At 70.7% G+C, this 43,932-nt stretch carries 42 protein-coding genes and 5 tRNA genes (1 of these 47 cut by a window edge); 31 read left to right on the top strand and 16 right to left on the bottom strand.

The window, feature by feature from the left end:
• Positions 1-189: 189 nt before the first annotated feature.
• From NGF19_RS18990 to NGF19_RS18955, 8 genes are all read right to left on the bottom strand, one after another.
• Entirely contained in the window at positions 190-771 is a 582-nt protein-coding gene (locus NGF19_RS18990; protein WP_190191055.1) for a GTP-binding protein, read from the bottom strand.
• A complete protein-coding gene (locus NGF19_RS18985; protein ID WP_252426169.1) occupies positions 752-1,327 on the bottom strand; it encodes a DUF742 domain-containing protein in 576 nt (191 codons plus the stop codon). The genes NGF19_RS18990 and NGF19_RS18985 overlap by 20 nt, the downstream gene beginning before the upstream one ends.
• A 98-nt stretch (positions 1,328-1,425) precedes the next feature.
• Positions 1,426-1,839: a roadblock/LC7 domain-containing protein gene (locus NGF19_RS18980; RefSeq protein ID WP_055421938.1), complete on the bottom strand. Its 414-nt coding sequence runs from the start codon at positions 1,837-1,839 to the stop codon at positions 1,426-1,428.
• A 10-nt stretch (positions 1,840-1,849) separates the two neighbouring features.
• A complete protein-coding gene (locus tag NGF19_RS18975) occupies positions 1,850-4,969 on the bottom strand; it encodes a sensor histidine kinase (protein ID WP_252426167.1) in 3,120 nt (1,039 codons plus the stop codon).
• Positions 4,970-5,337: 368 nt separating this feature from the next.
• Positions 5,338-5,913, bottom strand: a complete 576-nt coding sequence (locus NGF19_RS18970) for a GTP-binding protein (protein WP_252426165.1) — start codon at positions 5,911-5,913, stop codon at positions 5,338-5,340.
• Positions 5,894-6,292 (bottom strand): DUF742 domain-containing protein, encoded by a 399-nt coding sequence (locus tag NGF19_RS18965; protein WP_252426163.1) that lies wholly within the window; start codon positions 6,290-6,292, stop codon positions 5,894-5,896. The genes NGF19_RS18970 and NGF19_RS18965 overlap by 20 nt, the downstream gene beginning before the upstream one ends.
• A 114-nt stretch (positions 6,293-6,406) precedes the next feature.
• A complete protein-coding gene (locus tag NGF19_RS18960; RefSeq protein ID WP_252426177.1) occupies positions 6,407-6,820 on the bottom strand; it encodes a roadblock/LC7 domain-containing protein in 414 nt (137 codons plus the stop codon).
• A 9-nt stretch (positions 6,821-6,829) separates the two neighbouring features.
• Complete coding sequence (locus tag NGF19_RS18955; protein ID WP_252426161.1) at positions 6,830-11,137, bottom strand: sensor histidine kinase; 4,308 nt, start codon at positions 11,135-11,137, stop codon at positions 6,830-6,832.
• Between the two features lie 599 nt (positions 11,138-11,736).
• Here NGF19_RS18955 and NGF19_RS18950 point away from each other — a divergent pair.
• The 9 genes from NGF19_RS18950 (at position 11,737) to NGF19_RS18910 (ending at position 15,719) form a co-directional block, all read left to right on the top strand.
• Complete coding sequence (locus NGF19_RS18950; RefSeq protein WP_252426159.1) at positions 11,737-11,925, top strand: hypothetical protein; 189 nt, start codon at positions 11,737-11,739, stop codon at positions 11,923-11,925.
• Between the two features lie 99 nt (positions 11,926-12,024).
• The gene (locus NGF19_RS18945) at positions 12,025-12,801 is read left to right on the top strand and encodes a fumarylacetoacetate hydrolase family protein (protein WP_252426157.1); all 777 of its coding nucleotides are present in this window, start codon (positions 12,025-12,027) and stop codon (positions 12,799-12,801) included.
• Positions 12,794-14,269 (top strand): glutamate--tRNA ligase, encoded by a 1,476-nt coding sequence (gene gltX / locus NGF19_RS18940; RefSeq protein WP_252426155.1) that lies wholly within the window; start codon positions 12,794-12,796, stop codon positions 14,267-14,269. Before NGF19_RS18945 ends, gltX begins: the two co-directional genes overlap by 8 nt.
• A gap of 115 nt (positions 14,270-14,384) precedes the next feature.
• On the top strand, positions 14,385-15,116 hold the full coding sequence (locus NGF19_RS18935) for an HAD family hydrolase (protein ID WP_252426153.1): 732 nt from the start codon (positions 14,385-14,387) through the stop codon (positions 15,114-15,116).
• A gap of 90 nt (positions 15,117-15,206) precedes the next feature.
• Positions 15,207-15,278: transfer RNA gene (locus NGF19_RS18930), tRNA-Gln, on the top strand.
• A gap of 39 nt (positions 15,279-15,317) precedes the next feature.
• Positions 15,318-15,390: transfer RNA gene (locus NGF19_RS18925), tRNA-Glu, on the top strand.
• A gap of 64 nt (positions 15,391-15,454) precedes the next feature.
• Positions 15,455-15,527 (top strand) — tRNA-Glu (locus NGF19_RS18920).
• A gap of 19 nt (positions 15,528-15,546) precedes the next feature.
• Positions 15,547-15,618: transfer RNA gene (locus NGF19_RS18915), tRNA-Gln, on the top strand.
• Between the two features lie 28 nt (positions 15,619-15,646).
• A tRNA-Glu gene (locus NGF19_RS18910) sits at positions 15,647-15,719 on the top strand.
• 36 nt (positions 15,720-15,755) lie between these two features.
• On the opposite strand, the gene NGF19_RS18905 is transcribed toward NGF19_RS18910, so the two are convergent.
• A complete protein-coding gene (locus NGF19_RS18905) occupies positions 15,756-16,430 on the bottom strand; it encodes a MerR family transcriptional regulator (RefSeq protein WP_252426151.1) in 675 nt (224 codons plus the stop codon).
• A gap of 86 nt (positions 16,431-16,516) precedes the next feature.
• On the opposite strand from NGF19_RS18905, the gene NGF19_RS18900 reads away from it, so the two are divergent.
• The gene (locus NGF19_RS18900) at positions 16,517-17,080 is read left to right on the top strand and encodes a DUF4188 domain-containing protein (RefSeq protein WP_252426149.1); all 564 of its coding nucleotides are present in this window, start codon (positions 16,517-16,519) and stop codon (positions 17,078-17,080) included.
• A 41-nt stretch (positions 17,081-17,121) separates the two neighbouring features.
• Here NGF19_RS18900 and ndgR read toward each other — a convergent pair whose 3' ends face one another.
• Positions 17,122-17,838, bottom strand: a complete 717-nt coding sequence (gene ndgR / locus NGF19_RS18895) for an IclR family transcriptional regulator NdgR (protein ID WP_252426147.1) — start codon at positions 17,836-17,838, stop codon at positions 17,122-17,124.
• A gap of 192 nt (positions 17,839-18,030) precedes the next feature.
• Between ndgR and leuC the strand changes: the two genes are divergently transcribed.
• From leuC to NGF19_RS18875, 4 genes are all read left to right on the top strand, one after another.
• The gene (leuC, locus tag NGF19_RS18890) at positions 18,031-19,455 is read left to right on the top strand and encodes a 3-isopropylmalate dehydratase large subunit (protein WP_252426145.1); all 1,425 of its coding nucleotides are present in this window, start codon (positions 18,031-18,033) and stop codon (positions 19,453-19,455) included.
• A gap of 14 nt (positions 19,456-19,469) precedes the next feature.
• Positions 19,470-20,063 (top strand): 3-isopropylmalate dehydratase small subunit, encoded by a 594-nt coding sequence (gene leuD, locus NGF19_RS18885; protein WP_252426144.1) that lies wholly within the window; start codon positions 19,470-19,472, stop codon positions 20,061-20,063.
• A gap of 263 nt (positions 20,064-20,326) precedes the next feature.
• The gene (locus NGF19_RS18880; protein WP_252426143.1) at positions 20,327-20,557 is read left to right on the top strand and encodes an SCO5555 family protein; all 231 of its coding nucleotides are present in this window, start codon (positions 20,327-20,329) and stop codon (positions 20,555-20,557) included.
• Between the two features lie 127 nt (positions 20,558-20,684).
• Complete coding sequence (locus NGF19_RS18875) at positions 20,685-21,302, top strand: HU family DNA-binding protein (RefSeq protein ID WP_252426142.1); 618 nt, start codon at positions 20,685-20,687, stop codon at positions 21,300-21,302.
• Between the two features lie 129 nt (positions 21,303-21,431).
• Here NGF19_RS18875 and NGF19_RS18870 read toward each other — a convergent pair whose 3' ends face one another.
• Together NGF19_RS18870 and cofC are read right to left on the bottom strand one after the other, a co-directional pair.
• Entirely contained in the window at positions 21,432-21,635 is a 204-nt protein-coding gene (locus NGF19_RS18870) for a hypothetical protein (protein ID WP_252426141.1), read from the bottom strand.
• A gap of 9 nt (positions 21,636-21,644) precedes the next feature.
• Positions 21,645-22,337: a 2-phospho-L-lactate guanylyltransferase gene (gene cofC, locus NGF19_RS18865; protein ID WP_252426139.1), complete on the bottom strand. Its 693-nt coding sequence runs from the start codon at positions 22,335-22,337 to the stop codon at positions 21,645-21,647.
• Positions 22,338-22,526: 189 nt separating this feature from the next.
• Here cofC and NGF19_RS18860 point away from each other — a divergent pair, with 189 nt between their 5' ends.
• The 3 genes from NGF19_RS18860 (at position 22,527) to NGF19_RS18850 (ending at position 25,592) form a co-directional block, all read left to right on the top strand.
• Positions 22,527-23,297: a lysophospholipid acyltransferase family protein gene (locus tag NGF19_RS18860; protein ID WP_252426138.1), complete on the top strand. Its 771-nt coding sequence runs from the start codon at positions 22,527-22,529 to the stop codon at positions 23,295-23,297.
• Positions 23,294-24,304 (top strand): NAD(P)H-dependent glycerol-3-phosphate dehydrogenase, encoded by a 1,011-nt coding sequence (locus NGF19_RS18855; protein ID WP_252426137.1) that lies wholly within the window; start codon positions 23,294-23,296, stop codon positions 24,302-24,304. Before NGF19_RS18860 ends, NGF19_RS18855 begins: the two co-directional genes overlap by 4 nt.
• Before the next feature lie 130 nt (positions 24,305-24,434).
• Entirely contained in the window at positions 24,435-25,592 is a 1,158-nt protein-coding gene (locus tag NGF19_RS18850) for a D-alanine--D-alanine ligase family protein (protein WP_252426136.1), read from the top strand.
• Between the two features lie 70 nt (positions 25,593-25,662).
• On the opposite strand, the gene NGF19_RS18845 is transcribed toward NGF19_RS18850, so the two are convergent.
• Entirely contained in the window at positions 25,663-26,145 is a 483-nt protein-coding gene (locus NGF19_RS18845) for a DUF3515 domain-containing protein (RefSeq protein WP_252426135.1), read from the bottom strand.
• A 20-nt stretch (positions 26,146-26,165) separates the two neighbouring features.
• Entirely contained in the window at positions 26,166-26,399 is a 234-nt protein-coding gene (locus NGF19_RS18840; RefSeq protein WP_252426134.1) for an Lrp/AsnC family transcriptional regulator, read from the bottom strand.
• Positions 26,400-26,620: 221 nt separating this feature from the next.
• Between NGF19_RS18840 and NGF19_RS18835 the strand changes: the two genes are divergently transcribed.
• On the top strand, positions 26,621-27,586 hold the full coding sequence (locus tag NGF19_RS18835; RefSeq protein ID WP_252426133.1) for a thiamine-phosphate kinase: 966 nt from the start codon (positions 26,621-26,623) through the stop codon (positions 27,584-27,586).
• A gap of 142 nt (positions 27,587-27,728) precedes the next feature.
• On the opposite strand, the gene rpmB is transcribed toward NGF19_RS18835, so the two are convergent.
• Entirely contained in the window at positions 27,729-27,914 is a 186-nt protein-coding gene (rpmB, locus tag NGF19_RS18830; protein ID WP_004924906.1) for a 50S ribosomal protein L28, read from the bottom strand.
• 297 nt (positions 27,915-28,211) lie between these two features.
• On the opposite strand from rpmB, the gene NGF19_RS18825 reads away from it, so the two are divergent.
• From NGF19_RS18825 to mutM, 9 genes are all read left to right on the top strand, one after another.
• Positions 28,212-29,903 carry a DAK2 domain-containing protein gene (locus NGF19_RS18825; RefSeq protein WP_252426132.1) on the top strand — a complete coding sequence of 564 codons (1,692 nt, stop codon included), beginning with the start codon at positions 28,212-28,214 and terminating at the stop codon, positions 29,901-29,903.
• A gap of 61 nt (positions 29,904-29,964) precedes the next feature.
• On the top strand, positions 29,965-32,163 hold the full coding sequence (gene recG, locus NGF19_RS18820; RefSeq protein ID WP_252426131.1) for an ATP-dependent DNA helicase RecG: 2,199 nt from the start codon (positions 29,965-29,967) through the stop codon (positions 32,161-32,163).
• Positions 32,164-32,217: 54 nt separating this feature from the next.
• On the top strand, positions 32,218-32,856 hold the full coding sequence (gene rsmD / locus NGF19_RS18815) for a 16S rRNA (guanine(966)-N(2))-methyltransferase RsmD (RefSeq protein WP_289735656.1): 639 nt from the start codon (positions 32,218-32,220) through the stop codon (positions 32,854-32,856).
• The gene (coaD, locus tag NGF19_RS18810; RefSeq protein ID WP_252426129.1) at positions 32,853-33,362 is read left to right on the top strand and encodes a pantetheine-phosphate adenylyltransferase; all 510 of its coding nucleotides are present in this window, start codon (positions 32,853-32,855) and stop codon (positions 33,360-33,362) included. The genes rsmD and coaD overlap by 4 nt, the downstream gene beginning before the upstream one ends.
• 123 nt (positions 33,363-33,485) lie before the next feature.
• Complete coding sequence (locus NGF19_RS18805; RefSeq protein ID WP_252426128.1) at positions 33,486-34,559, top strand: cell division initiation protein; 1,074 nt, start codon at positions 33,486-33,488, stop codon at positions 34,557-34,559.
• A gap of 165 nt (positions 34,560-34,724) precedes the next feature.
• Entirely contained in the window at positions 34,725-35,369 is a 645-nt protein-coding gene (locus NGF19_RS18800) for a YceD family protein (RefSeq protein WP_252426127.1), read from the top strand.
• A 2-nt stretch (positions 35,370-35,371) separates the two neighbouring features.
• Positions 35,372-35,545 carry a 50S ribosomal protein L32 gene (gene rpmF, locus NGF19_RS18795; RefSeq protein WP_003951102.1) on the top strand — a complete coding sequence of 58 codons (174 nt, stop codon included), beginning with the start codon at positions 35,372-35,374 and terminating at the stop codon, positions 35,543-35,545.
• Positions 35,546-35,564: 19 nt separating this feature from the next.
• The gene (gene rnc / locus NGF19_RS18790; protein ID WP_252426126.1) at positions 35,565-36,365 is read left to right on the top strand and encodes a ribonuclease III; all 801 of its coding nucleotides are present in this window, start codon (positions 35,565-35,567) and stop codon (positions 36,363-36,365) included.
• A 199-nt stretch (positions 36,366-36,564) separates the two neighbouring features.
• Positions 36,565-37,425, top strand: a complete 861-nt coding sequence (gene mutM / locus NGF19_RS18785) for a bifunctional DNA-formamidopyrimidine glycosylase/DNA-(apurinic or apyrimidinic site) lyase (RefSeq protein WP_252426125.1) — start codon at positions 36,565-36,567, stop codon at positions 37,423-37,425.
• A gap of 41 nt (positions 37,426-37,466) precedes the next feature.
• Here mutM and NGF19_RS18780 read toward each other — a convergent pair whose 3' ends face one another.
• On the bottom strand, positions 37,467-38,252 hold the full coding sequence (locus NGF19_RS18780) for a CAP domain-containing protein (protein ID WP_308288500.1): 786 nt from the start codon (positions 38,250-38,252) through the stop codon (positions 37,467-37,469).
• A 232-nt stretch (positions 38,253-38,484) separates the two neighbouring features.
• Here NGF19_RS18780 and NGF19_RS18775 point away from each other — a divergent pair, with 232 nt between their 5' ends.
• The 4 genes from NGF19_RS18775 to ftsY all read left to right on the top strand — a co-directional run.
• Positions 38,485-38,766 carry an acylphosphatase gene (locus tag NGF19_RS18775; RefSeq protein ID WP_252426124.1) on the top strand — a complete coding sequence of 94 codons (282 nt, stop codon included), beginning with the start codon at positions 38,485-38,487 and terminating at the stop codon, positions 38,764-38,766.
• 369 nt (positions 38,767-39,135) lie between these two features.
• Entirely contained in the window at positions 39,136-39,339 is a 204-nt protein-coding gene (locus NGF19_RS18770) for a hypothetical protein (protein ID WP_043444185.1), read from the top strand.
• A gap of 230 nt (positions 39,340-39,569) precedes the next feature.
• On the top strand, positions 39,570-43,118 hold the full coding sequence (smc, locus tag NGF19_RS18765; RefSeq protein ID WP_252426123.1) for a chromosome segregation protein SMC: 3,549 nt from the start codon (positions 39,570-39,572) through the stop codon (positions 43,116-43,118).
• Positions 43,119-43,275: 157 nt separating this feature from the next.
• A protein-coding gene (gene ftsY, locus NGF19_RS18760) for a signal recognition particle-docking protein FtsY (protein WP_252426122.1) crosses the window boundary here: on the top strand, positions 43,276-43,932 show its 5' portion. Its footprint extends 543 nt past the window's final position; 657 of the gene's 1,200 nt are visible here — the first part of the coding sequence; it begins with the start codon at positions 43,276-43,278; its stop codon lies off the right edge, out of view.

The following is a 43,932-nucleotide window of genomic DNA, read 5'->3' as shown; positions in this document are numbered from 1 at the left end:
GCCCCACAGCTGGCACGCGTAGCCGCACCCGCACGGCAACGAACGGAAGGGCCCCGCCACTTGGCGGGGCCCTTCCGCGTACGGGTGCCAGGACGTCGTCCGCACGTCGGGAAGTCGTACGCACACCAAGAGGGGCCCCTCCGTGCGGAGAGGCCCCGGACATGTGACGTGCTCACCGCAGGCGTGCGCTTACCGCAGGCGTGCCATGAGGGCGTGTTCGACGAGGGTGATGAGGGCGGATTTGGCGTCGGCGCGGTGGCGGGCGTCGGTGGTGATGATGGGGGTGTCGGGGCCGATCTGGAGTGCTTCGCGGACTTCGTCGGGGGTGTAGGGCTGGTTTCCGTCGAAGCCGTTGAGGGCGATGACGAAGGGGAGGCCGCTGTTCTCGAAGTAGTCGACGGCGGGGAAGCAGTCGGCGAGGCGGCGGGTGTCGACGAGGACGATGGCGCCGATGGCGCCGCGGACCAGGTCGTCCCACATGAACCAGAAGCGGTCCTGGCCGGGGGTTCCGAAGAGGTAGAGGATCAGGTCCTGGTCCAGGGTGATGCGGCCGAAGTCCATGGCCACCGTGGTGGTGGTCTTGTCCCCGGTGTGGGTGAGGTCGTCGATGCCTGCCGAAGCAGACGTCATGACGGCCTCCGTGCGCAGCGGGTTGATCTCCGAGACAGCGCCGACGAACGTGGTCTTGCCCACGCCGAAGCCGCCCGCCACCACGATCTTCGCGGAGGTGGTGGAGCGGGAAGGACCGCCGCTAGAGCTTGCGAAGTCCACTGAGCACCCTTTCGAGCAGTGTCACGTCTGGCTGGCCGCCGGCGTTCTCGTCGCCGCCCGGCTGATGAATGGCGACCAGGCCCGCCTCCGCCAAGTCGGCGACGAGGATCCTGGCCACGCCGAGAGGAATCGTCAGGAGCGCCGAGATCTCGGCCACCGACTTGATCTCCCGGCAGAGGTTGCAGATCCGCTGATGCTCGGGCAGTTGACCCTGCATCTGATGCGGCTGCGCGGTGGTGTGCACCAGCGCCTCGATGGCGAGCTGGTAGCGGGGCCTGGTACGACCGCCCGTCATGGCGTACGGGCGCACCAGGGGGTTGTTGGTCGACCCTGCGGGCGCCGGCTCGGGGGAGCGGCGCTGCGGCTGCACGGGCTGGATGCGCGGTGCCGCCTGCGGGTCGTACGGTGACGGTCCGGGACCCTGCGGTCCCTGCGGCAGGTACGGCTGACGCCGCGGGTTCGGTGCGGAGAAGTCATACCCGTTCTGGTCACCCTGTCCGGGGCCCTGGCCATAGGGCCAGTTCCCCGCGGACGAATCACCTGGGAGCGTAGTCACGATCTCTCCTCCTCCGACTGTGCCGTGCCACCCGTCGCTGTGGAAGGCGCGTCCCGAAACCTTACGGCCCCAGGACGCCGATATGCACCGTCCTTCTCCTAGTTGAGAAGGCTGCCCTGGAGCTCCGCACGGAGATCCGGGGTCAGGACGGTACCGGCACGGTCGACGAGAAGCGCCATTTCGTACCCGATGAGGCCGATGTCCGCCTCCGGGTGCGCGAGGACCGCGAGGGACGAACCATCCGAGATGGACATGATGAAGAGGAAGCCCCGCTCCATCTCGACCACCGTCTGGTTGACGCTGCCGCCCTCGAAGATGCGGGAGGCACCCGCGGTCAGCGACGTCAGACCGGAGGCGACGGCCGCCAACTGGTCCGCGCGGTCACGGGGGAAGCCTTCGGACATCGCCAGAAGAAGTCCATCGGCGGAGACCACCACGGTGTGGGACACCCCGGGGGTGTTCTCCACGAAGTTGGTGATCAACCAGTTCAGGTTCTGTGCCGCCTGGCTCATCGGGCTCACACTAACGCTCCTGGTTGTAGGTGCTGTCAGGACCGAAGCCCTGGCCGTTCGTATCACTGCCTGCGCTACGTCCGCGTTGGACGCCTCGACGCAGGTTGCTCAGTCTGCCCCGCACGTCCTCGGGGGACCGGGAGACCTGTGGGCCTCCCTGCGGGGTCGTCTCCGCGGCGCCCTCGATCAGGTTCGCCTTGGGGACGCGCCGAGGCAGACCGGAAGAGGTGACTCCCGCCGCCTTCGGCTTCTTCGGCTGCGACGCCTGCTGCCATCCCTCGCCGTTCGCCGAGTGCTGGTCGCCGTTCGCCTCCGAGGGTGCCGACGTGGTGCCGTTCGCGGTGCTGCCACGGCGGGGCAGTCCGGCGTCGGTCAGCCCGTGGTCGGCGGTGGAAGCCGGTTCCGGGTGATCGAAGCCTACGCGGTCCTGCGTGTTCGCGTCAGCGGCCTGCGCGGATTCCGGTTCCGCAGCGTACGCGGAGCCGTAGCCGTTCTGGTAGGCGTTCTGCTGCGGCCAGTCGTCCTGGTAGGACGGCTCGTCGAAGGCGGAGTACGTCGGTGAGGAGGTGGCCGGGGCCACCGCGCCGTTGTTCTGCGGCTGTTCCGCATAGCCGGACTCGGGGTAGCCGCCGGGGGGCGTGAAGTTCTCGCCCTGCGCCTGTCCGTCACCGGCCGGGTAGTACTGCTCCCCGTACGCGGCCTGCTGCGGCTCCTCGTACGTCTGCTGCGGGTCGTACGCCTGCCGCTGTTCCTGGAACGCGTCCTGCCCGTTGTCGTACGCGGGCTGCTGCGGCGCCTCGAACTGGTTCGGGTACGCAGTGGAGTTCGGGTGGGCCTCGTGCGCGCGGTCCGTGCCGTGCGTCTGGGCCTCCAGGGCCGCACGGCGCTCCTCGCGCATCAGCGAGCGGCCGACCGGGTCGCTGTAACGGCTGTCGTCGAAGCCCAACTCCGCGGCGGTCAGCGCCGCTTGTCCCTCGGCGTTCTCGACCGCGAAGGGCTGCTTCTCGGGGATGATCTGCGAGACGGTGAACTCGTTGGTCTCCAGCGGCTGTTCGCCGCCACCGCCGTGGGTGATGGCGTCCGGGAGCATGACCAGCGAGGTGGTACCGGCCTGCTCACCGGAGGGGCGGAGCTGGACGCGGATGTCGTGCCGGTCGGCCAGCCGGCCGACCACGAACAGGCCCATGCGCTGCGAGATCGCGGCGTCCACGGTCGGCGGGTTGGCCAGCTTGTGGTTGATGTCCGCGAAGTCCTCGGGCGTCAGCCCGATGCCCTTGTCATGGATCTCGATCATGACCCGGCCGTCGGGCAGGCGCGTGGCCGTGACCCGGACCTTGGTCTGCGGGGAGGAGAACGTCGTGGCGTTCTCCAGCAACTCGGCGAGCAGGTGCACGAGGTCGGTCACGGCCCGGCCGTGGATCTCGGCCTCCGGGACACCGGCCAGCTCGATGCGCTCGTACTGCTCCACCTCGGACGCGGCGGCGCGCAACACGTCGACCAGCGGGACCGGCTGGTCCCAGCGGCGGCCGGGCTCCTGGCCCGCGAGGACGAGGAGGTTCTCGCCGTTGCGGCGCATACGGGTCGCGAGGTGGTCCAGCTTGAAGAGGTTCTCCAACTGGTCCGGGTCGGCCTCGTTGTTCTCCAGATCGGTGATCAGCGTGAGCTGGCCCTCGATCAGCGACTGGTTGCGGCGCGAGAGGTTGGTGAAGATCGCGTTGATGTTGCCCCGCAGCAGGGCCTGTTCGGAGGCCAGCCGGACGGCCTCGCGGTGGACCTGGTCGAAGGCGCGGGCGACCTCGCCGATCTCGTCCGTGGAGGAGATCGGGATGGGCACGATCTTGGTGTCGACCCGGCCGGGGTCGGTGCGCGAGAGCTGGTCGACCAGCATCGGCAGTCGCTGCTCGGCGATGTCGAAGGCGGCGCTGCGCAGCTCGCGCATCGAGCGCGTCATCTGACGGGCCATCACACCCGCGAGGGCGACGGCGGCGAGCAGGGAGAGCAGGACGATCGCGCCGTTGATGTAGGCGTCGCGCTGGGCGTTGGTGGCGATCGACCCGGCGTCGTCGACGGCCCGCTTGATCAGCTCGTTCTCGACCTGGTTGTACGCCTCGAACTTGAGGGTGGCGGCGGCCATCCACGTGTCGGGGGTGATGCCCTGCTGCTTCAGCTCGTCGGGGGACAGGCCGCTGCTGATCGCCTGGACCATCTCGTCCATGGAGAGCGGCGTCTGCCCGGCGGGCGTGTCCTTGGCGGCCCGCTTCTTGCCCTCCGCGGCCTTCTCCTTCATGACCGCGGTGAGGTGCGCGGCGTCCTCCTCGGTGGCACCGGAGACGTACTCGCGCTGGGCGACGCCCTCCAGGTACCGGTACGAGGCGAAGGCCGTGGTCTGCCGTGCGTGGATCGCGGCGTCGGTGCTGGGCTTGACCAGCAGATGCATACCGATGGAGCGTTCCAGCGACTCGGCGCCCTTGGCGAGCGCGAGGGCGTACACCGAGCGGCCGTACGCCGTGATGTTGCCCGTGCCGAGGCCCAGTTCGTTGGAGAACTCCATCAGGAGGTGCTCGACCTCGACGTAGCCCTCTTCGGTCTTGACCGGGTCCATGGCCCGGGTGAAGGCCGTGCGGCGGATCTGCGCGAGCTTCGGCTCGGCCTTGGCCAGCAGGCTCAGCCGGCGTTCCAGGCCCTGCATGGCGGGGCGGCCGATGATCTCCTGATGGAAGGCGTCGGCCTTCTCGTCGGTGAGTTCGCGGGCCTGCTTGACGACCGCGCTGTTGCGGTCGCCCTTCAGCAGCGGCTCCGCGGAGAGGTCACGCTCGTTGAGAAGGGCTTCGGCGTAGACACCGGCGGCGGCCACGATCTTCGCGACCTTCTCCGCGTCCCGCGCCTGCTGCCAGGTGTCGATCGAACTCCGTACCTGGAAGCCGCCCATGACGAGGCCCACCAGGACGGGGATGAGCAGGATCGCGTTCAGCTTGGTCGGCATGCGCCAGTTGTGCAAGGAGAAGCGGCTGCGGCCCCGGGGCAGGGGCGTCGACTCCGGCCCGGGCTCGTCTGCGGGTGCCACTTCGCGCGGCGGCGGGGTGAAGTTACCCCGGGCAGACGGTTCGGGACCGTTCTTGCTTCGCCTCACTCGACCAACAACCTCTCGGCGACGGCACCTACGTCGTGCCGCGGTGTCTCCTGAGCCCTGTCACCGACGAGTTGTGTCGGCCGACCTAAGGGCAGTTCAGGCATTCCAGCACGTCAGCCTGCGCGATTCCAAACACTCGGAATCAAGGATTCCGTTGGCGAGATGGGCGAGATAAAACGGTCATAAAGAGCGAGCCCCGCCAAATGGCGGGGCTTTCGTGCGCACAGCGGCACCGAACGACCGCGACGCGTGGTGGTACCACCCGATTTCTCTGTCGAAACGTTATGAACCCCGGGGCCGACCGTGTCAAACGCCACAGTCGGCTCCCCGGGATCTACGACAACTGCCGTATGACACCGGCTACTTGCTTACCGCAGGCGTGCCATGAGGGCGTGTTCGACGAGGGTGATGAGGGCGGATTTGGCGTCGGCGCGGTGGCGGGCGTCGGTGGTGATGATGGGGGTGTCGGGGCCGATCTGGAGTGCTTCGCGGACTTCGTCGGGGGTGTAGGGCTGGTTTCCGTCGAAGCCGTTGAGGGCGATGACGAAGGGGAGGCCGCTGTTCTCGAAGTAGTCGACGGCGGGGAAGCAGTCGGCGAGGCGGCGGGTGTCGACGAGGACGATGGCGCCGATGGCGCCGCGGACCAGGTCGTCCCACATGAACCAGAAGCGGTCCTGGCCGGGGGTTCCGAAGAGGTAGAGGATCAGGTCCTGGTCCAGGGTGATGCGGCCGAAGTCCATGGCCACCGTGGTGGTGGTCTTGTCCCCGGTGTGGGTGAGGTCGTCGATGCCTGCCGAAGCAGACGTCATGACGGCCTCCGTGCGCAGCGGGTTGATCTCCGAGACGGCACCCACGAACGTGGTCTTGCCGACACCGAAGCCACCCGCCACCACGATCTTGGCGGAGGTGGTGGAGCGCCCTCCGTCAGAGCTTGCGAAGTCCACTGAGCACCCTTTCGAGCAGTGTCACGTCCGGCGCGCCGCCGTTGTTCTCGTCGCCACCAGGCTGGTGGATCGCGACGAGGCCGGCTTCCGCGAGGTCGGCGACGAGGATCCGGGCCACACCGAGCGGCATGGACAGCAGCGCCGAGACCTCCGCCACCGACTTCACCTCACGGCACAGATGGCAGATCCGCTGGTGCTCGGGCAGCATGCCCATGAGCTGGGCCGGATCGGCCGTCGTGCTGATCAACGCCTCTATCGCGAGCTGGTAGCGGGGCCGGGTCCGGCCACCGGTCATCGCGTACGGACGTACCAGCGGCTGGTCGCCCTCGTCTCCGTACGGATCTGTGTACGGATCGTGAGCGGCAGGGGGCGGGGTCATGAATCCTCCGGGCGGGACAGCAAGTTGGTCAGTCGTGCCGTCTGACGAGGCCGGTGGGGGGCTGTGGCGGCCGGACGGTGTGTGCGTGTGGTGGGGGTGGCGGCGGGAAGCCGTTCAGCGAAGCAGACTGCCCTGGAGCTCGGCGCGCAGGTCGGGCGTGAGCACCGCGCCCGCGCGGTCGACCAGGAGGGCCATCTCGTAGCCCACGAGCCCGATGTCGCACTCGGGGTGGGCGAGCACCGCGAGGGACGAGCCGTCCGAGATGGACATGAGGAAGAGGAAGCCGCGCTCCATCTCGACCACCGTCTGTGCCACCCTGCCGCCCTCGAAGATGCGGGACGCACCCGCGGTCAGCGAGGTCAGCCCGGAGGCCACGGCCGCGAGTTGGTCGGCGCGATCACGCGGGAACCCTTCGGACATCGCCAGAAGGAGTCCGTCCGCGGACACGACGACGGTGTGGGACACCCCCGGCGTGTTGTCCACGAAGTTCGTGATCAACCAGTTGAGGTTCTGTGCCGCCTGGCTCATCTGACTCAACTACTGCTCCTGCTGGTGAGTGGGGCTGGGGAAGCTGCCGGTCTGGCCGGTACCGGCCTGGCGACCCTGGGCGATGCCCCGTCGGAGGTTGGTCAGCCGGCCGCGTACGTCGTCAGGCGCACGCGAGACCTGCGGACCGGTGTGGTGCTGTTGCTGCTGGGCCGTGCCCGGCACGAGGTTCGCGCGCGGGACCCGGCGCGGCAGGCCGGAGGTGGTGACGCCGCCCGCGGAGGGCTGCCGTACGCGCTCGGCCGCGCGGCCGATCTCGTCGTTCGGCGAGGTGCGCCAGGCCGCGGGGGCCGGACGCTCGGGTGCGGACGGTTCGGGGGCCGACGGCTCAGGGGCCGCGGGCTGCTGCTGCGGCGCCTGGGCCGCGGAGGTGTCGTTCTGCTGGCCCCGCTCGCCGTGGAACCAGTTGGTCTCCAGCCGGTCGAACAGCGGGGTGCGTCCGTCACCGGCGCTCTGCGCGGGCGGCAGCGCCTCGGGCTGCTGCGACTGCTGCGGGGCCTGCTGCTGGGCCTGCTGCTGGGCCTGCGCGAACTGCCCGGTGGCGGAGGGGTCCTGCTGGTTCCCGTAACCCTGCGCGGCGAACTGGCCGGTACCGGAGGCGTCATGGCCCTGCGCGTCGAACTGCCCCGTGGCGGACGGGTCTCCGTACCCGGGAGCGGCGAACTGCCCCGTACCGGAGCCGTCGTGCCGCTGGGCGGGGTACTGCCCGGTGCCCTGTCCGTGGCCGGGGTTCGCGAACTGCCCGGTGTTCTGGCCCTGTCCGGGAGCCTGGAACTGCCCGGTGTCCTGCCCGTGCTCGGGAACCTGGAACTGGCCGGTGTGCTGTCCATGGCCGGGGGCCTGGAACTGGCCGGTGTCCTGGCCGTGTTCGGGGGTCTGGAACTGCCCGGTGTCCTGCGCCTGACCGGGACCCTGGAACTGGTTCGCGCCCTGACCCTGTTGGGGGGTCTGGAACTGCCCGGTGTCCTGGCCGTGTTCGGGGGCCGCGAACTGTCCGGTGTCCTGCGCGTGGCCGGTGTTCGGGAACTGGCCGCTGTCCTGACCGGGACCCTGGAACCGGCCCGCGCCCCGACCCCGTCCGGGAGCCTGGTACTGACCCGTGTCCTGCCCCTGGCCCGGAGCGGCGAACTGCCCCGTACCGGAGCCGTCGTGCCGCTGCGCGGGGTACTGCCCGGTGTCCTGTCCGTGGCCGGGGTTCGCGAACTGCCCCGTGTCCTGGCCGCGTCCGAGAGCTGGGAACTGCCCGGTCTCCTGGTGCCCGGACGCCGGGAACCGGCCCGTGTCCTGGGCCTGCTGGGCGCCGGGGAACCCGCCCGCCTGGTTGCCCTGCTGCTGCGGGCCGCCGAAGCCGTCCTGGCGCGGGAACTGCCCACCGGCCCCGGGACGCGGGGCGTTGAAGTCCGGTCGCGCGAACTCGGCCGTGGACCCGGGACCTTGACGGTCGTCCTCGATCCGGGGGATCTCCGCGGTGGCACCGGGGCCCTGGTGGTCGTCGATCCGGGGCATCTGCGAGGTCGCGGACAGCGCGTCCGGCTCCTCGTGACCGCGCGGGCCGTCCAGCGCGGCGCGCGGCGCCGGGGGCTGCGCGTTCTCGTCGCTCCAACTCGGCGTGCGCTGCTGCTGGTTGCCGCCGGGCAGTTCGGCGCGCGGACCGCCCCGGCCGGGAAGCTGCGGGCGACGCCTGCCGCCACGGCCTTCCTTGCGCTGCGGCTCCTGCCGTTCCTTGCGCTCCTGCTGCTGCGGCGGTACTGGCGCGCCGTTGTTCGGGAAGGCCTGCGCGGCCTGCAGCCCCTGCGGGGCGCCCGGCGCGGCCTGCTGCTGCCCGAAGGCGTTGTCACCGGCGGCCGGGTTCTGTCGGCCCTGCTGCGGGGACGGGCGTCCGCCCTGCTCGAACAGGGTCGGGGCCTGCGAAGCGGCACCGCCGGCGCCGCCCTGCTGACCGCGGGACCCACCGGGGCCGCCGGGACGGCCGTTCTGGCCGCTGCCGGGCAGCGCGGCGCGCGGACCCTGTCCGGCGCCCACCTGCCCGCGCTGCGGAGCGGCCTTGAGCCCCGGGCCACCGGCCCCGCCGCCCTGCACCTGGCGACGCGCGGCGGCGGCACCCGCGGCGGCGGCACCGGCGGCCGAACCGCCGCTCTGCGGGCCGCCCTGGCCCTGCTTGCCCGCGGGCTTCTTGCCGCCCTGGGCGACATCCACCGGGAGCATGACCAGCGCGGTCGTCCCGCCGGAGTCGGACGGGCGGAGCTGGATACGGATGCCGTGGCGCTGCGAGAGCCGACCGACCACGAAGAGGCCCATGCGGCGGGAGACGGAGACGTCCACCGTGGGCGGCGCGGCGAGCCGCTCGTTGATCTGCGCGAGGTCCTCGGGGGACAGACCGATACCGGTGTCGTGGATCTCGATCAGCACGCGCCCGTCGGGCAGCGCGTGACCGGTGACCTTGACCTTGGTCTGCGGCGAGGAGAACGAGGTCGCGTTCTCCAGCAGCTCGGCGAGGAGGTGCACGAGGTCGTTGACGACGCGGCCCGCGACCTCGGTGGCAGGAACCGCGGCCAGTTCGATGCGCTCGTACTGTTCCACCTCGGACGCGGCGGCACGCAACACGTCGACCAGCGGGACCGGGCGGGTCCAGCGGCGGCCCGGCTCCTCACCGGCGAGGACGAGGAGGTTCTCACCGTTACGGCGCATACGCGTCGCGAGGTGGTCGAGCTTGAACAGCGAGGAGAGCTGGTCGGGGTCGGCCTCGCGGGACTCCAGTTCGGAGATGAGCGAGAGCTGACGCTGGATCAGGCCCTGGGAGCGGCGCGAGAGGTTGGTGAACATCGCGTTGACGTTGCCTCGCAGCAGGGCCTGCTCGGCGGCGAGGCGGACCGCCTCGCGGTGCACGTCGTCGAAGGCCGCGGCCACCTGGCCGATCTCGTCCCGGGAGTGCACACCGACCGACTCCACGGACGTGTCGACGTCCTGCGGGTCGGACTCGGACAGCTCCTTGACGAGCTGGGGCAGGCGGTCCTGGGCGACCTTGGTGGCGGTGTCCTGGAGCCGGCGCAGCGAGCGGATCATGGAGCGGGCCACGACGAAGGCGCCGACGAGCGAGACACCGAGGACGAGCAGGATCAGCGCACCGGAGATGATCGCTTCCTGCTGCGAGGAGTTCTTCAGCTCACGGGCCTTCTGCTCCATCTCCTCCAGGAGCGTGCCCTCGATGCTCTTCATCTGGAGGATCTTGGCCGAGTCGTCGTCGACCCAGTCCTTGTACGAGCGCTTGTTCTGGCCCGAGAAGCCGTTCGACGACTTGAGGACGCGGTCGGCGTACTTGTCGGCCGCCTCGATGGTCGGGCTGCCCTGGTCGATCGGCTTGGTCAGCTCGGCCGCTTCCTCGCCGTAGATGCTGGCGAAGCTGTCGAGGCTGGAGTCCTGGCTCTCCAGGGCGGAGAGGGCGTACTGCCGGTCGTTCTCGGAGAGCTTGCCCTCCGTGCTGTTGTTCGCGGGCAGCGCCGCCGCGATGACCGCGCGCTGCATCGACGCGTACTCCTTGGCGGTGGAGAACGCCGCCAGGGAACGGGTGCGCTGGATCATCTCGGGGTTGCTGGTCGCCTGCGCCATGTCCTGGGACAGGCTGAGCAACTGCGTGATCAGCCGGTGGTACGCCTCGACCGTCTGCGCGGAGTTCTTCGGGTCCTTGTAGGCGTTGGCGCGGATGGTGCTGAGGTTGTTCAGCTCGCCCGCGATACCGACGACGCTGTCGCGGACGCCGGAGAGCTGACCTGCCTCGGCGGCGTCACCGATCTCGCCGGTGCCCTGGATGAAGACGGAGCGCGCGCGGTCGGTCTTCTCGCGGGCGCCCTTGACCGTGTAGTCGTTCGAGGTGGCGCCGTGGGCGAGCGGGCCCGCGGTCTGGTCGCGCTCCTCCTGGAGCGCCGCGGCGAGCTGGGTGGCCTGGCGGGTCATGTCCGTCAGCAGCTTCATGCTCTCGAGCTGCTGGATCTGGTCCATGTTCTCGCTGATGCGCATCCCACCGAGCGTGGTCGCCGCGACCACGGGGAGTGCGAGCAGGGAGACCAGACGCGTGGAGATGCGCCAGTTGCGCAGGGCCATGCGCGAGCCCGTGGAGCCGGGCTGCGCAGAGGGCGTCGGCTCGGGGGCGTCCACCGCCTTCACGTCGGGGCGGTCGGCGCCCGCACCGGCCGGTGCGGGGCCCGGGCTCTGGCCGTGCTGGGGCGAGGAACCACGGTCGGTCCCCCCGTGCGGCTCCGGCTCCCCCGAAGCACTGCCATCCCTCTTGAAACGTCCCTGCACTAGCGTCGCAACCTCTGGACCAGGCGCCCCTCCGCGAGCGGCGGGACGGTGTCGGCGTCGTAGGGGGCGCCCTGAATGCGCCCCCCGGGTGGTCGTGAGTGACCGGCGCTGGGTCCCCCTCCCGCCGCTGCCCGGCGCTGCGTCGCGCCTCATGCTTCGCCGGTGCGGTCCCCGCGGCGGTCCCGCGAATTCCAGCACAGTGGCGGATCTCCAACAAGGCCAACCGGCATGCCGGTGGAGACCGTGACGCCACGTGAGGAGCGGATCACGAGGGGTGCAAAGTGATCTTGTATATAACGGACGTATGCCCACGATCTATTGGGGCCTGTCGGGTGTCCCAGTCGCCATGATCGGCAGCGGAATGCGGGCTTCGGGTAAGTAATGTCCGATTCGTCGAGGTCAATTGACCGTCTGAATTGACCCATTTGCCCATTGCCTCGTGAGCAAACTCACATGAAGATCATGCCGCCATCATGACTTCGACGGGAATTGCATGTTTAGCCTGGCGCTTTACAGGGATGCCGAATCCGACAAACCCCGCGCCCCGGCGACGGCCCTGAGGTCGCCCGGCGCCCGTGACGACAAGGTCGACGACAACAGTGAAGACCACGATGATGCTCCGCAAGACAGCCAACCCGCGGCGGACGACGCTGGCGCATCTGGCCGACGCCGCCGAGCTGGAGACGCGGGTGGTCCCGGAACACTCCGTCGACCTTCCCACGCAGACGGCCAACCCCAAGCGCACGATCCTCATGGAGATCCCCGCCCAGCGCGCCGCGGCGGAGTAACGCCCCCGGCGTCCGTCGCTCGTGCGCGGGGCGGCGGCCCCCCGCCGCGTTAGCCTGGAGCGTCAGACTCCAGCCAGCTCAGTGAGGGGCCGCGATCCCGTGCGCATCGCCAGATTCTCCATCGACGGGAACGTCGCCTTCGGCGCGGTCGAGGGCGACAAGCCGGACGAACTCGTCCTCGACATCATCAAGGGCATCCCGTTCGCGGACTTCGAACTCTCCGGTACGAAGGTGCCGTTGAGCAAGGTCCGGCTGCTGCCGCCGGTGCTCCCCAACAAGGTCGTGGCCTTCGGCCGCAACTACGCGGAGCACGCCCGGGAACTGGGCAACGAGGTGCCCGAGGCCCCGTTCGCCTTCTTCAAGCCGTCCACCTCCGTGATCGGCTCCGGCGACGAGATCGCCTATCCCTCCTTCTCCCAGGAACTGCACCACGAGGCCGAACTGGCTGTGGTGATCGGCCGGATGTGCCGCGAGGTCCCGCGCGAGCGCGTCAAGGACGTCATCCTCGGCTACACCTGCGCCAACGACGTGACCGCGCGCGACGTCCAGCGGCGTGAGAAGCAGTGGGCGCGGGCCAAGGGCTTCGACACCTCCTGCCCGCTCGGCCCCTGGGTGGAGACCGACCTCGACCCGAGCGACCTCACCATCCAGCTCACCGTCAACGGCGAGCAGCGCCAGCTCGGTCGTACCAGCGAGATGATCCACCCGATCGAGGACCTGATCGTGAACATCTCCGAGGCCATGACGCTGCTCCCCGGCGACGTGATCCTCACCGGCACCCCCGCGGGGGTCGGCCCCCTCAACGTCGGCGACACCGTCGCCGTCACCATCGAAGGCATCGGCACTCTCACCAACAAGGTGATCAAGCGTGGCTAACGCGAACGTCCGCGTCCGTTTCTGTCCGTCCCCGACCGGCAACCCCCATGTGGGCCTGGTCCGCACCGCCCTGTTCAACTGGGCGTTCGCCCGCCACACCGGCGGCACGTACGTCTTCCGTATCGAGGACACGGACGTGGCCCGCGACTCGGAGGAGTCCTACCTCCAGCTCCTGGACTCGCTGCGCTGGCTGGGCTTCGACTGGGACGAGGGCCCCGAGGTCGGCGGCCCCCACATGCCCTACCGCCAGTCCCAGCGGATGGACATCTACCAGGACGTCGCCCGCAAGCTCCTGGACGGCGGCTACGCCTACCACTGCTACTGCACGACGGAAGAGCTGGACGCCCGCCGCGACGCCGCCCGCGCCGCCGGCAAGCCCTCCGGCTATGACGGCCACTGCCGCGAGCTGAGCGCCGAGCAGGTCGCGGCCTACGAGGCCGAGGGCCGTACGTCCATCGTCCGCTTCCGGATGCCCGACGAGACGATCACCTTCACGGACCTGGTCCGCGGCGAGCTGACGTTCACCCCGGAGAACGTGCCGGACTACGGGATCGTGCGCGCCAACGGCGCGCCCCTGTACACGCTCGTGAACCCGGTCGACGACGCGATGATGGAGATCACCCACGTCCTGCGCGGCGAGGACCTGCTCTCCTCCACCCCCCGCCAGATCGCCCTCTACAAGGCGCTGATCGAGCTGGGCATCGCGAAGGACGTCCCGCAGTTCGGACACCTGCCCTACGTGATGGGCGAGGGCAACAAGAAGCTCTCCAAGCGCGACCCGCAGTCGGCGCTCAACCTCTACCGCGAGCGCGGCTTCCTGCCCGAGGGTCTGCTCAACTACCTCTCCCTGCTGGGCTGGTCGCTCGCGGCCGACCGCGACATCTTCGGCATCGAGGAGATGGTCGCCGCCTTCGACATCGCGGACGTGAACCCCAACCCGGCCCGTTTCGACCTGAAGAAGGCCGAGTCGATCAACGCCGACCACATCCGTCTGCTCGACGTGAAGGACTTCACCGAGCGCTGCCGGCCGTGGCTGAGCGCCCCGCACGCGACCTGGGCGCCCGAGGACTTCGACGAGGCGAAGTGGGAGGCGATCGCCCCGCACGCGCAGACCCGCCTCAAGGTCCTGTCCGAGATCACCGACAACGTCGACTTCCTGTTCCTGCCGGAGCCGGTGTCCGACGAGGCGTCCTGGACGAAGGCCATGAAGGAGGGCAGCGACGCGCTGCTCCGCACGGCCAGGGAGAAGCTCCAGGCGGCCGACTGGACGTCCCCGGAGTCCCTGAAGGAGGCCGTCCTGGCCGCCGGTGAGGCCCACGGCCTCAAGCTCGGCAAGGCGCAGGCCCCGGTCCGCGTCGCCGTCACCGGCCGTACGGTCGGCCTGCCGCTCTTCGAGTCCCTCCAGGTCCTCGGCCAGGAGAAGACGCTGGCCAGGATCGACGCGGCGCTGGCGAAGCTGGCCGCCTGACCCGTCCGTACGCGAGGGGCGGCATCCGGGACCACCGGGTGCCGCCCCTCGCGTCGTACCGCCGTATCCCCGCGATCGGCAGACGCGCCCACCGCCCGCGCGTTACGGTCGGACCATGAGCATCAGCGCCGTGGTCTGGGACGTGGACGACACGCTCTTCGACTACACCACCGCGGACCGCGCGGGCATGCATCGCCATCTCGTCGTCGAGGGCCTGCTCGACCGGTACGGGAGCGTGGAGCGGGCGCTGACCCTGTGGCGGGAGATCACCGACCAGCAGTGGGCCCGGTTCGCCGCCGGGGAGGCCGACTTCGAGACGCAGCGCCGTGACCGCGTACGGGTCTTCCTGGGCGAGGAGCTGACCGACACCGGGGCCGACGCCTGGTACCAGCGCTACAAGACCCACTACGAGGCCGCCTGGGCCCTCTTCCCCGACGTCCTGCCCGCCCTGGACACCCTCGCCGCCAGCCACCGGCACGCGGTGCTCTCCAACTCCAGCATCCACGTCCAGGAGTACAAGCTGCGGGCGCTCGGCATCCTCGATCGCTTCGAGGCCGTGGTGTGCGCCGCGGAGCTGGGCGTCTCCAAGCCGGAGCCCCAGGCCTTCCACGCCGTCTGCGCGGCCCTGGAACTCGCCCCGCACCAGGTCGCCTACGTCGGCGACCACCCGGAGATCGACGGGCGCGGCGCCGCCGAGGCCGGGCTGCTCTCCGTGTGGATCGACCGCGACGGACTGCCCGCGCGCGCCGACGCGCCGGGCGGACCGCGCCGGATCAGCTCCCTCGCCGAACTCCCCGCCGTGCTCGCGGCCGATACTCGTTTTGGAGCGTCGTCCACCATCGGGTAATGTTCTTCCTGCGCCGAGGGGAACGGGCCGAAAGGCCGGAAACCGGAAGCGCGAACTAGAACAAAATCCCCTCAGGGGCTTGCGTTCCAGTGGCCTATGGTGTAATTGGCAGCACGACTGATTCTGGTTCAGTTAGTCTTGGTTCGAGTCCAGGTAGGCCAGCTCGCAGAGCTTATCTGCACCGCGGATGTCATCCGCAAAGCCCCCGTTGTGTAGCGGCCTAGCACGCTGCCCTCTCAAGGCAGTAGCGCCGGTTCGAATCCGGTCGGGGGTACAGATCCTTCCCGCGAGGACAGTTTCGGGTAGCTCCCGCTGTCATTCGATGCAGGATCGCTAGGGCCCCCGTTGTGTAGCGGCCTAGCACGCCGCCCTCTCAAGGCGGTAGCGCCGGTTCGAATCCGGTCGGGGGTACGGTTGGTCTAAACCACATTGGTCTATGGTGTAATTGGCAGCACGACTGATTCTGGTTCAGTTAGTCTTGGTTCGAGTCCAGGTAGACCAGCTCGGATCTGCGGAAACGCAAGATCCACGCCCCCGTTGTGTAGCGGCCTAGCACGCCGCCCTCTCAAGGCGGTAGCGCCGGTTCGAATCCGGTCGGGGGTACATCAAGCCCGTAGGGCCTCCACTTCGGTGGGGGCCCTACGGCGTTTCCCGGCCCGTACCGCCGCCCTCTTCGAAGCCGTACCGCCGCGCCGACTCCTCCTCCTGCGCCAGCCGGTGCAGCGCCTGCAGCATCGGCTCCACGAGGACCGCCCCGAGCACCGCCGCCTCGACCTTCTCCGTCTCCGACGGGTACGTCTCCACCGCGTCCAGATCGAGGACGGCCGCCTGGTGCATCAACTGCGCATAGGCCACCAGGAGTTCGCTGTCCCAGTCGTAGCCGAGCCGTCGGAACGCGGCCACCGCCACCACCAGCGAACGGTAGGCGGGGGAGAGCGTCACCACGGCCTGCGCGTTCGACCAGCCCAACGTCTCCAGCAGGTCGTTCACCTCGCGGCGCGCGGTCTGTACGGACGCGTCCTCCGCGTCCGGCTCGGGCACCTGCGGCAACGCCCACAGGGCCGCGCCCATCCGGATCGTCCGGCCGAGGGAGTCGTCGTCGACGTGCCGGAGCACCTCCCTGACCGTGGCCACCGGCACCCGGCCGACCTGGATCATCGCCCGCACCAGCCGCAGCCGCCGCAGATGCTCCTCGTCGTACTCCGCGGTCGTCGCGTTGCGCTGCCGGCCGGGCGCCAACAGCCCTTCGCGCAGGTAGTACTTGATCGTCGCGGTGGACACCCCGCTGCGCTCGCTCAACTCGGCCAGCCGCATCTCTTGTGCCCTTCCTGGGGAAGCGGGACCATCCAAGCATCGCCCAGACGAGATAGTGCCACTATCCGAGTGATCGGGGGGCCGTGATGTTCGCGAAGCCGGTACCGGGCCGCACCACCGCAGCCGCCGAAGGCGAGGTGGTGGTCCTGCTGATCGGGATGCGCATCAACCACTTCTGGGCGGTGCACCAGTGGCTCCCGGTCATGCTGTCGATGTTCCGCATGCTGGGAGAACTTGCCCGCGATCGCAGCCGGGGACTGCTCGGGCACGTCCTGCTCACCGCCTCGCCCCGCTCGTACCACGTGGTCCAGTACTGGGAGTCCAAGGAGAAGCTCTACGCCTACGCCGCCGCTGCGGACGCCCTCCATCACCGGGTGTGGGGGATCGTCAACCGCAAGGAGCGGGCGGGCAAGCTCCATCGGCACGTGGGACTGTGGCACGAGGCCTATGTGGTGCCCGAGGGCTCGTACGAATCGATCTACTTCGACATGCCGCCCGCCGGGCTCGCGGCGGCCACGGGCACGCTGCCCGTGGAGAGCCGGGGCCGCCGGGCGGCGGACCGGTTCGCGCACCGCTCGTCCGGTGCGCGGGGCAAGGCCGACCGACAGGGGAGTCGGGGGGAGAGCGGGGAAGGCGCGCCGCGGCGTTGAGGCGGGCCCTCCCCGGTGACGGGTGCGGGTGCGGGTGCTGGTCAGCCGGAGCGGCGCAGCGCCTCCGAGAGGCGGACGGCGGCGTCGATGACCGCCTGGGCGTGCATGCGGCCCGGGTGGCGCGTCAGGCGCTCGATCGGGCCCGAGACGGACACCGCGGCCACCACGCGGTTCGAGGGGCCGCGTACGGGGGCGGAGACGGAGGCGACACCCGGCTCGCGCTCCCCGATGGACTGGGCCCAGCCGCGGCGCCGTACGCCCGACAGGGCCGTCGCCGTGAAGCGGGCGCCCTGGAGGCCGCGGTGCAGCCGCTCGGGCTCCTCCCAGGCCAGCAGGATCTGCGCCGAGGAGCCCGCCTTCATCGTGAGCGTGGAGCCCACCGGGACCGTGTCCCGCAGGCCCGAGAGGCGCTCCGCGGCGGCGACGCAGATGCGCATGTCCCCCTGGCGCCGATAGAGCTGGGCGCTCTCGCCCGTGACATCGCGGAGGTGGGTCAGCACCGGGCCCGCCGTGGCCAGCAGGCGGTCCTCGCCCGCCGCCGCGGCCAGCTCGGCCAGCCGGGGGCCGAGGATGAACCGGCCCTGCATGTCGCGCGCCACCAGGCGGTGGTGTTCCAGTGCCACGGCGAGACGGTGAGCCGTGGGTCGTGCCAGTCCGGTGGCACCGACCAGACCCGCGAGGGTGGCCGGACCGGACTCCAGAGCGCTCAGGACAAGGGCTGCCTTGTCCAGAACGCCGACGCCGCTACTGTTGTCCATGCAACGATACTCCCGTCTCACTCTGTGAAACGCAAGTTCAATTTTCCGTGGAACCCGCCACTCTGGAAGTCACAGCGGCCCGTGCACGAGCGGGCCCGGCGGCGGGCGCCCGGAACGGGGTGAGGGAGCCGCTTCCTCAAGATCTCTAGTTGGGCCGGCGCCCCTCGTTCGCGTCCGGCCGAAGGGAAAGCGATGGGTAGGACACTCGCGGAGAAGGTCTGGGACGACCATGTCGTCCGGCGCGCCGAGGGCGAGCCCGACCTCCTCTACATCGATCTGCATCTGCTGCACGAGGTGACCAGCCCGCAGGCCTTCGACGGGCTGCGCAAGAGCGGTCGCCAGGTGCGCCGCCTCGACCTCACCATCGCGACCGAGGACCACAACACCCCCACCCTCGACATCGACAAGCCCATCGCGGACCCGGTCTCCCGCGCCCAACTGGAGACCCTGCGCAAGAACTGCGCCGAGTTCGGTGTACGGCTGCACCCGCTGGGCGATGTCGAGCAGGGCGTCGTGCACGTGGTCGGCCCGCAGCTCGGCCTGACCCAGCCGGGCACCACCGTCGTCTGCGGCGACTCCCACACCTCCACGCACGGCGCCTTCGGCGCGCTGGCGTTCGGCATCGGCACCTCCCAGGTCGAGCATGTCCTGGCCACCCAGACGCTGCCGATGGTCCGCCCGAAGACCATGGCCGTCACGGTCGACGGCGAACTGCCCGAGGGCGTCACGGCCAAGGACCTGATCCTGGCGATCATCGCGAAGATCGGCACCGGCGGCGGCCAGGGCTACATCCTGGAGTACCGCGGCTCCGCCATCGAGAAGCTCTCGATGGAGGCCCGGATGACCATCTGCAACATGTCGATCGAGGCCGGCGCCCGCGCGGGCATGATCGCCCCGGACGACACCACCTTCGCGTATCTCAAGGACCGTCCGCACGCCCCCCAGGGCGCCGACTGGGACGCCGCGGTGGCGTACTGGAAGACCCTGCGCACCGACGACGACGCGGAGTTCGACGCCGAGGTCCGCATCGACGCCGCCGCACTCGCCCCGTTCGTCACCTGGGGCACCAACCCCGGCCAGGGCGCGCCGCTTTCGAGCACCGTGCCCGACCCCGCCTCGTACGCGGACGCCTCGGAGCGACTGGCCGCCGAAAAGGCCCTGGAGTACATGGGGTTGGAGGCCGGGCAGCCGCTCGACTCCATCGGTGTGGACACCGTCTTCGTGGGGTCCTGCACCAACGGCCGTATCGAGGACCTGCGGGCCGTCGCCGCGATCCTCAAGGACCGCAAAGTCGCCGACGGCGTACGGATGCTGGTCGTCCCGGGCTCCGCGCGCGTCGGTCTCCAGGCCGCCGCCGAGGGCCTGGACGTCGTCTTCAAGGAGGCCGGCGCCGAGTGGCGCTACGCGGGCTGCTCGATGTGCCTGGGCATGAACCCCGACCAGTTGGCCCCCGGTGAGCGCTCCGCGTCCACCTCCAACCGCAACTTCGAGGGCCGGCAGGGCAAGGGCGGCCGGACGCATCTGGTGTCGCCGCAGGTCGCCGCCGCCACCGCCGTCCTCGGTCATCTGGCCTCCCCGGCCGACCTGTCCGACGCCCGTACGCCCGCCGCAGTCTGAGAGCGCAGAGAGTCATGGAAGCATTCACCACGCACACCGGCCGGGCCGTCCCGCTGCGCCGCGGCAACGTCGACACCGACCAGATCATCCCGGCCCACTGGCTCAAGAAGGTGACCAGGGACGGCTTCGAGGACGGGCTGTTCGAGGCCTGGCGCAAGGACCCGGAGTTCGTGCTCAACCGCCCCGAGCGGCAGGGCGCCACGGTCCTGGTCGCGGGCCCCGACTTCGGCACCGGCTCCTCCCGGGAGCACGCCGTCTGGGCGCTGCAGAACTACGGCTTCAAGACGGTGATCTCCTCCCGCTTCGCCGACATCTTCCGCGGCAACTCGCTGAAGAACGGGCTCCTCACGGTCGTCCTGGACCAGCAGACCGTGGACGCCCTGTGGGAACTGGTCGAGCGGGACCCCGCGGCCGAGATCACGGTCGACCTCGTGGAGCGCGAGGTGCGCGCCGAGGGCATCACCGCCGCCTTCGAGTTGGACGAGAACTCCCGCTGGCGACTGCTGAACGGCCTCGACGACATCTCCCTCACCCTCCGCGACGAGGACGACATCGCCGCGTACGAGGCGGAGCGCCCCACTTACAAGCCGAGCACCCAGCAGGTCTGACCCCGGTCCGCAAGAGCGGGTTTCGGCCATCGCAACACCTCTTCTGTACCCCCAATCGTGGACGGTTGGGGGTACAGCCGTATCCGCTTCCGGACGGGTCGAGCAGGCCGCCCTCCAAGCCCCAACTCGCTTGTTTGCCATGGTCATTGAGGGGTAGCGGCGCCGTACGCGGGACGGTGCGCACGGGTGTGCCAGAGGCCCCGGCGCGGCGGCAGTTGCCCCCAGCGCAGGCGACAACTCGCCCCAGATGGCACAATCTGTGCATGGACAACGACGGCCAACTCGAGCTCTATACGGCGGTCGCGGCCCAACTCAAGGAAGCGCACGCAAGAGTGCGCGCACTGCAAGTCCCGGAGGGCGTACGGATGGCGCTGAACCGGAAGCTGCTGGTCATTACGGCCGCGGCCAAGCGCGATCTTGCCCAAGCGGCCCGGCGTCTCGAGCGGTTCATGACCGCCCTCGACGAGGAGCGAATCCCCGAAGAGGAACTCTGAGGCGGCCGAGTCCGTTGCGGCACAAGGGTGATTAGCCCGTTTCGTGTTTGATTTGCGGTATATATCTGCCTAACGTGCGAAAAAGCTTGAACACTTTCGTTCTGGTGATGTCTCCGAAGGGGAAGACGTGAACAAGGCGCAGCTTGTAGAAGCGATTGCCGACAAGATGGGCGGCCGTCAGCCGGCCGCCGATGCTGTCGACGCGGTCCTGGACGCCATCGTCCGCGCGGTCGTCGGAGGCGACCGGGTTTCGGTCACGGGCTTCGGTTCGTTCGAGAAGGTCGACCGGCCGGCCCGTTACGCCCGTAACCCCCAGACAGGTGAGCGGGTGCGGGTCAAGAAGACCTCGGTGCCGCGCTTCCGCGCGGGCCAGGGATTCAAGGACCTGGTGAGCGGCTCGAAGAAGCTTCCGCGGGGCGGCGAGGTCGCCGTCAAGAAGGCCCCCAAGGGCAGCCTGACCGGCGGTGCCGCGGCCACGGTCAAGAAGGCGGCGGCGAAGAAGACGACTGCCAAGAAGGCCGCGGCGAAGAAGACCACCGCGAAGAAGGCGGCGGCGAAGAAGACGACTGCCAAGAAGGCGGCGGCGAAGAAGACCACCGCGAAGAAGGCGGCGGCCAAGAAGACCACCGCCAAGAAGGCCACCACCAAGAAGGCGGCGGCGAAGAAGGCTCCGGCGAAGAAGGCCCCCGCCAAGAAGTCCACGGCGCGCAAGACCACCGCCAAGAAGGCCACCGCCCGCCGTTGAGCGGGGCGTAGGGGCACTCACGCGCCGGGCCGGGCTCTCCCCGCAGGAGCCCGGCCCGCGGTCTGTCCGAGCACGGACCGGCCCGAGGGGGCGTGGGAGCAGAGGGGCGCGGGGCTCGAAGGGGCGGGCTCAGAAGGTGTGCAGGGTCACGAGCGTGATGTGCCGGGCCGTGCCCTCGCCTTCGACCTCGATCCGCACCCGCTGCCCCGGGCGCAGCAGCCTCAGCTCGCCCGCGTCGAACGCGGGCGCGTCGAAGGGCAGGGGGGTGCCGTCGTCGAGCAGCACCTGGCCGGTGCGGGTCTCGGGGTCGTAGGTGTACGCGGTCGCCTGCATGGCGAAAGCCTATCGACAGGCCCGCCGGTCCTCTCGTGCCGTATCAGCCGCCGGGCCGCCCGAGGGCGACCCGGGGATGAGCAGTCGCGCGGCCATCGCCGCCGTGCGGGGGCCGACGCCCAGGGCCAGCGCCGCGCGCAGATCGTCGCCGGTGTCCACGTCCTGGCGTACGGAGTCCACGGTGTCCAGGGCGAGTTCCCGGGCTCCCGAGGCGCGGTGCCGCATGCGGGAATCCGCGCCGAAAGCGGGCCGCAATTCCCGGCCCGGGGTCGCGGCCAGCAGGGTTGTACCGATTCCCGCGGCATCCGGCAGAAATGCGCGGGGGAATTCGGCGGCGGCGTCGAGGACGCGCGCCAACTCCTCGGGGCGCAGCGCTGGGAGATCGGCGTTGAGGGCCGCCACGGCGCCTTCCGGGCGCGATTGCCGTACGGTCGTCGCCGCATGCGCGAGAGCGGCGTTCAGGCCTCCCGCCGGCTCGTCCGAGACGATCCGGGCGCCGAGGGTCGCGAGCTCCCGTCCGGCGCGCGGGTCGCCCGTGACGACCGCCACATCACGCACGGCCGCGCAGGCGAGCACGGCGGCCACCGTGTCCTGCGCGAAGGCCAGGGCCAGGCCCGGTCGCACGCCGTCCGCCGCGGTGTCCGAGAGCCTGCTCTTGGCCTTCCCCAAGGCCTTCAGGGGTACGACCACAGTCCACTGCACGTGCGCTCCGTCCCAGTCTTGTCGCGTCCATTGTCACCCGGGCCGTCGTACGCGATCCCCGTGACCCACCCGGTGGGCCTTGCGCCGGGGCGTACGGTGTTCTCGACAGACAGGCGGCGTGGGGCCACACTTGTGCGCCCCCAGCCCCCGTGCCGGGCCCGTGCCGGGTCCCTAGAGGAAGGTGTCCGCGTGCCCCGCCGCAGAATCGGCTTCTGGTACCGCTTCGCAGCGGTCCTCTGCAAACCGCCGCTGGTGGTTCTGCTCAAGCGGGACTGGCGCGGAATGGAGAACATTCCGGCCGACGGCGGATTTATCACCGTGGTGAACCACAATTCCCATGTGGATCCCTTCGCCTACGCGCACTATCAGTACAACACCGGGCGTGTTCCGCGATTCCTCGCGAAGAGCGGTCTATTCAAGAAGGGATTCATCGGTGCCGCCATGCGCGGCACCGGTCAGATCCCCGTCTACCGCGAGAGCACGGACGCGCTCAGCGCCTTCCGGGCCGCCATCGACGCCGTGGGGCGCGGCGAGTGCGTCGCCTTCTACCCCGAGGGCACGCTCACGCGCGACCCGGACGGCTGGCCGATGACGGGCAAGACGGGCGCCGCCCGCGTCGCCCTGCGGACCAAGTGCCCGGTGATCCCGGTCGCCCAGTGGGGCGCCAACGAACTCCTGCCGCCGTACTCCAAGAAGCCCCACCTCCTGCCGCGCAAGACACACCACGTGCTCGCGGGCCCGCCCGTGGACCTCACGCGCTTCTACGACCGGGAGATGACCCCCGAGCTGCTGAAGGAGGCGACGGAGGTCATCATGGCGGCGATCACCCGCCACCTGGAGGAGATCCGCGGCGAGAAGGCGCCCGAGAAGCGGTACGACCCGCGTGCGGTGCGCATCGAGCAGCGTCGGCGCAGCGCCGAACTGGACAAGGCACGGCAGAAAGAGGAGCAGGGGCAGTGAACAAGCCGGTCAAGGCGGCCGTGTTCGGCACGGGATCGTGGGGGACGGCCTTCGGCATGGTCCTCGCCGACGCCGGATGCGAGGTCACCTTGTGGGCCCGCCGCCCCGGGCTCGTCGAAGCGGTCAACTCCACCCGTACGAACCCGGACTACCTGCCGGGCGTCGAACTCCCCGGGAATCTGCGGGCCACCACGGATCCCGCCGAGGCCGCGCGCGACGCCGACTTCGCGATACTCGCGATCCCCTCGCAGACCTTGCGCGGGAACCTCGCGGAGTGGGCGCCGCTGCTGGCGCCCGAGACGATCCTCGTCTCTTTGATGAAGGGCGTCGAACTCGGCTCCGCCATGCGGATGAGCGAGGTCATCGAGGACGTCGCCAAGGTCGGCCCGGAGCGCGTCGCCGTCGTCACCGGGCCCAACCTGGCGCGTGAGGTCGCTACCCGGATGCCGGCCGCCGCCGTGGTCGCCTGCACCGACGAATCCGTCGCGCGGCGGCTCCAGGCCGCTTGCCACACACCGTACTTCCGCCCGTACACCAACACCGATGTCGTCGGCTGCGAACTCGGCGGCGCGGTCAAGAACGTCATCGGTCTCGCGGTCGGTATCGCGGACGGCATGGGGCTCGGCGACAACGCCAAGGGCTCGCTCATCACGCGCGGACTCGCCGAGACCACCCGGCTCGGACTCGCCATGGGAGCCGACCCGCTGACCTTCTCCGGACTCGCGGGCCTCGGCGACCTGGTGGCCACCTGCTCCTCGCCGCTGTCGCGCAACCACACCTTCGGCACCAACCTCGGCAAGGGCATGACCCTCCAGGAGACCATCGCGGTGACCAAGCAGACCGCGGAGGGCGTCAAGTCCTGCGAGTCCGTGCTGGATCTGGCCCGTCGGCACGGCGTCGACATGCCCATCACGGAGACGGTCGTCGGCATCGTCCACGAGGGCAAGTCGCCGGTGGACGCGCTCAAGGAGCTGATGTCGCGCAGCGCGAAGCCGGAACGGCGCTGACCGTCCGCCCGCGCGGGCACGCTGCCGAGAGGCGACCGACCGCCCCTCGGCAGCGGCCCGTACCCGCCGCTCACCCGCGTGCCCGCCGTCGCTGTCTCGCGCTTCTACCACCGGGTACGCTCAACGCGATATGAGCACCGAGAACCTCCCCCAGAACCCCGAGCAGCCGCCTCGCAAGCCGCGCGTCGCCGTCGTCTTCGGCGGTCGCAGCTCCGAGCACGGGATCTCCACGGTCACCGCCGGCGCCGTGCTGCGTGCCATCGACCGGACCACGTACGACGTCCTGCCGATCGGCATCACCCAGGAGGGCCGTTGGGCGCTCACCGCCGACGACCCGGAGCGCATGGCGATCACCGACCGCCGTACGCCCACCGTCGAGAGCCTCGCGGAGTCGCAGGAGGGCGGCGTGGTCCTCCCCGTCGACCCCTCGAACCGCGAAGTCGTCTACAGCGAGCCCGGATCGGTGCCCAAGGCGCTGGGCGAGGTCGACGTGGTCTTCCCGGTGCTGCACGGCCCGTACGGCGAGGACGGCACGCTGCAGGGTCTCCTGGAGCTGTCCGGTGTCCCGTACGTGGGCTCGGGTGTGCTCGCCTCGGCCGTCGGCCAGGACAAGGAGTACATGAAGCGGGTGTTCACCTCCTTCGGGCTCAAGGTCGGCCCGTACGTGGTGATCCGGCCGCGCGAGTGGGAGCGCGACGAGTCCGCGGCGCGCAAGAGGATCGTCGACTTCGCGGGCGAGCACGGCTGGCCGCTGTTCGTGAAGCCCGCGCGCGCGGGTTCGTCGATCGGCATCACGAAGGTCGACGACCTCGCGGGCCTCGACGAGGCGATCGAGGAGGCGCGGCGGCACGACCCGAAGTTCCTCGTGGAGGCCGCGGTGCGCGGTCGCGAGATCGAGTGCGGCGTCCTGGAGTTCGAGGAGGGGCCGCGCGCTTCGCTGCCCGCCGAGATCCCGCCGCCGGACACGCACGCGTACTACGACTTCGAGGCCAAGTACATCGACTCCACGCCCGGCATCGTGCCCGCGCCGCTGACCGACGAGCAGACCGCCGAGGTGCGCCGGCTCGCGGTGGCGGCGTTCGACGCCGCGTCCTGCGAGGGTCTGGTGCGCGCGGACTTCTTCCTCGACGACGAAGGGGAGTTCGTGATCAACGAGATCAACACGATGCCCGGCTTCACGCCGATCTCGATGTACCCGAAGATGTGGGAGGCGACCGGGATCGGCTACGGCGAGCTGGTGGACCGCCTGATCCAGGCGGCGCTGCGGCGGTCGACGGGGCTGCGCTAGCGACTTCGTCCCGTGACGGCCCAGGAACCGTGACGGCTCAGAGCCCTGATGACTCAGGACCCGTGACGACTCAGGAGGCGATCCCCTTGGGGATCGCCTTCTTCACGGCGGGGGCCAGATCGACGAGGGGCGCCATGCCCTCGTCCGTACGGGCCTTGGGCACGGTCACCTCGACATAGGCCTTGCGCAGCGTCGTGGTGAAGCGGACCGAGTCGTCGTCCCGCTTCTGCATGAGCCAGCCGACACCGTTCACTTCGACGCCGTCCGCCTCCGGATCGTTCATCTCCGCAGGCCGCGTCACCCCGCAGCGCAGTATGATCGCCGGGCTTCCCCAGCCCGCCGTGAGCGCGGAGCGGGGCTCGGGATCGTTCCGGTCGAGGCCGTTCACCTTCCGCGGCAGCACCTTGTCCAGGTTCTGGCACAGCTCCGTGACCTTCGCGTCCGGGCTGGGAACCGCGGCCGAGGGCCTGCCGTCACTTGAGGAACAGCCCGTCACGGTGATCAGCAGGGCGAGAACGGGCAGACCGAGCGACCGGTGGCGGATGGAGTTCACCGGCCAAGCGTAGACGGGGGCTACAGGTGCACGACCGGGCAGGTCAGGGTGCGGGTGATGCCGTCCACTTGCTGGACTCTGGCGACCACCATGCGACCCAGTTCATCGACGGTGTCGGCCTGGGCGCGCACGATGACGTCGTAGGGACCCGTCACGTCCTCGGCCTGGACGACCCCGGGGATCGAGCTGATCGTCTCGGCGACGGCCGATGCCTTGCCGACCTCGGTCTGGATCAGGATGTACGCCTGTACCACGGAACCTCCAGGGCGGCCACGGGGATCATGGGGGGAGAAGGGACGCCACGGTATCGCGTCGCCGCTCCCCGCGGGGAGACCCGGGGGAACTGTGGCGCAAGCGCCGGGGAGCACCGGCGGCACAAGGGGACGGTCGACCCGCCCGCAGTGAGGGTCGGACCGGGAACGACGACGCCGGCTCGCGACCGGGCGCGACAGGCAAGAGAAGGGGACGTACGACGATGAAGGGCACCGTGGGCGAGCTGGGCGAGTTCGGGCTCATCAGGGAGCTGACCTCGCGGCTCACCACCACCCCGGCGGTCCGGCTCGGCCCCGGCGACGACGCCGCGGTGGTGGCCGCGCCCGACCGCAGGGTGGTGGCGAGCACCGACATCCTCGTGGAGGGCCGGCACTTCCGCCGGGACTGGTCCACGGCGTACGACGTCGGACGCAAGGCAGCCGCGCAGAACCTCGCGGACATCGCCGCGATGGGAGCCGTGCCGACCGCGCTGCTGCTCGGTCTCGTCGTCCCGGCCGAACTGCCCGCCGCCTGGGCCACGGAGCTGATGGACGGCCTGCGCGACGAGTGCCAGGTCGCGGGGGCGGCCGTGGTCGGGGGAGACGTCGTGGGCGGCGACACGATCATGGTCTCGATCACCGCGCTCGGTGATCTGCGCAACCACGAGCCCGTCACCCGGGGCGGCGCCCAGCCCGGCGATGTGGTCGCCGTCACCGGCTGGCTCGGCTGGTCCGCGGCCGGGCACGCGGTGCTCTCCCGCGGCTTCCGCTCGCCGCGCGCGTTCGTCGAGGCGCATCGGCGCCCCGAGCCGCCGTACCACGCGGGTCCGGCCGCCGCCGGGCTCGGCGCGACCGCGATGTGCGACGTCAGCGACGGGCTCATCGCGGACCTCGGGCACATCGCGGAGGCGAGCAAGGTGCGGATCGACATCCGCTCCGGCGCCATCGACATCCCGTCCCAGATGAACGACATCGGGCAGGCCGTGGGTGTCGACCCGGTGCAGTGGGTGCTCACGGGCGGGGAGGACCACGCGATCGTGGCGACCTTCCCGCCGGACGTGAAGCTGCCCGCGCGCTGGAAGGTGATCGGCGAGGTGCTCAACCCGTCGGCGCTGCCCCAGGTGACGGTCGACGGGGCGCCGTGGACCAGCAAGGGGGGCTGGGATCACTTCGGGGACATCGAGTCGTAGGACGTCGGTGTCGTGGGACCGGTGGCGCTGCGGGTGGCGGCGTCCCCGGTCCTGGGTCTTGTGCGGGGACAGCAAAAAGCCGGCCCACGGTGTCGTGGACCGGCTCTGTGCAGCGGAACCAGCGGTGGCCGCGCGCTGAACGTCAGCGCGAGACCTTGCCGGCCTTGATGCACGAGGTGCAAGCGTTCACGCGCTTCGGCGTCCCGCCCACCACGGTACGCACACGCTGGATGTTCGGGTTCCAGCGACGAGGCGTACGGCGGTGCGAGTGCGAGATGTTGTTGCCGAAGCCCGGCCCCTTGCCGCAGACGTCGCAGTTGGCAGCCACGGGTCACTCCAAAGACTTCAGATGCACTTACGGTTGATCCCGGCATGCCGGGATCAAGATCACAGGATCTGAGTGGCGGTGCCAGGGGGAAGGCCCGGTCAGGAGATCGGGCAACTGGAGCAGCATACAAGGCTGCGTCCGTAGAACGAAACTACCATGGTCGCCCCGGGCCTCGCTCCCACCCCCGGTGCCGCTGCCACCAGGCCTTTCGTGGGGTTGCGCGCTCGGCCCTCTTCCGGCGCGGGCCGGTGCTGGGTCTACGCTGCCTGACACGTCCAGCAGTTCGAGGAGGCGCAGGTGGCGCAGGTGCCGCAGCCATTGGATGCTCTCGCGGTGCGCGCCTGGTGCACACTCGCGCTCCAGGCGCTGGGGCGGGCTCGCGAGGAGATCGACGCGATCAACGTCTACCCCGTGGCGGACGGCGACACCGGTACCAACCTCTATCTGACCCTGGAGTCGGCCACCGCGGCCGTCGAGGCGGTCTTCGCCGGGTACGAGGCGGGCGCCGCGGTCGACGCGCCGCGGCCGACGCTCGCCGGCACGATCCAGGCCATGGCGCACGGCGCGCTCATCGGGGCGCGCGGGAACTCCGGGACGATCCTCGCCCAGTTGCTGCGCGGCATGGCCGAGGTGCTCGCCGCCGACGACGAGAGCGCCCGCGGTGACGCGCGGATGCTGCGCCTCGCCCTGCGACAGGCGGCCGACTCCGCGCGACAGGCCGTCGCGCACCCCGTGGAGGGCACCGTCCTCAGCGTCGCCTCGGCCGCCGCCGACGCGCTCACCGGCGCCGAGGGCGACTGCGGCGACGTGGCGCGAGCGGCGTACGAAGGGGCGCGGGCCGCGCTCATGGCGACCCCCGGTCAGCTCGCGGCCCTGAAGCGGGCCGGTGTGGTCGACGCCGGGGGTCGGGGGCTGGTGGAGGTGCTCGCGGCCCTGGTGGAGACCCTCACGGGGGAGGCGCCGATGCCGCCGCGGGGAACCCACGCGCGCGTGGAGAGCGATCCCCCGGACACCAGCACGGACACCCGCACGGACACCTGCGAGGACCTCTGCGCGGACGAGAGCGGCCCCGCGTACGAGGTGATCTACCTCCTGGAGGCCGACGACGCGGCGGTGGCCCGGCTGCGGGAGCGGCTCGACGCGCTCGGGGACTCGCTCGTCGTGGTCGGCGGGGACGGGCTGTGGAACGTCCATGTGCACGTCGACGACGCGGGTGCCGCCGTGGAGGCGGGCGTCGAGGCCGGGCGGCCGTACCGGATCCGGATCACGCACTTCGCCGCCGAGGACGTGCACACCGGGGCCGCCGGACGCCCGCCGCGCGAGCGCGCGCAGCGCGCCGTGGTCGCGGTGGTGCCGGGGGAGGGGCTGGCCGGGCTGTACGAGGAGGCCGGGGCGACCACCGTGCTCGCGCGGGCCGGGGAGCCGCCCGCCAGCGGGGAGTTGGTGGCGGCGCTGCGGCGCGCGCACGCGCGCGAGGTGGTGCTGCTGCCGAACGACGCGGACCTGCGCCACACCGCGGCGGCGGCGGCCGAGCAGGCGCGCGCGGAGGGCGTCCGCGTGGCACTGATCCCGACCCGGTCCGCGGTGCAGGGCATCGCGGCGCTGGCCGTGCACGAACCGGAACGGCGCTTCGACGAGGACGTGGTGGCGATGACGTCGGCGGCGGGCGCGACGCGGTACGCCGAGGTCGCGATCGCCGAACGGCAGGCCTGGACCATGGCCGGCATCTGCCAGGCCGGTGACGTCCTCGGCCTGGTCGACGGCGATGTCGCGGTCATCGGCTCGGACATCACGGCGACGGCCGAGACCGTACTCGACCGCATGCTCGCCGCGGGCGGCGAGATGGTCACCCTGGTGCTCGGCGACGAGGCGCCCGCATCGGTGGCGGCGCGTCTTCAGGCCCGGGTGCGCGAGGCGTACCTGGCGGTCGACACCGTGGTCTACGACGGCGGCCGACAGGGGCCGCTGCTGCTCATCGGCGTGGAGTGACAGCGCCTTTGACCTGCGGGTTCGCGGGGCGTCTACGGCATTGTCGGTGCCGTGGTGTGCAATGGATCCCGTGCCCGCACTGGAAGAACCACTGAAGAAGGTGCTCGGCCCCGCCACCGCGAAGGTGATGGCCGAGCGCCTCGGCCTGCACACCGTCGGAGACCTGCTCCACCACTACCCCCGCAGATACGAGGAGCGCGGGCAGCTCACGCATCTCGCCGATCTGCCCATGGACGAGCACGTCACGGTGGTGGCCCAGGTCGCCGACGCCCGCCTGCACACCTTCGCCTCGGCCAAGGCCCCGCGCGGCAAGGGCCAGCGGCTGGAGGTCACCATCACCGACGGCAGCGGCCGTCTCCAGCTCGTCTTCTTCGGCAACGGCGTGCACAAGCCGCACAAGGAGCTACTGCCGGGCACCCGTGCGCTCTTCGCGGGCAAGGTCTCCGTCTTCAACCGCAGGCTCCAACTCGCCCATCCTGCCTACGAGTTGCTGCGCGGCGACGACGTGACGGAGACGGTGGACAGTTGGGCGGGCGCCCTGATCCCGCTCTACCCGGCCACGGCCAAGCTGGAGTCCTGGAAGATCGCCAAGGCGGTGCAGACAGTGCTGCCGAGCGCCCAGGAGGCGATCGACCCGCTGCCGGACTCCCTCCGCGACGGCAGGGGCCTGCTCTCCCTGCCCGAAGCCCTCCTGAAGATCCACCGCCCGCACACCAAGGCGGACATCACCGAGGCCCGCTCCCGGCTGAAGTGGGACGAGGCCTTCGTCCTCCAGGTCGCCCTCGCCCGCCGCCGCCACGCCGACGCCGAACTCCCGGCGGTGCCCCGTGTCCCCCGCCCCGACGGCCTGTTGACGGCCTTCGACGCCCGGCTCCCCTTCACCCTCACCGAGGGCCAGCGGAAGGTCTCCCGGGAGATCTTCGACGACCTGGCCACCGAGCATCCGATGCACCGCCTGCTGCAGGGCGAGGTCGGCTCGGGCAAGACGATGGTCGCCCTGCGGGCCATGCTCGCGGTGGTGGACGCGGGCGGGCAGGCCGCCATGCTCGCCCCCACCGAGGTGCTCGCCCAGCAGCACCACCGGTCGATCGTGGAGATGATGGGCGAGCTGGCCGAAGGAGGGATGCTCGGCGGTGCCGAGCACGGCACCAAGGTCGTGCTGCTCACCGGCTCCATGGGCGCGGCGGCGCGGCGACAGGCGCTGCTCGACCTCGTCACCGCGGAAGCGGGCATCGTGATCGGCACGCATGCGCTGATCGAGGACAAGGTCCGGTTCCATGACCTCGGGCTGGTCGTGGTGGACGAGCAGCACCGCTTCGGGGTGGAGCAGCGGGACGCGCTGCGTGGCAAGGGCAAGCAGCCGCCCCATCTGCTCGTCATGACGGCCACGCCCATTCCGCGCACGGTCGCCATGACCGTCTTCGGCGACCTGGAGACCTCCGTCCTCGACCAGCTCCCGGCCGGGCGCTCGCCGATCGCCAGCCATGTGGTGCCCGCCGCGGACAAGCCGCACTTCCTGACCCGTACCTGGGAGCGGGTGCGCGAGGAAGTGGCGAACGGCCACCAGGCGTACGTCGTCTGCCCGCGCATCGGGGACGAGGAGGAGGGGGCGAAGAAGAAGTCCCCCGAGGACGAGGCCGAGAAGCGCCCGCCGCTCGCCGTGCTCGACGTGGCCGACCGGCTCGCCAAGGGGCCCCTGCAAGGACTCGGGGTCGAGGTTCTGCACGGGCGGATGCAGCCGGACGACAAAGACGCGGTGATGCGCCGCTTCGCCGCCGGTGAGACGGACGTCCTGGTCGCGACGACGGTCATCGAGGTCGGCGTCAACGTCCCCAACGCCACCGCGATGGTGATCATGGACGCCGACCGCTTCGGGGTCTCGCAGCTCCACCAGTTGCGCGGCCGGGTCGGCCGTGGTTCGGCGCCCGGACTCTGCCTCCTGGTCACGGAGATGCCCGAGGCGAGCGCGGCCCGTCAGCGCCTGGGTGCCGTGGCGTCCACGCTCGACGGCTTCGAGCTGTCCCGGATCGATCTGGAGCAGCGCCGCGAGGGCGACGTCCTCGGCCAGGCCCAGTCCGGCGCCCGCTCCTCGTTGCGCATGCTCGCGGTCATCGAGGACGAGGAGATCATCGCCGAGGCCCGGGAGGAGGCCACCGCGGTGGTCGCCGCAGACCCGGACCTGGACCACCTCCCCGGCCTGCGCACGGCCCTCGAAGCCCTCCTGGACGAGGAACGGGAGCAGTATCTGGACAAGGGGTGAGCGCGGACCCTCGCGGAACGTGGCGAGGGCAGGTGCGTTCCCCGGCGCGTTCGGCTGAGAGACTGGAAGGCGTCACCGCACCGCCCACCGACAAGGACCGAAGAGATGACCCGCGTGATCGCCGGCCGGGCCGGCGGACGCCGTCTGGCCGTCCCGCCCGGGAACGGCACCCGTCCCACCTCCGACCGCGCGCGCGAGGGCCTCTTCTCCACCTGGCAGTCCCTCCTCGGCGGCCCGCTCGACGGCGAGCGGGTCCTCGACCTGTACGCGGGCTCGGGCGCCGTCGGCCTGGAGGCCCTCTCCCGCGGCGCGGGGCACACCCTCCTGGTCGAGGCCGACGCCCGCGCCGCCCGTACGGTCCGCGAGAACGTCAAGGCGATCGGCCTGCCCGGCGCCGAGGTCAGAACGGGCAAAGCGGAGCAGATCGTCCAGGCGCCGGCCCCGGCGCAGCCGTACGACATCGTCTTCCTGGACCCGCCGTACGCGGTCTCCGACGGCGATCTCCGCGAGATTCTGCTCACACTCCGCACCGGGGGCTGGCTTGCGACCGAAGCCCTCGTCACCGTGGAGCGCAGCACCAGAGGCGGAGAGTTCCAGTGGCCCGACGGCTTCGAAGCCCTCCGGGCCCGTCGCTACGGTGAGGGGACGTTTTGGTACGGTCGCGCCGCCTCTACGTGCGAAGACGCACGATGACCGGACCGGAGAGCGAGGGATCTCAAGTGCGCCGCGCCGTCTGTCCCGGGTCGTACGACCCGATCACCAACGGACATCTCGACATCATCGCCCGCGCTTCGAAGCTGTACGACGAGGTGTTCGTCGCGGTGATGATCAACAAGTCCAAGAAGGGCCTGTTCGAGGTCGACGAGCGGATCGACCTGATCCGCCAGGTCACCGCCGAGTTCGGGAACGTCCGCGTGGAGGCGTACCACGGCCTGCTGGTCGACTACTGCAAGCAGCGTGACGTCCCCGCCATCGTCAAGGGCCTGCGCGCCGTCAGCGACTTCGACTACGAGCTGCAGATGGCGCAGATGAACAACGGCCTCTCCGGGGTGGAGACCCTCTTCGTCCCCACCAACCCCACCTACAGCTTCCTGTCCTCCTCGCTGGTGAAGGAGGTCGCGGCCTGGGGCGGCGACGTCTCCCACCTCGTGCCGCCGGTCGTCCTGGACGCCCTCAACAGGCGCTTCGCGAAAGGCTGATGGGGGCCGCGTCCGGCCCCCTCAGGAGCTGACGGACCGTCACCCGGTGTCGGGTGGGGCGGGAGTGGTCGTACAGTCGACCCGACCGTCTCCAACCCGGCTGTAGAGAGTGGCGAGCACACGGTGGACGTGCAGAAGAAGCTCGACGAGATCGTCGCGATGGTTTCCAGCGCCCGAGCCATGCCCATGTCGGCCTCGTGCGTGATCAACCGCGCCGAACTGCTCTCGAAGCTCGAGGAGGTGCGCGCGGCGCTGCCCGACTCCCTGGCCCAGGCCCGGGAGTTGATCGGCGACCGTGAGCAGATGGTCGAGCGGGCCCGCCAGGAGGCCGAGCGGATCATCGAGGGTGCCCATGCCGAGCGCGGCTCCCTGATCTCCGACACGGAGGTCGCCCGCCGCTCCCAGAGCGAGGCGGACCGCATCCTGACCGAGGCCCGTCAGGAGGCCGAGGAGGTCCGCGCGGAGGCCGACGAGTACGTCGACTCCAAGCTCGCCAACTTCGAGGTCGTCCTCACCAAGACGCTCGGCTCGGTCGGCCGTGGCCGCGAGAAGCTCCTCGGCACCGGTCCCGGCCTCGACGAGCAGGGCCGCGAGGACGCGGACGCCCCCGAGCGCAGCCATGACCCCGAGACCCTGCGCCGCGACGCCGACAGCTATGTGGACGCCAAGCTCGGCGCCTTCGAGGCCGTGCTCGCCAAGACCCTGGAGGCCGTCGGCAAGGGCCGCCAGAAGCTCCAGGGCCGTATCGCCACCGACGACCTCGGCGCCCTCGCCGACGACATGACGACAGTGCAGCACTCCAGCGACGCCGACTACCTCGCCGATCTCGCGGCCCTCGCCGACACCCCGGCCCGCCCCCAGGCCGCCCCGGCCCGGCCGAGCCACGCCGAGGAGCCGGCCTACGCGCAGACCCAGGCCCCGTACGGCTACCAGCAGAGCGACCCCTACGGGTACCAGCAGGCGTATGCCCAGCAGGACGCGTACGGCTACCAGCAGGCCGATCCGTACGCCGCCTACCCGCAGGCGCAGACGTACGACCAGCAGACCTCGTACGGCCAGGGACAGGTCCAGGGGCAGGGGCAGACGCAGCAGGGCTACGGCAAGGACAACGTCCTGGACGAGACCAGCCTCTTCGACACCAGCATGATCAGTGCCGAGCAGTTGCGGGAGTACGAACAGGGACGCGGCGGTCACTGAGCGCTCCCGACGCGCGAGGTCCCGGCCCCTGGAGGGACCGGATTGGGCCGAGAGCGAAAGGTCAAGTATCCTGGCTCTTCGGTCGCACGTACCCATAGCGATCTGCGCTGCCCGGAACACCGCGGGACGGCGTCTCTCCCCGAGCTTCGAAGACCGAAAGCAGGAATGGCCCTGAACGCCCACCTCGACCACCGCAACCCCTTCGTGTTCGACACGCACGAGCTGGGTCGGCGTCCTGGTGCGCTGCAGCGCCTGAACCGCACGGTCGACGCCCCGAAGGACTTCGGTGTCCAAGGAGTCGTCGGGGTGCCCGAGGGCGCCCCGGTGGAGCTCGAACTCCGACTCGAGTCGGTCATGGAAGGGGTACTCGTCACGGGTACCGCCCGTGCATCGGCCGAGGGGGAGTGCGTAAGGTGTCTGGAGCCGCTGGAGCTGGAGCTCGAAGCGGACTTCCAGGAGATGTTCTCGTACCCTGACGCCGACGACCGGGGCCGTCCTGTGACGGAACCCGGCGACGACGCCGAGGACGACGAGGACAGATTCTTCCTCGAGGACGGCCTGTTCGACCTCGAACCTCTGCTGCGCGATGCGGTGGTGCTCGCACTGCCGATGCAGCCGGTGTGCCGGGAGGACTGCCCGGGTCTGTGCTCCCAGTGCGGGGCACGACTCGCAGACGACCCGGACCACCACCACGACGCCGTCGACATCCGTTGGGCGGCACTGCAGGGACTCGCCGGTTCACTCGAACCCGGCGATAAGGACGACAAGAGCGGCGCCGATGCGGGCGTCGACGAGAAGCAGGAGAAGTAGCCGTGGCTGTTCCGAAGCGGAAGATGTCGCGCAGCAACACGCGCCACCGCCGGTCGCAGTGGAAGGCTGCGGTCCCCACCCTGGTTGCGTGCGAGCGCTGCCACGAGCCCAAGCAGCAGCACATTGCGTGCCCCTCGTGCGGCACCTACAACAAGCGTCAGGTCCTCGAGGTCTGAGCGGCTGGTGACAGGTCTGATGTCTGACGCCAAAAGCAGTCCCCGTCGCAACGGGGGTGCGGCGGACAACACGGCCTCGTCCCACACGCTTCTGGAAGGGCGGCTCGGCTACAAGGTCGAGTCCGCCCTTCTGGTGCGTGCGCTGACCCATCGCTCTTACGCATACGAGAACGGCGGCCTGCCGACGAACGAGCGGCTGGAGTTCCTCGGGGACTCCGTGCTCGGCCTCGTCGTCACGGACACGCTGTACCGCACCCACCCCGACCTGCCCGAAGGCCAACTGGCCAAGTTGCGGGCCGCGGTGGTCAACTCGCGTGCGCTGGCCGGGGTGAGCCGCGGGCTCGACCTCGGCTCCTTCATCCGGCTCGGCCGGGGCGAAGAGGGCACGGGCGGCCGGGACAAGGCGTCCATCCTCGCCGACACCCTCGAAGCGGTGATCGGTGCTGTCTACCTCGATCAAGGTCTGGACGCGGCGGGCGAGTTGGTGCACCGCCTCTTCGACCCGTTGATCGAGAAGTCCTCGAATCTCGGTGCCGGCCTGGACTGGAAGACCAGTCTCCAGGAGCTGACCGCGACCGAGGGGCTCGGTGTGCCCGAGTACCTGGTCACGGAGACCGGCCCGGACCACGAGAAGACCTTTACTGCTGCTGCCCGCGTCGGAGGCGTCTCGTACGGCACCGGTACCGGCCGCAGCAAGAAGGAGGCGGAGCAGCAGGCCGCGGAGTCGGCCTGGCGCTCCATCCGCGCCGCCGCGGACGAGCGCGCGAAGCAGGCCGAGGCCGAGTCTTCGGCTTCGACGAGCGACCCGGCCACGGCCTGAGTCCTTCGGCCTGGATCCTTCACCTCGGACCCCGCCCCGGCGACCACGCCGGTGCGGGGTCCGTCGTATGCGGGGCTTGCGGCGTACGAGGCGCAGGAGACCTATGGGGCTCATGGGATGCATGGGATGAGCGGACCGGGGCTGCCGTCGGAGAGGTACTCTGCGCTCGTCGGCCCCGTTCACCCTTCCGGAGGATTCCGTGCCCGAGTTGCCCGAGGTCGAGGTCGTACGACGCGGCCTGGAACGCTGGGTCGCCCACCGCACCGTCGCCGATGTCGAGGTGCTCCACCCGCGCGCCGTCCGTCGCCACACCGCGGGCGCCGACGACTTCGCGCACCGGCTGAAGGCCGAACGCCTCGGCACCCCGAGCCGACGCGGCAAGTACCTCTGGATCCCGGTCGACACCACCGGTACGGCGATCCTGGCCCACCTCGGCATGAGCGGCCAGCTCCTCGTCCAGCCGCACGACGCCCCCGACGAGAAGCACCTGCGCGTCCGCGTCCGCTTCGACGACGGCCAGGGCACCGAACTCCGCTTCGTCGACCAGCGCACCTTCGGCGGCCTCTCGCTGCACGACACCGACCCCGACGGGCTGCCCGACGTCATCGCGCACATCGCCCGCGACCCGCTCGACCCGTCCTTCGACGACGACGCCTTCCACCAGGCGCTGCGCCGCAAGCGCACGACCGTCAAACGGGCCCTGCTCGACCAGTCGTTGATCAGCGGCGTCGGCAACATCTACGCGGACGAGGCCCTGTGGCGCGCCCGCGTCCACTACGAGCGCCCGACCGCGCACTTCACCCGCCCGCGCACGGCCGAACTCCTCGGCCACGTAAGGGAGGTGATGCAAGCCGCGCTCGCCGTCGGCGGCACCAGCTTCGACAGCCTCTACGTCAACGTGAACGGGGAGTCGGGCTACTTCGACCGGTCGCTGGACGCGTACGGGCGTGAGGGACTGCCCTGCCGACGCTGTGGCACACCGGTGCGCCGCCGCTCCTGGATGAACCGGTCCAGTTACTTCTGCCCCAAGTGCCAGCGGGCGCCACGGGTCACGTCGTAAGTGCCCGCGGCGCCCGCCGCCGTCGTCAGTACGTCAGTACGTCAGTAACCGAAGTCCTGCGTCCACCAGGGGCCACCGCTGCCGTAGTGCACGCCGACGCCCAGCGTCTTGAAGTCGCAGTTGAGGATGTTCGCCCGGTGGCCGGGGCTGTGCATCCACGCGTCCATCACGGCCTGGGCGTTCGCCTGGCCGCGGGCTATGTTCTCGCCGCCCAGGCCGGTGATGCCGCGGGCCTTCGCACGGTCCCAGGGGTCGTTGCCGCTGGGGTCGGTGTGGTCGAAGAAGTTCCGCGCGGCCATGTCCTCGCTGAACGCCTGGGCGAGCCCGCTCAGGGCGCTGTTCGCGGTCACCGGACTGCAGCCCACCTTGGCCCGCTCCTGATTGACCAGCGCGATCACCTGGGCCTCGACCGAGGAAGGGGCCGCTGTCCGCTGGCGCGGGACGCTCGTCGGCTTCGTCGCGGCGGGCCGCGCGGCCTCGGCGGTGGTCGGTGCCTTCGAGGCCACCCGGGACGGGGTGGGCGAAGGCTTGTGCGTCGGCTTCTTCGGAGCGGCCGAAGCGGACGCCGAGGCCGACGCCGAGGCCGACGGGGTCGCGGTCGGTGTGTCCTTACGGTCGGAGTGGCGGCTGGCGGTCGTGGCCGCGCGCTCGCTCGCGGTGTCGGCCGTACCACCCTGTGCGGCCGGGCCGGTCTCGCCCTCGGCTTGTGTGTCGCTGCCGGAATCGCCGCTCACCGTGACATGCCCGCCACCGGGCAGCACCCCCGTGGCGACGGCCACCGTTCCGAGTGCGACGGCCGCTGAGACACCCAGCAGGCCCGTGCGCATCGATACGGGGACCTTCCTTCTACGGTGCGAGCGATCCGTGCGCGGCTCGTCCTCCATTGCACCGGCGGAACGTCGGTGACTTCCCATCTGCTGGCCTTCCTGCCTGGTCTCGCGGTCAGCGCCAACCACTCGATCGAGTGATTCCCCCTATGAGATGTACGGGTCGGGACGGTATCGCATGACGACGGGGGGTGATGTGCTCGCAGTCGCAACGGCCGGTTAGCGTGCAGCCATGAACGACGATGCACGGCTCGTCGCGTGGGTACGCGGACGTGTTCAAGGTGTGGGATTTCGCTGGTTCACACGGGCCAAGGCGCTGGAGATCGGCGGCCTGTGTGGTTTCGCTCTCAACTTGGACGACGGGCGTGTCCAGGTGGTCGCCGAGGGTCCCCGGGAGGGGTGCGAGGGGCTGCTGGAGTGGCTCCAGGGCGACGACACACCCGGGCGGGTGGACGGCGTCACTGAGATTTGGGACACGCCTCGCGGCGGCTACGACGGCTTCGCGGTCCGCTGAGCCGGGGTCGCGAGATCGCGTCGTGGCGCCCGGAGCGGTGCCCGCCGGGAGGGGAAACGCCCTGGTGGTTGCCAAGGACGACGGGTCGTGGGAGGCTCCGCAGGAACGATTGATCTCCACGCCCGCAAGGGCCCGCAGGAGTCGGAGCGCCGCCCGTCACCGGCCGCGCACCCCCGGGCCGTACGTCGGTACAGCGTGTGATCGTGTTGACCGTCAAACTTTTTGGTGAGACGCTGAAAGCCCCGCGCACCTTAGCTGTTTGGCATGTGAGAACGGCAAGAAACCCCAAGAGTGCCAAGCACCGCGGGTGCGAATCCCTCACGACCCACACCGCTTCGGTCGGTCACTCAGTGTGGAGGACCATCCATCATGGCAAAGGCGCTTCTCGGTTACGTCGGCGGCTCCGACCCGCGACTCCTCGCCGAGATGCGACGGCTGCAGCAGCGCGTCCAGGAACTCGAATCCGAACTCGTACGGATCCAGGCGGAGAACGACGCGCTGACGGCTGCCGCTTCTCACGACAGGATCATGGAGAGCATCGACGCACACCAGGCGGAGCCTGCGCTCACCTGATCACTGCATCGCTCCACGACAACAGCACACGCAGCGGTCGGGCCGCCCGTATCGACCGCTCAGTTGTCAGAGTTGCAAGGGACGCCCCGGCGTCCCTTTTCCTTTCCCCGCCGCTTACCCCGCGCCCCCTCCCCGTCACCGAAGGGTGTGCCCTGCGCGTTCATGGGTGAAACCGCGAGGCAGCCGGGGTTCGCAGTGTGAGACAGCGGCGGCCGGTAGAGTCCGACGGCGTGCACCTCAAGGCCCTGACCCTCCGCGGCTTCAAGTCGTTCGCCTCCGCGACCACCCTCCGGTTCGAGCCCGGGATCACCTGCGTGGTCGGGCCGAACGGCTCGGGCAAGTCCAATGTCGTGGACGCGCTGAGCTGGGTCATGGGCGAGCAGGGAGCCAAGTCGCTGCGCGGCGGCAAGATGGAGGACGTCATCTTCGCCGGCACCACCGGGCGCCCGCCGCTCGGCCGCGCGGAGGTGTCCCTGACCATCGACAACAGCGACGGCGCGCTGCCCATCGAGTACGCCGAGGTCACGCTCACGCGGACCATGTTCCGCAACGGCGGCAGCGAGTACCGGATCAACGGCGACACCTGCCGCCTCCTCGACATCCAGGAACTCCTCTCCGACTCCGGCATCGGCCGCGAGATGCATGTGATCGTCGGCCAGGGCCAGCTCGACTCCGTCCTGCACGCCGACCCCATGGGCCGCCGCGCCTTCATCGAAGAGGCCGCGGGCGTGCTGAAGCACCGCAAGCGCAAAGAGAAGGCGCTGCGGAAGCTCGACGCCATGCGGGCCAACCTCGCCCGCGTCCAGGACCTGACCGACGAACTGCGCCGCCAGCTCAAGCCGCTGGGGAGGCAGGCGGCGGTCGCGCGCCGCGCGGCGGTCATCCAGGCCGACCTCCGCGACGCCCGGCTGCGCCTGCTCGCCGATGACCTGGTACGGCTGCGGGAGGCGCTGCGGGCCGAGATCGCGGACGAGGCCGCGCTCAAGGAGCGCAAGGAGGCCGCCGAGGACGAGCTGCGGAAGGCGCTGCGGCGCGAGGCGCTCCTGGAGGACGAGGTACGGCATCTGACGCCGCGTCTCCAGCGGGCCCAGCAGACCTGGTACGAGCTGTCGCGGCTCGCCGAGCGGGTGCGCGGCACGGTCTCGCTGGCCGACGCGCGCGTGCAGAGCGCCACCTCCGCGCCCCCGGAGGAACGGCGCGGACGCGACCCGGAGGACCTGGAGCGTGAGGCCGCCCGCGTCCGCGAGCAGGAGGCCGAACTGGAGGCCGCGCTGGAAGCGGCCGAGCGCGCACTGGAGGACACCGTCGCGCACCGGGCGGAGCTGGAGCGCGAACTGGCTCACGAGGAGCGGCGGTTGAAGGACGCGGCCCGTGCCATCGCCGACCGCCGCGAGGGCCTGGCCCGGCTGACCGGACAGGTGGGCGCCGCCCGCTCCCGCGCCGCCGCGGCCCAGGCCGAGATCGACCGGCTCGCCGCCGCCCGGGACGAGGCGCGGGAACGCGCCGTCGCCGCGCAGGAGGAGTACGAGGCGCTCAAGGCCGAGGTCGACGGGCTGGACGCGGGCGACGCGGACCTCACCGAACAGCACGAGGCGGCGAAGCGGGCCCTGGCCGAGGCCGAGACCGCCCTGTCGGCGGCCCGCGAGGCGGCGACCACGGCCGAGCGCCGACGCGCGGCGGTCGCCGCCCGGCACGAGGCCCTCGCGCTGGGGCTGCGCCGCAAGGACGGCACGGGTGTGCTGCTGGGCGCGATGGACGCGCTCTGCGGACTCCTCGGCCCGGCGGCCGAACTGCTGTCGGTGACCCCCGGCCACGAGGTCGCGCTGGCAGCGGCCTTCGGCGCCGCCGCGGACGCCGTCGCCGTGACGGACCCGTCCGCGGCGGCCGACGCGATCCGGTTCCTGCGCAAACAGGACGCGGGGCGCGCGGCCCTGCTGCTGGCGGGGTCGCCGGAAGAAGCCCCCACGGGTGACGTGGCGCATCCGTACGCGTCCGACCTCGTCCGTGGCCCCGAGGAGCTGATGCCCGCCGTCCGGCGGCTGCTGCGCGGCATCGTCGTGGTCGCCACCCTCGAGGACGCCGAGGAACTCGTGGCCGCGCGACCCGAGCTGACCGCCGTCACCGCCGAGGGCGATCTCCTCGGGGCACACTTCGCGCACGGCGGGTCCGCCGGGGCACCGAGCCTGCTCGAAGTACAGGCCTCCGTCGACGAGGCCGCCGCCGAGCTGCGGCAGCTCGCCGTGCGCTGCGAGGAACTGGCGGACGCCCAGCGGCTCGCGGGGGAGCGTCGTACGGAGTGCGGCGCGCGCGTCGAGGAGCTGGGGGAGCGGCGGCGGGCGGCCGAGCGGGAGAAGTCCGCGGTCGCCCAGCAGCTCGGGCGGCTGGCGGGGCAGGCGCGCGGCGCCGCCGGGGAGGCCGAGCGCTCCACCGCCGCCGCGGCCCGCGCCCAGGAGGCCCTGGACCAGGCGCTCGCGGACGTCGAGGAACTGGCCGAGCGACTCGCCGTCGCCGAGGAGATGCCGGTCGAGGAGGAGCCCGACACCTCCCGCCGCGACCGGCTCGCCGCCGACGGGGCGAACGCGCGGCAGACCGAGATGGAGGCCCGGCTCCAGGTCCGTACCCACGAGGAACGGGTCAAGGGGCTGGCCGGACGCGCGGACGCGCTGGACCGGGCCGCCCGCGCCGAACGCGACGCACGCGCGCGTGCCGAGCAGCGGTGGGCCCGGCTGCGGCACGAGGCCGCCGTCGCCGCCGCGGTCGCCTCCGGTGCCCGGCAGCTCCTCGCCCATGTCGAGGTGTCCCTGCGCCGCGCGGACGAGGAGCGCAGCGCGGCCGAGGCCGCCAAGGCGCTGCGCGAACAGGAACTCGCCGCCGCCCGCACCGAGGGCCGCGAGGTCAAGGCCGAGCTGGACAAGCTCACGGACTCGGTCCACCGCGGCGAGGTGCTCGGCGCCGAGAAGCGGCTGCGCATCGAGCAACTGGAGGCCAAGGCGCTGGAGGAACTCGGGGTCGAACCGGCGGGACTGGTCGCCGAGTACGGTCCCGACCAGTTGGTGCCGCCCTCGCCGCCCGCCGAGGGCGAGGAGCTGCCCGAGGACCCGGCGCACCCGCGCAACCAGCCCCGGCCGTTCGACCGCGCCGAGCAGGAGAAGCGGCTGGCGGCGGCCGAGCGCGCCCACCAGAAGCTCGGCAAGGTCAACCCGCTCGCCCTGGAGGAGTTCGCGGCGCTGGAGGAACGCCACAAGTTCCTCAGCGAGCAGCTCGAAGACCTGAAGAAGACGCGCACCGACCTGCTCCAGGTCGTCAAGGAGGTCGACGAGCGCGTCGAGCAGGTCTTCACCGAGGCCTACCGGGACACGGCACGCGAGTTCGAGGGCGTCTTCGGACGGCTGTTCCCCGGCGGCGAGGGACGGCTCGTGCTGACCGACCCCGACCACATGCTCACCACGGGCGTGGACGTCGAGGCACGTCCGCCGGGCAAGAAGGTCAAGCGGCTCTCCCTGCTCTCCGGCGGGGAGCGGTCGCTGACCGCCGTCGCCCTGCTCGTGTCGATCTTCAAGGCGCGCCCCAGCCCGTTCTACGTCATGGACGAGGTCGAGGCGGCGCTGGACGACACCAACCTGCAGCGGCTGATCCGGATCATGCAGGAACTCCAGGAGGCCTCGCAGCTCATCGTGATCACGCACCAGAAGCGCACGATGGAAGTCGCCGACGCGCTCTACGGCGTCTCCATGCAGGGTGACGGCGTGTCGAAGGTCATCAGCCAACGACTTCGCTGAGCGGCCGGCGACTTCGCTGAAGCGGGCCGACGTACGACGAATCGCCGACCGGGCCTACGCACAAGCACAACGATTCGCCGAGCGGACCACGCGCGAGGAACGGAGCCGCGCGTACAACGAACGGCCGAGCGGCGCTTCACGCCATACTTGAGGCGTTATGGACATTGTCATCCTTGCTGTAGTCATCGCCGTGGTGGTGATCGGCGCGCTCAGCGGGCTCATCGTCGGCACCCGCCGCAGGAGGCAGCTGCCTCCGGCCCCGCCCGCACCGCCCGACATCACCGCCCCTCCGGCCGAGCCGCATGTCGGCGACGAGGCCGAGACCCCGCGCGACGAGGAACGCCGGACGATCGAGGAGGTGGACCTCCCCGACGGCTCCACCGTGGTCGTCGAGGAGCCGCCCACCGTCGAAGCGCCGCCGATCGAGATCCCCGAGCCCACGGCCGGTCGCCTCGTCCGGCTGCGCGCCCGCCTCTCCCGCTCGCAGAACGCTCTCGGCAAGGGGCTGCTCACGCTCCTGTCGCGCGAGCACCTGGACGACGACACGTGGGAGGAGATCGAGGACACGCTGCTCACCGCCGACGTCGGTGTGCGGCCCACCCAGGAACTGGTCGAGCGGCTGCGCGAGCGCGTCAAGGTGCTCGGCACCCGCACCCCCGACGAACTGCGCGCCCTGCTGCGCGACGAACTGCTCCAGCTCGTCGGCACCGACATGGACCGCACCGTCCACACCGAGCCCGAGACCAGCAAGCCGGGCATCGTGATGGTCGTCGGTGTCAACGGCACCGGCAAGACCACCACCACCGGCAAGCTC

Source organism: Streptomyces macrolidinus, assembly GCF_023887685.1.
Lineage (GTDB): Bacteria > Actinomycetota > Actinomycetes > Streptomycetales > Streptomycetaceae > Streptomyces > Streptomyces macrolidinus.
The sequence above is the reverse complement of the archived record's forward strand: the minus strand, read 5'-3'. Positions and strand labels throughout refer to the sequence as shown.

Coding starts and splice junctions, on each gene's coding strand:
- NGF19_RS18850 (WP_252426136.1), top strand. CDS start 24,435: ATGAGCACCGAGAACCTCCCCCAGAACCCCGAGCAGCCGCCTCGCAAG.
- NGF19_RS18770 (WP_043444185.1), top strand. CDS start 39,136: ATGGCAAAGGCGCTTCTCGGTTACGTCGGCGGCTCCGACCCGCGACTC.
- NGF19_RS18905 (WP_252426151.1), bottom strand. CDS start 16,430: ATGCGGCTGGCCGAGTTGAGCGAGCGCAGCGGGGTGTCCACCGCGACG.
- NGF19_RS18880 (WP_252426143.1), top strand. CDS start 20,327: ATGGACAACGACGGCCAACTCGAGCTCTATACGGCGGTCGCGGCCCAA.
- NGF19_RS18900 (WP_252426149.1), top strand. CDS start 16,517: ATGTTCGCGAAGCCGGTACCGGGCCGCACCACCGCAGCCGCCGAAGGC.
- NGF19_RS18775 (WP_252426124.1), top strand. CDS start 38,485: ATGAACGACGATGCACGGCTCGTCGCGTGGGTACGCGGACGTGTTCAA.
- rnc (WP_252426126.1), top strand. CDS start 35,565: ATGTCTGACGCCAAAAGCAGTCCCCGTCGCAACGGGGGTGCGGCGGAC.
- NGF19_RS18935 (WP_252426153.1), top strand. CDS start 14,385: ATGAGCATCAGCGCCGTGGTCTGGGACGTGGACGACACGCTCTTCGAC.
- ndgR (WP_252426147.1), bottom strand. CDS start 17,838: ATGGACAACAGTAGCGGCGTCGGCGTTCTGGACAAGGCAGCCCTTGTC.
- NGF19_RS18960 (WP_252426177.1), bottom strand. CDS start 6,820: ATGAGCCAGGCGGCACAGAACCTCAACTGGTTGATCACGAACTTCGTG.
- NGF19_RS18800 (WP_252426127.1), top strand. CDS start 34,725: ATGGCCCTGAACGCCCACCTCGACCACCGCAACCCCTTCGTGTTCGAC.
- NGF19_RS18835 (WP_252426133.1), top strand. CDS start 26,621: ATGAAGGGCACCGTGGGCGAGCTGGGCGAGTTCGGGCTCATCAGGGAG.
- leuC (WP_252426145.1), top strand. CDS start 18,031: ATGGGTAGGACACTCGCGGAGAAGGTCTGGGACGACCATGTCGTCCGG.
- recG (WP_252426131.1), top strand. CDS start 29,965: ATGGATCCCGTGCCCGCACTGGAAGAACCACTGAAGAAGGTGCTCGGC.
- NGF19_RS18980 (WP_055421938.1), bottom strand. CDS start 1,839: ATGAGCCAGGCGGCACAGAACCTGAACTGGTTGATCACCAACTTCGTG.
- NGF19_RS18780 (WP_308288500.1), bottom strand. CDS start 38,252: ATGCGCACGGGCCTGCTGGGTGTCTCAGCGGCCGTCGCACTCGGAACG.
- coaD (WP_252426129.1), top strand. CDS start 32,853: ATGACCGGACCGGAGAGCGAGGGATCTCAAGTGCGCCGCGCCGTCTGT.
- leuD (WP_252426144.1), top strand. CDS start 19,470: ATGGAAGCATTCACCACGCACACCGGCCGGGCCGTCCCGCTGCGCCGC.
- NGF19_RS18965 (WP_252426163.1), bottom strand. CDS start 6,292: ATGACCCCGCCCCCTGCCGCTCACGATCCGTACACAGATCCGTACGGA.
- NGF19_RS18870 (WP_252426141.1), bottom strand. CDS start 21,635: ATGCAGGCGACCGCGTACACCTACGACCCCGAGACCCGCACCGGCCAG.